Genomic DNA, 57,203 nt, shown 5'->3' on the forward strand with positions numbered 1-57,203 from the left:
CATCATCGACGTCCGACCGGACGCCTTCGACGTCCAGTTGATGTACTACCCGCAGGCCGTGACGCTGGAGATGGGCGGAACGCTCAGCGTGCCGGGCAGCCATCTGCGGCGGATCAACGAATCGGACACCGGCCGCTACCAGAACCTGCGCGGTCAGGACCGGTTGGTCTGCCCGGCCGGCACGGTGGTGCTTCTGCACCACGGAATCTGGCACGGGGGCCGGCGCAACGACAGCGACATCCTCCGCTACATGTTCAAGATCCGCTTCAATCCCAGGGTGCGTCAACGACGTCTGTGGGACACCTCGGATCTCCAGGACCCGCAGGTGACCGCGGAGCTGGACGTGATGTTCCCGTGGTACGAGGGAGCGACCGGCCGGCTGGAGCGGTACAACCGCATCCTGCTGTGGCGGGAGCTGACCGGCGACGACGGCTTCGACCTCGACCACTGGGTGACCAGGGTCTCCAACCGCCCGAAGGAGACCGTGGCATGACGACCGAAGCGATCCCACCCGCGCCGGCGGACGCCGGAGACGGCACCGCCGCCCCGGTGCTGCGGCAGCAGGTGCTCGTGCTGTACCTGGCGAGCTCGGCGCTTGACTCCCATGTCGTCGGCTGGTCGCGCTACGACGGCACCGGCCGCACCTCGCCCACCACGGGTGACGGCGACGAGCCGCCGTACGAGTCGGGGGTGGCCGCGTTGCAGGACGGTTGGCGGCTGTTCCAGGCCGCCCAACTGATCCCGCCGTATCCGGGTCACGAATACGACGTCTCCTTCCTCAAGCACGAATTCTTCTTCGAACGGGTCGTCGACGTACGGGCGCAGACCGGGCCCTGACGCCGAATCGCTCGCGCTCATTGACAGGTCATGGAGCTGAATGGGACCGTCGAAGCGCTTCGACGAACGGTCACCGCAACCAGCTCGCCCGAGGGGTTTCCACGTGAGTTCCGTGCCCGTGCACGCGTCCGCTTCCGAGCCGCCCGATTTCCGCAATCCTGCGCTGCCACTGCAGAAGCGCGTCGACGACCTGCTCTCACGGCTCACGCCCGAAGAGCGGATCGCGATGCTGCACCAGTACGTGCCGGCCGTCCCACGGCTCGGCCTCGCTGCCTTCCGCACGGGCAGCGAGGCCCTGCACGGCGTCTCCTGGCTGGGGTTGGCGACGGTCTTCCCGCAGGCCGTCGGCCTCGGCGCCACCTGGGACGAGGACCTGGTGCGCAGGGTCGCCGAGGCCGTCTCCGTCGAGCTGCGGGCCTTCCACCACCACCGCCGGCCCGCCACCGGCGGCGGCCTTCACAGCCTGCAGGCCTGGGCGCCCGTCCTGAACCTGCTGCGCGACCCGCGCTGGGGGCGTAACGAGGAGGGCTACTCCGAGGACCCGGTGCACACCGCCCGGCTCGGCGAGGCATACTGCCGCGGCCTGGCCGGCGACCATCCGACCTACCTGCGGACGGCTCCCGTCCTCAAGCACTTCCTCGCCTACAACAACGAGGACGACCGCTGCACCACCTCCTCCGGACTGCGCCCGCGCGTCCTCCACGAGTACGACCTGGCCGCCTTCCGGCCCGTCGTCGCCTCCGGCGCCGCGACCGGAGCCATGGCCGCGTACAACCTGGTCAACGGCCGCCCCTGCCACATCAGCCCGCTGATCGAGACCGAGCTGCGCCGCTGGGCGCGGCCCACCGGACACGAGCTGTTCGTGGTGAGCGACGCCGACGCCCCCTCCAACCTGGTCGACCCGGAGCACTACTTCGACGACCACGCCGAGTCCCACGCCGCCGCCCTCAAAGCCGGCATCGACAGCTTCACCGACCACGACCAGGACAGCGCCACGCCGGTCGGCCGACTGCGCGAGGCGCTGGAGCGCGGCCTGATGGAACAGGCCGACGTGGACCGCGCGGTGCGTCGCCAGCTCGAACTCCGCTTCCGCCTCGCCGAGTTCGACCCGGACCTCGACCCGTACGCCGGGATCGCCCCGGAGGTGATCGACTGCCCCGAGCACCGCGCCCTGGCGCGGCACGCCGCGACGGAGTCCGTCGTCCTGCTGAAGAACGAGGGCCTGCTGCCGCTGGACCCGGCCCGCACGTCACGGATCGCCGTCATCGGCCCACTCGCCGACACGCTGTGCGAGGACTGGTACAGCGGCACCATGCCCTACCAGGCGACCGTCGCCGACGGCCTCGCCGCCGCACTCGGCGCCCACGGCGGCGAGGTGGTCCGGGTGGAGGGCGCCGACCGTATCGCGCTGCGCTCCCGCACCACCGGCGACCTCCTCGGCAAGACCGCCTTCGACGTGACCGACTGGGGCCGCGGCACACTGACCCTCCGCGCCGCCGGCACCGGCCACTACCTGAGCCTCAAGGACGACGCCACCGTGGCGGCCGACCAGAAGACGCTCAAGAACTGGTTCGTCAAGGAGACCTTCCGGCTCGAACCGGCCGGGGAGGACACGGTGCTGCTGCGCTCCGTGCTCACCGGCCGCTACGCCGCCGTGGATCCCACCGACGACCGCGTCACCGTGACCGCCGAAGCCCCGGACTCCGCCGAACGCTGGGAGAGAGAGCCGCTGCGCGACGGCGCGGCCGAGGCCCGGGCTGCCGCCGAGGCGGCCGACGCGGCGGTCGTCGTCCTCGGCAACCACCCCGTGATCAACGGCCGTGAGACCGAGGACCGCGCGGACATCGAGCTGCCCGCGGGGCAGGAGGAGCTGCTCCGCGCGGTCGCGGCCGTGCGCCCGGAAACGGTGCTCGTGGTGATGAGCAGTTACCCGTACGCCGTCGACTGGGCCGACGAGCACCTGCCCGCCGTGGTGTGGACCTCCCACGGCGGACAGGAGACGGGCCACGGGCTGGCCGCCGTGCTGCTGGGCGAGGCCGAGCCCGCCGGACGCCTGCCGCAGACCTGGTACCGGGGCGACGACCCGCTGCCGGCCCCGCTCGACTACGACATCATCAAGGCCGGCTGGACCTACCAGTACCACCGGCCGACGCCTCTCTACCCCTTCGGCCACGGCCTGTCGTACACCGACTTCTCCTACCGCGACCTGCGGTTGTCGCGGTCCTCGACCGGCCAGGGCGGCGCGGTCGACCTCACGGTGACCCTGGTCAACAGCGGCGCCCGGGCCGGCAGCGAGGTGGTGCAGCTCTACGTGCGGGCGCTCCACGCCCGTCACGAGGTGCCCAGGCTCCGCCTGGCCGACTTCCGCAAGGTGCGCCTGGAACCGGGGGAGAGCACCGAGGTGACGTTCCGACTGCCGGCCGAACGGCTCGCCCACTGGGATGTCGCCACCTCCGCCTTCACCGTCGATCCCGGCGACTACGAGATCGTCGTCGCCCGCTCCGCCGACCACCTGGTCCTCACCGCACCGCTGACGGTGACCGGGCCGGCCCCGGCGCCCAGGGTCGTCGTGGAGCGGCGCACCCTGGCGGTCGACTTCGACGACTACGCGGACGTCACCCTCGTCGACGCCACTCGGACCGACGGTGACGCGCTCACGCCCACCGACCCCGCTCGGCCCGGGACACTTCTCTTCCGCGACGTCGACCTCTCCGGGGCCGTACGGATCGAGGCCGAGACCGCCCGCGAGGACGCCGGACCCGGTGAGGCGCGGCTGGTCGTCCGGGCGGGCGACCAGGTGCTGGCCGAGCTCGACGTTCCCCGCACCGGGGACCGCTACGCATGGCAGACCGTCGCAGGCGAACTGGCCACCCCGCCCGAGGGCGTCCACGACCTGCGCCTGACCCTGCACGGCGACTTCCGCCTCTCCGCCTTCCGCTTCGGCAGCTCTGGCGGAGCCGACTGACCGCTTGCGCGCGCCCCGTGAGCCGGGCGGCCCGTCCGACGGGGGGAGGACGGGCCGCCCTCCCACGCCCCGTCGTGCCCGGGACCCGCGCGGCACCTGGTTCCGACGCCACTCGAACCCCTGCCACCTCGTCCACACTCCGACCGGAGGAATCCCCATGCCGCTCACCGACCTCGGGACTGATGACCTCGTCGGCTACCGGCCGCAGCTGACCGCTCCGAGCGACTTCGACGCGTTCTGGCACCGCACCCTCGCCGAGGCCCGGTCCTACGACGGGACGGTCAAGGCCGAACGGGTCACTTCCGCGCACCTGCTGCACACCGTCGAAGTCGACGACGTGCGCTTCCCCGGCTGGAACGGCGACCCCGTGGCCGCCTGGCTCCTGCGCCCGCGCGGCGCGGAGGGACCGCTGCCGGTCGTCGTCACGTACATCGGCTACAGCGGCGGCCGTGGCCTGCCCACCGACCACCTGTTCTGGTCGGCGGCCGGCTACGCCCAGCTCGTCGTCGACAGCCGGGGCCAGGGCCACGACACCCCGGACCGGACGACGGGCGACGGCACACAGTGGGCCGGGGGGTTCATGACCCGGGGCATCGACTCCCCCGAGAACTACTACTACCGGCGGCTGATCACCGACTGCGTACGTGCCGTGGACGCCGTCGCCGAGCTGCCCGGCCTCGACCCGCGCAGGATCGTGGTGTCCGGAGGCAGCCAGGGCGGCGGCCTGACCCTCGCCGTCGCCGCACTCGCCGCAGACCGCGTGGCGGCGGCACTGCCGGACGTCCCCTTCCTGTGCCACTTCCGCCGCGCCGTGCAGATCACCGGGGAGGGCCCGTACCCGGAGATCGCCGAGTACCTGCGCTGGCACAGCCGCGACCGCGTGGAACGGACCCTCGCCACCCTCGACTACTTCGACGGCGTCCACTTCGCCCGACGGGCCACCGCACCGGTGCTGTTCAGCGTCGCCCTGATGGACCCGATCTGCCCACCCTCCACGGTCTACGCCGCCTACAACCACTACCGGGGCGAGGACCGCACCATGACCGTCTGGCCCTTCGGTGACCACGGCGGCGGCTACGGCTCCAACCCGCCGGTCCAGCTCTCCTGGCTGCACGAGCGTGGTCTCGCACCGGAACTCTGACCGTCGCGCGATCCGGCCCGGCCTCTTCCTTCCACGACATCCCGTTCAGCACGCACGGCTCCTGGTTCGGCATCTCTCCCGTGCTTGCGGAGAAGCCCTCGGAGACGTTCGACGCCGTCGTGGCGGCCGCGAAGCAGGCTTTCGCCACGCTCGTCGACGCGGTGGCCCCCCGCGCACCGAGACGGCCGCCGACGGCCACCTCCTCCAGGCCCGGGACCGATCGGGCCCGGTTCCTGTCCTCCGTCCACCCCAGGAGCCGCGGAATGAAGCCGCTGACCACACCTTCAGGACCTGCGACCCAGGCCGCGGACACCACCATCACCGTCGACTTCTCCGCTACCAGGGGCGCCCCCACGTACCGCGCCTCGGGCACCCTCTACGGGATGGCCGAGCGCGGGTCGCTGCCCCCGGAGTGCTTCTACAGGGACATCAAGTGGAGGTTCATGCGGGCCGGCGGTGCCCAGCTGGACAGCCCGGGCGGCTGGGTCGCCGGCGCGTACGACCGCCGGTGGAACTCCACCCTCGCCCAGTACAAGAGCACCAAGGCGCTGGGCGGCACCTTCGTCATCCTGCCGCACGACCTGTGGGGCGCCGACGGGACCACCTCGCCCACCTTCCCCGGCGACAACGGTGACTGGTCCCGCTTCGACGCCTTCTACGACCGGCTGCTCGCCGACGCGAAGGCGGTCGGCATGACCGACATCCAGTGGGACATCTGGAACGAGCCCGACTACTCCTCCTTCTGGGACCGGCCGCAGGACCAGTACCTGGAGATGTGGAAGCGGGCCCACCAGCGGATCCGGGCCGCCTTCCCGGGCGCCGTCATCGTCGGTGCCAGCACTGCCGGCAGGCCCTCCGCGGACGGGGGCGGCCCCTGGTGGAACACGTACCTCGACTACGTGAAGGCCAACGACGTCGAACCCGACACATACAGCTGGCACGACCTGCCGGGCGACCCGGTCGCCGACGCCGACGCCGTCCACTCCAAGCTGGCGGCACGGTCGATGACCACGAGCCGTCCGTTCCAGGTGAACGAGTACGCGGCCGACACCGAGCAGAACCCTGGCCGCGGCGGCTGGTACATCTCCCGTCTGGAACGCGCCGGGGCGGACGGCATGCGCGCCAACTGGGCCTGGGGTGCCGACCTGCACGACTTCGCGGCGACCCTGCTCACCAGGACCGGCGGTCAGTATCTGCCGCTGGGTGAGTGGTTCCTGTACCGGTATTACGGCTCGCAGACCGGCACCATCGTGAACCTCACGCCCGGCACGAACACCGACGGGGTGGCGACGAAGGACAATTCCGCGCGCAACGCCAAGATCCTGCTGGGCAGCAACGGCAACACCGGCAACGTCACCGTCGACCTCGAACGCCTCGACACCACGTCGGTGGCGAAGAACGGCCGGGTGCGCGCGATCGTCCAGCGCATACCGAACAACGACGGCGGCGCGGTGACGGGTCCGGTGACGGTCTCCGACCGGACGCTGACCGTCAGCGGCAACTCGGCTTCGGTGATCGTCCCGTGGGCGGACGGCGCGGACGGCTACACCGTCACCCTGCTGCCCCCGTCGAACACCACCGCCTCCACGGTCGCGGTGGCACAGCACAGCGGTCAGTGCCTGGCCGACACCAACCTCGGCACCGACGACGCCACGCAGGGCGCGAAGATCCATGAGTGGACCTGCGCCCCGCGAACGACCTGACCTGGAAGAAGAACCAGACCTGGAGCCTCGAGGGCCTGGCCTGACCTGCGGGATCCGGGCCGGCTGCCGGGTGGGACCGCCGTGCTGGACGGCAAGCGGGCGCTCCGAAGGGTGGGGCCTTCCTCCACGACCCGGGGATGCCGGCCGCGGTGGTCGCCCCGTTCGCCGGGCACAAGGTCGCCGGACTGTCGCGCGCGCGTTCGAGCGCGTGGGCGCCGAGAAGGCGTTGGTAAGCGAGAGGCGCCTGACGGGCGAAAGCCCAGGTCAGGCGCCTCTTTTCGTGCCTCTAGAAGAAACCGAGCTTCTTCGGCGAGTAGGACACCAGCAGGTTCTTCGTCTGCTGGTAGTGCTCCAGCATCACCTTGTGCGTCTCCCGGCCGGCCCCCGACTGCTTGTAGCCCCCGAACGCCGCGTGGGCGGAGTTCGATCAAATTCCGTATACACGGAAGGTGGCTGACCAGGGTGATGACGGACCGGGAGTGGCTTAATCATTGGTTGCAACGGGCTCCGGCCCTCTCCGGGGCGACTCTGGAGCGGGTATTGGAGCACCTGGCCGAAGAGAATGACGAGTAGGTCTGCCGCCACCACGGGCGATTGGACTCAGGCCATGGTGCCCACCAACTCCTTGACCAACTCCAGGCTGGTTTCCGGGTGGAGAAAGCCGAACCGGGCGACGGTCTCGCCCTCCCAGCCGGTCGGTGCGACGAAAGCGGTCTGGCCGGCGAGGAGGCGGGCGGACCATTCCGCGTAGTCCTCGGAGGTCCAGCCGATCCGGCGGAACAGCACGGCGGAGAGCTCCGGGTCGCGGATGAGTTCGAGGTACGGGGTGTTGCGGATGAGAGTGGCGGTGTCGCGGGCCAAGGTGAGGGCCTTCTCTACGGCCTCGCTGTAGGCGCGGGTGCCGTGGACGGCGAGGGAGAACCACAGGGGGAGGCCGCGGGCGCGGCGGCTCAGGTGGTGGGCGTAGTCGCTCGGGTTCCACTGGGTGTCGTCGTCCGTGTGAAGGGCGTCGAGGTAGGAGGCGTCCTGGGTGTGGGCCGCCCTGGCCTGACGCGGGTCGCGATAGAGGAGGGCGGCGCAGTCGAAGGGGGCGAACAGCCACTTGTGGGGGTCGATGACGAGGGAGTCAGCGTGCTCGATGCCCCGGTAGCGGTCCCGGACGCTCGGGGCGAGGAGGCCGGCGCCCCCGTATGCGCCGTCCACGTGGAACCAGAGGTCGAAGTCACGGGCCACGGAGGCGATTCCCGCGAGGTCGTCGATGATTCCGGCGTTGGTCGTGCCGGCGGTGGCCGCCACTCCGATGACGTCGGACGGGTCCGGGGCGGTGAGGAGCGCGGCGCGCAGCGCGGGACCGGTCAGGCGGTGGTCCACGGTCGGCACGGTGAAGGGCTCGACGCCGATGATGCGCAGGGCGTTGCCGATGGACGAGTGGGCCTGGTCGGACACGGCGAACCGGACGCGGTCGTACGGGCCGAGGCCCCGGCGGCGCCGGGCCGTGTCGCGTGCGGTGACCAGGGCGGAGAGGTTTCCGGCGGAGCCGCCGGAGACGAAGCATCCGCCGGCTTCGGCCGGCATCCCGGCGAGGTCCGCGAGCAGGCGCAGGACCTGGTTCTCGGCGGCGATGGGGCCGGAGGCGAGGAGCCATGAGACGCCCTGGATCGACGAGCACGAGACGAGCGTGTCGAAGAGGATGGCGGCGTGCGTGGGGGCGGCGGGAACGAACGACAGGAAGCGGGGGCTGTCGACCGCGATCACGGTGGGCGCGAGCTGCTCGGTCCACAGCCGCAGGATTTCCGCCGGATCGTTGCCCTCGGGGCCGATCAGCCCGGCCAGGACCCTGTCGAGCTTGTCTCCCTCGCCCGGGTGGTTGAGTGCGGGTCGGTTCAGGAGTCGGTCGCGCAGGGAGGCGACGACGAGGTCGGTGAGGGCGGGGTCGTACGTGTGCATGGTGGACCTTTGTGTTGACGATCAGCGAGCCCGGCCGGGCAGGGGCGGGGCCGGAGGCCAGTCAAATCGGCGCCCGGGTGCGAGGGTTCGGCCTCCGTCACAGCTCTGGGGTGGTCGCTTCGTCCGCTCGGCCGAATCCGATGCCCGGCGCGGGGGCGTTCCGGCGCCCCGTACCAATCCCGGCCGGAGCTTTTGGCGTCGGCGACGACATCCCGCCGTTCCGATCGGATGACGATCGCGTCGAGACCCCGCGCAGCACGGCGGGAAGAACGGAAAGGCTGCCCCGCATGCGTCACGTCACCCGCCCGACCCTCGGCATCCTCGGCGGGATGGGCCCCCTCGCCACGGCCGACTTCTACCGGCGGCTCGTCGAGCGCACCCCGGCGGGATCCGACCAGGCGCATCTGCCCGTCCTCATGTGGGCGGACCCGGCCGTGCCGGACCGGACGGCGGCACTGCTCGGCGAAGGGCCTTCGCCCGTTCCCGCCCTCGTCGAGGGCGCCCGCTGGCTCCAGCGCGCGGGTGTCAGCTGCATCGCCGTGCCATGCAACACCGCGCACGCCTACGTCGAGCAGCTGTCCAGGGCCACCGGCGTCGAGGTCCTCGACATGATCAGGGCCGCCCTTGAGGCAGCGGCCCGCCGCACGCCTGGGCTTGAGCGCGTGGGCATCCTGGCGACCCGGGGGACGCGCCTGACCGGACTGTACGAGCGGGCCGGCGCCCGGCTCGGGCTCGACGTGGTCCAGGTGCCGGACGTCGTCCAGGAGGAGTACGTGGACACGGCGATCCGCGCGGTCAAGGGCGGCGCCGATCCCGCCGGGCCCGGGCGCTGGATCACCACCGCGACCGAGAGCCTCAAGGAGCGGGGCGCGCAGGCGGTCGTCGCCGCCTGTACCGAGATACCGCTGATCAGCTCGGCGGCATCCCGTGTGCTGCCGCTGGTCGACTCGACCGATGCCCTCGCCGAAGTCGCCGTCGCACGCCTCTGGCGACCCACGAGCGCAGTTCGTATCGGCGAACGAACCGGCTGACGTATCCTCGTCCGCACACACCACATCGCAGGGCTGCGCGAGTCCTAACCTGCGGAGATGATCAGGCACATGTCGACGCACCCCGCCCGAGGCCTCAGCCGGGTGCTCGAGGACTTCGGCCACACGCTCCTGGACCTGCTGTACGGCGACCCTGACGCGGCCGGCGAGATCGGCGGCGTCGGCATCCACGATCCGTACGACGAACAGCACTACCCGGAGCGCGCCATCGTGCTCGGCGTCGGTGTCCACGGAGCGGAGGAGACCGCACGGCTGCTGCGGTATCTCGCCGCCCTCGGAGCCACCGCCCTTGTCGTCCGCGGCCCCGTCGCCGACGCCGACGAGCTGGAGCCGGTCGTCGACGAGACCGGCGTCGCCTTGCTCGCCCTGACCCGCGGAGCCTCCTGGGCCCAGCTCGCGGCCATGCTGCGCACCCTGCTCGCCGAAGGCGACGTGGGCAATGCGGGGGCGGGCGAGGAGCAGACCCTGGGCGGGGTGCCGTCCGGAGACCTCTTCGCCCTCGCCAACGCCATCGCCACCCTCCTCGACGCCCCCGTCACCATCGAGGACCGGCGCTCCCGCATCCTCGCCTTCTCCGGACGCCAGGACGAGGCGGACGCCCCCCGGGTGGAGAGCATCCTCGCCCGCCAGGTGCCCGAGCGCTATCTGCGCCACCACGAGGAGCACGGCGTCTTCAAGGAGCTGTACCGCAGCGAGGGCCTGGTGCGCGTGCCCGCGCCGACCCTCGGCGACGAGGTGGCACTGCCCCGGGTCGCCGTCGCCGTGCGCGCCGGCGACGAGTTCCTCGGGTCCGTATGGGCCGCGCTGCGCAAGCCCCTCACCCCGGAGCGCGAGAAGGCTTTCCTGGAGGCGGCGAAGCTCGTCGCCCTTCACATGCTCCGCTTCCGGGCCGGTACGGACGCCGAGAACCGGCTGCGGGCTGACCTCGTCACGACCGCCCTGGAAGGCGGGGCGGGCGCGGTCGAAGCGCTCGGCCGGCTCGGCCTCGTCGACGAACCCACCCTGGTCCTGGCCATGGGGCTCGCGCCCGAGCGGGGCGAGGACCACGCCCACGTCACGGCCGAGCGCCAGCGCCTGGCCGCCGCCCTGGCCGTGCACCTCACCGCCGTACAGCCGCGTTCCGCCGTGGCACTGCTCGGCGACGTGGCGTACGCGCTCTTCCCCGTCCCCGGCGACAGCGCCCATGCCCGGGATCGCGCCCTGCAGGTGGCGGCGAACTTCCTCCAGCGCACCGGCGACCGCACTGGCGCCGTCATCGGAATCGGCTCGGTCGCCGAGGAACCCGCGGCGCTCCCTCGGTCCCGGGCCAACGCCGACCGGGCTCTGCGTGTGCTGTTCACCGGCCGGACCGGCAGGCGCGTGGCCTCGATCGCCGACGTGTATGTGGACGCACTGCTGCTGGAGTTGCGGGACCTGGCCGTCGCCAACCGCGACGAGCTGTCCGGCCCCCTCGCCCGCCTCGTCGCGTACGACGCCAAGCACAACGCCCACCTGGTGGAGACGCTACGGGCCTGGCTGGACGCCTTCGGCGACGTGATCACCGCCTCGGCGAGCGTGTTCGTCCACCCCAACACCTTCCGCTACCGGATCCGCCGGGTGGCCGAGGTCGGGGAGATCGACCTCCAGGACCCGTCGGCCAGGTTCGCCGCGATGCTGCAGCTGCGCCTGCTGGGACCGGGGCAGACGCAGAACGGCGGCGGGACCGGGACCGAAGGCCCGGGCCTCGCCGCCAGGCTCGACTGAGCGCCGGCTCGGTCAGAGCCGCACGCCCGGCGGGAGCGTCAGGTCCGCGTGGGTGTCGTGGAAGGCGTCCGCGTCCTGGATGGTGCGCACCCAGTCGTAGAACAGCTCCTTCGTGGACAGCGTCTCGATGCCCCGGCCGGCCAGGCGCCGAAGGCCCCGCTCGTGGGCCTGACCGGGGGAGTAGGCGGCGTCGTCCACGACCGCCACGCGCTTGCCGGCGTGGTGCAGCTGGATCGCCGAGTGGGCGACGCAGATGTCCGTCTCGATGCCGACCAGGATCATCGTCGTGCGTCCGGTGGCCTCGATCGCGGCGGCGATGTCGGGGTTGTCCCACACCGCGAAGGCGTTCTTCGGCAGGGTGACCGCCTTGGCCGGCAGCACCTCGCGGATCTCCGGCACGGTGTGACCGCTGGCCGCCGGGTCCTCCTCGGTCACCACGACGGGGATCTCCAGGCGGTCCGCCACGGCGGTGATCCAGGCGATGCGCCGCACCATGTCGTGGAACCGCTGCCGGTCCACGTCGAGCCGGTGGGGCGGGTAGAAATCGGTCTGCACATCGATGATCACCAGGGCGCAGTCGTCGCGGTCGATCAGCGGCATCGTCGTCTCGTCTCCTCGTACGTCGGGTGGACGCCACCCTAGGAACGCCGCCCGCCCCCGGAGTCGTCCGGCGGACCAAGCTCCGACCTGCACGTTCGTATCCCCGTACGAACCATGCCGGTGCCTTCGTACGTACGCTTTCGGCCAAGCTCACCGAGCCGCAACCAGACACATCGAACCACCCGGAGGGCGAGCGTGAAGGCCGACATCGAGCACTGGACGAGCCGCCTCGCGGCGCTCGCCGCCGACTCCGACGTGCCTGGGGCGAGCCTGGCGTTCTGGTACGGCGGCGAGCTGTACGAGTGGGCCACCGGCGTCCTCAACACCGCGACCGGGGCGCCGGTGCGCGCCGACTCGCTGTTCCAGATCGGTTCGGTCACCAAGGTGTGGACCGCGACCCAGCTGATGCTCCTCGCCGAACAGGGCCGTGTCACGCTGGACACCCCCGTCGCGGAGATCCTGCCGGAGTTCCGGGTGGGCGACCCGCGCGCCACCGAGGCGATCACCCTGCGCCACCTGCTCACCCACACCTCGGGCATCGACGGCGACCTGTTCCTGGACACCGGGCGCGGCGACGACTGCCTGCGCCGGTACGTCGAGGCGTGTGCCGACCTGGAGCAGACCTTTCCCGTCGGGGACTCCCACTCGTATTGCAACTCCGGCTTCGTCATCGCGGGCCGTGTCGTCGAGCAGCTCACCGGAAAGGTGTGGGACCAGGCCCTGCGCGAGCAGATCTGCGAGCCCCTCGGCCTCACGCACACCTGGACACTTCCGGAGGACGTCCTGCGCTTCGGCGCGGCCGTCGGCCACGACGAGCACGGCGCCGTGGTGCCGCAGTGGGGACTGCCCCGGTCCGTAGGTCCCGCGGGACTGATCTGCGCGCGGGCCGCCGACGTGGTCGCTTTCGGCCGCGCCCACCTCGCCTCCGGAACGCTCCTCGCCGACCCCGGCGCCCTGCGGCAGGCTCAGGTCGACCTGCCCAATCCGTACGGCGGCGGGCGGCAGTGGGGCATCGGCTGGAGCCTGGACGAGTGGGACGGCCACGAGGTCGTCTCCCACACCGGCGACACCATCGGCCAGCACGCCGCGCTCTGGGGACTACCCGAGCTGGGGACGGTCGTCGCCGCGCTGGTCAACGGCGGCCGGAGCGTCGAGTTCCAGCACCGTCTCGTCACCGAGCTTCTCGGGGACCTGCACGCGATCGACGTCCCCGCCCCCATCGGGCCCCCCGAGCCGCCCGTCCACGTCGACGTCGAACCCTTCACCGGTGTGTACGAGCGGGCCGGCAGCAGGATCCACGTGACCGCGCACGAGGGCGGGCTGCGCCTGCGGACCGAACCCACGGGCATCCTCGTCGGCCTCGCCCGGTCCCGCACGCTCGACCTCGTCGCCGTCGACGCGACCACGTTCGTCGGCCGCGACGAAGGCGACTCGATCTGGGACGCGGTGGTGTTCGAGCGGCGCCCCGACGGCACCTCGTACCTCCACTACAGCGGCCGCGCCACCCCCAAGACCAGCTGATCTCCGCAGGATTGGATCGCCATGGCACCACCTTCCACCGCAGATGCGGCGACCTCAGCCCTTTGGGCCATCTTCGACGAGGCCGGAGTCGAGGGCTTCGTACACGCCCGCGACGTCGACGACGCCGACGGAGACCGCGAGGTCGCCTTCCGCGCCGACGCCCCCGTCATCGTCGCCTCCGTCCGCAAGATCGCCGTCGCCCTCGCCTACGCCCGCCAGGCGGCGGCCGGAGTCCTCGACCGGGCCGCTCGCCACACCATCACCGCCGCCAACCGCGAGGGCGGCGGCATCGGCACCGACAGCTGCCGGCACGACGTCACCATGAGCACCCGCGACCTCGCCTTCTTCATGCTCTCCATGAGCGACAACGCGGCCACCGACAAGCTCATGGAGATCCTCGGCACGGACCGGGTACGCGCCGTCGCCGCCGAACTCGGCTGCCCGCGCCTGCCCGTCGGGCGCTACCGCGAGCTGTGGGACCCCGTCTGGGAGGAGCTCGGCCTCGACCCGGACGGCGACATCGACGCCCAGCTCGACCAGGTGAGCGAGGACCGGATCAGGGGCCTCGCCATGCTCGACCCCGCCCGTTCCGCGTCCAGTACCCCACGGGAGATCACGTCCATGCTGACGGCGATCTGGCGCGACCGGGCCGGACCCGCCGAAGCGTGCGCCGAGGTACGGGAGCTCATGAGCCATCAGCTGTCCGTGCACCGCCTCGCCGCGGGCTTCGACGGCGACGTCCGCGTCGCGGCCAAGAACGGCTCCCTCTGGGGCGTACTCAACGAGGCCGCCGTCGTCGAGTACCCGGACGGCGGCCGGTACGCCGTCGCCGTCTTCCTGCGCACCCCCGCCCTAGGCGGTCGCAACCCTGCCGCCGACGCCGCGATCGGCCGTGCTGCACGGATCGCCGTCGACCACCTGCGCCGCCCGTCGGCCGAGACCACCCGCCAGGAGACAGCATGACCACAGCCGCCGCGCAGTCGGCCGGGGCTGATCAGACCCGCACCGCTCTCTCGTACGTCTTCGCGCAGGCGCGGGCCGAAGGCTTCGTCCACGTCCGCGACCTCGACACGGGAGCGGAGTTCGGCCACGGCGCCGACAGCCAGGTCGTGCTCGCCTCCGTCTTCAAGATCCCCATCGCCCTGGAGTACGCCCGGCAGGCGGCGGCCGGGGAACTCGACCCGTCCCGGCGCCACACCGTCACCTCCGCCTACCGCGCGGGCGGCAGCGGCACCGACGGCTGCGCCCACGACGTCGAGATGAGCGCCCGCGACCTCGCCTTCATGATGATGACGATCAGCGACAACGCCGCCACCGACCTGCTCCTGGACATCGTCGGACCCGACCGCGTCCGCGCGACCCTGGACGACCTGGGCTTCCCCCAGTTCGGTTTCTCGTCCTCCGCCGCCCTGGACGACGACATCCGCCGGGAACTCGGGCTCGATCCCGACCGCTCCCTCGACGACCAGCTCGCCGGCATCCCCGACGAACGACTCCTCGCCCTCCGCGCCTGCGCCCCCGGCACCAGCCCGTCGAGCACTCCCCGCGAGGTGACCGCGCTGCTCGCCGCGATCTGGCGCGACGAGGCCGGGCCGGCGAGCGCCTGCGCCGAGGTCCGGGACATCATGGGCCAGCAGGTCTGGCAGCACCGCCTCGTCTCCGGCTTCCCCGAACCGGGCGTGCGGCTCGCCGGGAAGACGGGCACCGACTTCGCCGTACGCAACGAGGCCGGCGTGATCGAGTACCCGGACGGCAAGCGGTACGCCGTGGGCGTCTTCCTGCGGACGTCGACCGCGGCCACGCGGCAACCCCTCGCCGACCGTGCGATCGGCCGCGCCGCTCGGGCCGCCGTCGACCACCTCCGCGCCGGAACCTGAACGCCCCCGCTCGTGCACGCCGCCCCTCCGTACGGACACGCCACGCCCCGGACCGCATCGCCCGCGGTCCGGGGCCGACGCGTCTCCGAGACCGTCGCCCGGCTTGGGATTCCCCACCCAACGAGGCCCGCGGCTTTCGTCGCCCCGACTGAATCATTTCCGGCCACGAGCCGCGACTGTGGGGCAACTCTCCCGCTCCAAGGAGTCCCCCTATGAAGCCCCCGATGAATAGAGCCAAGGCGATCTCCGCCTGTCTCGCGGTGTCACTGCTGGCGGCCGGCTGCGGCAGCGTCGCGCAGGCCGGATCGTCCGGCGGTGACGCCTTCAGCTACGCGATCAAGAGCGACCCGGGACTGCTCGACCCCGCCCAGGTCCAGAACACGACCACGTACACCGCGCTGTCGCTGGCCTACGACACCCTGGTGCACGCCGGGCCCGACGGCCGGATCGTCTCCGGACTCGCCGAGAAGTGGGACGTCAGGCCCGCCTCCGTCACCTTCACCCTGCGCCGCGGCGTCACCTGCGCCGACGGAAGCCCGGTGACCGCGAGCACCGTCGCCGCCAACGTCGCCCACATCACCGACCCCGCCACCAAGTCGCCCGCGTACGGCGTCGTGGTCCCCGAAGGACTCACCGCGAAGGCGGACGACACCGCCCGCACCGTGACCCTGTCGACGCCCGAACCCTTCGCCTTCATCCTGCAGAGCACCCGCTACCTCTTCATCGTCTGCGGGGCGGGCCTGAAGGACCGCGCCCTGCTGGCGAGCGGCACCTCCGGATCGGGCCCCTTCCAGCTCACCTCCGCCGAGCCGAACCAGAGCTACACCTTCGCCAAGCGCGACAGCTACGCCTGGGGACCGGACGGGGCGACCACCGCCGACCCCGCCATGCCCGGCTCGGTCGTGCTCAAGGTCGTCGGCAGCGAGTCGACGACCGCCAACCTGCTGCAGTCCCACGAACTGAACGGCGCGCAGCTCGCCGGCCCCGACCGCGCCCGCGTCACCAACATCCCCGGCGTGACGACCACCGTCCAGGCCAACGGCACCCAGGAGTTCTTCTTCCACCAGGGCCCCGGCCACCCCGGCAGCGACCCTGCCGTCCGCAAGGCCCTGCTCCAGGCCGTCGACATGGACTCCCTCGGGGCGATCGCCACCGGCGGCACCGGCCGCACCCCCACCGGCCTGGTCATGGACCCCAAGCCCTGCCCCGGCGATACCGTCACCGGCCACCTGCCCGTCTACGACCCGGTCGAGGCCAAGTCGGCGCTGTACGCCGCCGACTGGCGCCGCGGCTCCGACGGCATCTGGGCGAAGGAAGGAAAGCGGCTCACGATCCGCATGATCTACGGCACGTCGTCAGGCGAGACGATGGCCGCCGCGGCCGAGTACCTGGCCGAGCAATGGAAGAAGATCGGCGTCGATGTCCGACTGCGGGCCGTGTCCGACGCCGCCTACGGCGAGATCGAAGCGGTCAGCCAGGACTGGGACGTGGACTGGGCTCCCCTCGGCGTCACCCTGCCCACCCAGCTGCTCGGCACCCTGTCCGGCCCCTTCACCCCCGACGGCGGCAACTTCGCGCACCTCACCAACACGGAGTACGAGAAGCTCACCGCCCAGGCGAGCAAGCAGCCCGGCACCGCCGGCTGCGACCTGTGGGACCGGTCGGAGCACGCCCTGTTCGAGAGCGGCGACATCGTCCCCGTCGTCGACAAGACCGTCACCATCGCCGCCCACAACGCCACCTTCCGCATCACGTCGGGCCTCTTCGACGCGACGTCGATCCGTATGACGGGAGGACGGAAGTGACCACCACGACCGATGCCCTCACCCCGCACGAGACGGCCCCGGCTGCCCCACCACGCCGCCGCGTCCGACGCCTCACCCCGCTCTTCCTCGCGCGACAGCTGCTGCGCCTGGCCGGTTCCCTCGCCGTGCTCGTCGTCGCGTCGTTCGCGATGATCCACCTGATCCCCGGCGATCCGCTGCGCCAGATGCTCGGCCCCACCGCGCCGAAGGAACTGGTCGAGCAGCGCAGGAGCGAGCTCGGCCTCGACCAGCCGCTGCCGAGTCAGTTCACGCACTACGTCAAGCAGTTGTTCTCCGGAGATCTCGGCACCTCGTTCTTCTCCTCCCAGCCGGTGACCGACCTCATCGGCCAGGGCCTGCCCAACACCCTGGCCCTCGCGGTCCTCGCCACCCTCGTCGCCCTCGCCGTGGCCGTACCGCTCGGCCTGTGGGCCGCCGTCCGCACCCACAACGGACGCCGGCGAGGCACGGAGACCGCCTTCACCACGCTCACCGGTGCCGCCGTCGCCATCCCCGAGTACCTCTACGGTCTGGCGCTGCTGCTCGTCCTCGCCCTGGGCCTCGGCCTGCTCCCGCCCGCCGGTCTGACCGGGCCCGCCTCCTTCGTGCTGCCTGTCACGGCCCTCGCCATCGCACCGGCGGCGATGATCGCCCGTCTGGCACGGGTGGAGACCCTGCGCGAACTGGACACCGACTACATGCGTCTGGCCCACGCCAAGCGCCTCCCCGCGTGGCGGCTTTACGCGGTGCACCTGCTGCCGAACACGCTCACCGCGACCCTGACCATGGGCGGCCTGCTGCTCAGCGGACTGATCACCGGCAGCGTCCTGGTGGAGAACGTCTTCGCCTGGCCCGGTCTCGGCCTGCGCACCGTCGAGGCCATCACGCAGAAGGACTACCCCGTGGCACAGGCCATGATCCTCGTCTACGGCGCGCTCGTCCTCGTCGTCAACTTCCTCGTCGACCTCCTGCTCGGGGTACTCGACCCCAAGTCGACGCTGTCCACCCCGTCCGCCTCCACCCGCAGGGAGGGCTGATGCGCCGCCTGCTGAGAAACCCCGTCGGACTGCTGGGCGCCGTACTCGTCGCCCTCATGGTCCTCCTCGCCGTCGTCGGACCGTTGATCTGGCAGGACGCCGCCGACCAGATCAACCCCAAGGAAATCAGCCAGGGAGCCTCGTCCGCGCACCTGCTCGGCACCGACGCCCTCGGCCGGGACCTGCTGGCCCGGACCCTCGTCGCCACCCGGCTGACCCTCGGCCTTGCCTTCCTCGCCACCCTGATCGGCACCGCCTCCGGCATCCTGCTCGGCGCCCTGCCCCAGGTGCTGCCGCGACCGGCCGGCCGCGCGGTCGTGGCCATGGTCGACCTGCTGGTGGCCTTCCCCACCCTGCTGCTCGCCATGTTCACCGCCGTCGTCGCCGGGCTCGGCGCGCAAGGCGCTGTCCTCGGCATCGGCGTGGCCCTCGCACCCACCTTCGCCCGGCTCACCCACACCATGACGGCGACAGTCGCCGGGTCGGACTACATCGCGGCCGCCCGCATGCTGCGCGTGCCCCGCCGCCGCATCCTCACCCGGCACATCCTCCCCAACATCGCCGAACCGCTCATCCTCAACACCGCCCAGGCCATGGGCGGCGCCCTCCTCGGCCTGTCCGCGATGTCCTTCCTCGGCATGGGCGTCCAGGCACCCTCGTACGACTGGGGGCGGCTGCTCAACGAAGCCTTCGGGCACGTCTACGTCACCCCGTCCGTGGTCGTCGCGCCCGCGCTGGCCGTCACCCTCGCCGGTCTCGGCTTCATGCTGCTCGGCGACACCTTCGCCAAGGCCGCCGCCCACACGAGCGAACCCGTCGGCAAGCCCGTCGCCCCCGTGGTGACCCCCGCCCGGGACGAGCCCGTACCGGACGCCGTCCTGGAGGTGCGGGACCTCACCGTCGCCTTCCCCGGCGACATCACCCCCGTACGCCAGGTGTCGCTGACCGTCCGCGAGGGCGAGATCGTCGGCCTGGTGGGCGAATCGGGCAGCGGCAAGAGCATGACCGCCGCCGCCATCGGGCAGATCGTGCCCTACCCCGGACTCGCCGGCAGCGCCCGCACGCGACTGGACGGGGTGGACCTGGACGGCCTCACGGACGCGGAGCGCCGCAAGCTGCTCGGCTCGTCCCTGGCGATGGTCTTCCAGGACCCCACCTCCTCGCTCAACCCGGCCCTCCGGGTCGGCGGCCAGCTCGCCGAAGTGGCCACCCTGCACGACGGCGCCACGCGCACCGAGGCACGGACCCGCGCCGTCGAACGCCTCGGCACGGTCCGCATCAAGCAGCCGGCCGAGGTCGCCCGGCAGTACCCGCACGAGCTGTCCGGCGGCATGCGCCAGCGCGCCGTCATCGCGATGGGCCTCATGGGCACGCCCCGCCTGATCATCGCGGACGAGCCCACCACCGCGCTCGACGTCACCGTCCAGCGCGAGGTGCTGCGGGTGCTGCGCGAGGTGGTCGACGAGACGCGCGCCGGCGCCCTGTTCATCTCCCACGACATCGCCGTCGTCAGCGAACTGTGCGACCGGATCGCCGTCATGTACGCGGGCCGCATCGTCGAGGAACTCCCCGCCGACGGCCTCCACTACGCCCGGCACCCCTACACCCGCGCGCTGGTCGGCTCGCTGCCGGACATGGACACCGACCGGTCGGGTCCCCTCAGCACCATCCCCGGCCGCCAGCCCGCGCCCGGCGACGTCGGCGACGGCTGCGCCTTCGCCGACCGGTGCGCCTTCGTCACCGCACGCTGCGCGATCCGGCCCAAGCTGCTCGCCCGTACGGAAGACCACTCCGTGGCCTGCTGGGAGGTCCAGTGAACATCGACCGACTCACCGTCCGATACGGCTCCTTCACCGCGGTCGATGGCGTCAGCCTGCAGGTCCCCGAGGGCTCCGTGACCGGTCTTGTCGGAGAGTCCGGCTCCGGGAAGTCCACCCTCGCCCGCGCCGTGGCCGGCCTGACCCCGTACCGGGGCAAGGTCACCGGAATAGCGCCCGGCCGAGTCCAGATGGTCTTCCAGGACCCGTACTCCTCGCTGAACCCGCGCATGAGCATCGGCGACGCCATCGCCGAAGGCACCCGCGTCCCGCGCGCCCAGCGCCCGGCGGAGGTCGGGCGGCTCCTCGAACTGGTCTCCCTGCCGGCCACGTACGCGGGCAAGTACCCCCGCGAGCTCTCCGGCGGCCAGCGCCAGCGCGTCGCCATCGCCCGCGCCCTCGCGGCACAGCCCGAGCTGCTCATCGCCGACGAGATCACCTCCGCCCTCGACGTCTCCGTCCAAGGAGCCGTCCTCAACCTGCTGCGCGAACTGCGCGGCGAACTCGGCCTCACCATGCTCTTCATCTCGCACAACCTCGCCGTCGTGCGGTACGTCTGCGATGCCGTCGCCGTCATGCACCATGGCCGGCTCGTGGAGTCAGGCCCTGTCGAAGAGGTGATCGGGGCGCCTCGGCACGAGTACACCCGCACCCTGCTCGACGCGGTCCCGCGCCTCGCCCGCGCCTGAGCCACTCGCTCCTCCTCCTGTCCGGCGGCCCACACCCCTGCAAGGGCCGCCGGACGTCTCCTCGTCGCCGAAAGGACCGTCGTGTCCCACGACCTCCACCACCGTGCCGTCGTCGCCGACGCGCACAACGACCTCCTCATGGCCGTCGCAGCCCGCCCCCCGAAGCGCTGGGGTGCCTTCTTCCGTGAACGATGGCTGCCCCAGCTGCGCGAGGGCGGCATCGACATCCAGGTCCTGCCGGTCTTCATCGACGACCAGTACCGCCCCGAGGGCGCGCTCCGGCAGACCCTCCGCATGCTCGGGTGCGCCCACGTCCTCGCCGAGGCCAACGCCGACCAGGTCGCCCTGTGCCTGAACGGCGACGACATCGACGCCGCCCTCGCCGAGGGCAGGATCGCCCTCGTCCTCGCCCTGGAGAGCGCGCCCGGCATCGACGCCTCCGTGGAGCTCTTCCCCACCCTCTTCCGGCTCGGCGTGCGGATCGCCTCGATCGCCCACTGGGGGCGCACCCCGCTCGCCGACGGCAGCCGTGAGGACGCCACCGGCAGCCGGCTCACGGTGCCCGGCGTCGAGGCGCTGCGGGAGATGGAGCGCATTGGGATGCTCTTCGACGTCTCCCACCTGGGAGCGAGCGGCGTCGCCCACGTCCTGGAGCTCGCCACCCGGCCCCTGATCGCCACCCATTCCTGCGCCCGCGCCCTGCGCGACCACCACCGCAACCTCACCGACGAACAGATCCGCGGCGTGGCAGCCACGGGCGGCGTGGTGTGCGTGAACTTCGTACCGGACTTCCTCACCGACGACCAGGCGAAGGTGAGCACCGACCGGATCGTCGACCACATCGAGCACATCGTCTCCGTCGCGGGGATCGACCACGTCGGCCTCGGCTCGGACTTCGTACGCGAGGTCATACACGACGTCACCCCGCCCTGCTGCGAAAACCTCGACGACGAGGACCCGATGTTCGACTTCCCCGGCCTCGAAGGCCCTGCCGGAATGCCCCTGGTGACCGAGGCACTCGTCCGCCGAGGACTGCCGGAAACGGACATCCTGAAGATCCTCGGCGGGAACATGCGGCAGCTCATGACCAAGCACATGGGCTGAAGGCCAGTGCTGCAGCGGTGCCCGGCGGGTCGTACGACCCCCCGGGGCCCGGCCGGTGCCCCCGGCCGGGGTGGCCGCGTCGAATAGGGGGGGCCCGTTTTGACCCCGCCCCCAACCCGGGCCGTGTCCGGCCTGCCTAGCGTGGCGGTCATCCCAACCTGGAGGAACCACCGTGCCGGTTGACCAAGACCCCTACCCCCTGCGAGCGGACCACGCGTCCGCCCCCGCGCCCGAGCTCGACGCCATGCTCGCCGACCTCGAAGAACTCGTCACCTGCGAGTCGTACTCCGCCGACCACGCCGCTGTGGCCCGCAGCGCGCGGGTGGTCGCCGAGCAGGGCGCCCGGCTGCTCGGCGCCCGCCCGGAGACGCTTGTGATCGACGGCGTCACGCACGTCCAGTGGACCTTCGGAACCCCGCGCGTCCTGCTCCTGGGCCACCACGACACCGTCTGGCCGATCGGCTCCCTCAAGACCCACCCCTGGTCGGTGGAGCAGGGCATCGCCCGCGGTCCCGGCGTCTTCGACATGAAGGCCGGCCTGGTCCAGATGTTCCACGCGCTGGCCGCCCTGCCCTCCCTCGACGGGGTGTGCGTCCTGGTCACGGGCGACGAGGAGGTCGGCTCGGACACCTCCCGCCCGCTCATCGAGGACCTGGCACGTCAGTGCACGGCCACCTTCGTCCTGGAGCCCTCCGCACCCGGAGGCGCACTCAAGACCGGCCGCAAAGGCGTCTCCCTCTACGACATCACGGTCCACGGCCGCGCCGCCCACTCCGGGCTCGAACCCGAGAAGGGCATCAACGCGGCGACCGAACTCGCCCACCAGATCCTCGCCCTGAGCCGGATCGCCGACACGGTGACCGCCGAGACCGGTCCGGGGACGACGGTCACCCCCACGCTGGCCTCGGCGGGCACCGCGAACAACACCGTTCCCGCCCGCGCCGACCTCAGCGTGGACGTGCGCGTCCCCAGCGCCGCAGCCCAGCACGCTGTCGACCAACTGATCAGGACCCTGCGACCCGAAAACCCCGGCGCGCGCCTGAACATCACCGGCGGCCCCAACCGCCCGCCTCTGGACCCCGACTCCTCGCGCGGACTCTTCGCCATGGCCGGCGACATCGCCACGCGACTCGGCCTGGGCCCCCTGCGGCAGGCGGCCGTTGGCGGCGCTTCCGACGGCAACTACACCGCCGGAGTCGGCTGCCCCACCCTCGATGGCCTCGGCGCCGTCGGCGACGGCGCCCACGCCGACCACGAACACGTCGTCACCGCCACCATGCCGGCCCGCGCCCGGCTCCTGGCCCACCTCGTCGGAGCGATGCAGTGACCGCACTCGACGTCCGGGAACTCCACACCATGGAGGACCTCGACACCGTCAGCCGCCTCTACGCCGGCATATGGGGCACGGCCGCCGACAGCCCGCCCGTCACCGCCGAGGTGATGCGAGCCCTGTCCCACGCGGGCAACTACGTGGCCGGTGCCTACGAGCAGGGCCGCCTGGTCGGCGCCTCCGTCGGCTTCTACGGCGACCCCGTCGGCACCACCCTGCACTCCCACATCACGGGCGCCTCCCAGGGCCGCGGCATCGGCCTCGCCCTCAAACTGCACCAGCGCCAATGGGCCCTCGCCCGCGGCCTCAAGCGCATCACCTGGACCTACGACCCGCTGATCCGCCGCAACGCCTACTTCAACCTCGTCAAGCTCGGCGCCCGCCCCAATGAGTACCTGACGTCCTTCTACGGCGCCATGGACGACGCCATCAACGGCGGCGACGAGTCCGACCGCGTCCTGACCGCCTGGGACCTGACCGCGCCCGCAGGGCCGTACACCTTCGACCTGCCCGCCGATGTCGCCCATGGCGTCCGCAACGACGACGGCCGCCCCGTGATCGGCCCGACCGACGCCGACACCGTCCTCATCGACCTTCCCGACGACATCGAGTCCCTGCGCCGCACCGACCCGGGCGCCGCCCGCGACTGGCGGCTGGCCGTACGGCACACCCTCGGCGGCCTGTTCGCCGAGGGAGCGCGCGTCGCCGGCTTCCACGACCGACGCAGCTACGTCATCCACCGCACCACGCCCTGACCAACGCACCAGGAGCCACCCGCACATGAAGACCACGATCTCCGGCGTCGAACTGCGCCGCATCGCGATGCCGCTCGTCGCCCCCTTCCGTACCTCCTTCGGCATCGAGACCAGCCGCGACGTCCTCCTCGTCCGCGTCGTCACCTCCGACGGAATCGAAGGCTGGGCGGAGTGCGCGGCCATGTCCGAACCCCGCTACTGCGCCGAGTACGTCGACGGGGCACAGGACGTCCTGCGGCGCTTCCTCGTCCCGGCCCTGCCGAAGGAGGGCGTGGACGCGGCGACCGTCGGCCGCGCACTGGAACCCTTCACCGGCCACCACATGGCCAAGTCGGTCCTGGAGACAGCAGTCCTCGACGCCCAACTCCAGCTGTCGGGAGAGTCCTTCGGCTCCTACCTGGGCGCGGCCCGCGACCGAGTCCCCTGCGGCGTCTCCGTCGGCATCATGAACTCGATACCCGAGCTCTTGGACGCGGTGGACGGATACGTGGCTGAGGGCTACGTCCGGATCAAGCTGAAGATCGAGCCCGGCTGGGACGTCGAACCGGTCCGCGCCGTCCGCGAGCGCTTCGGCGACGACCTCCTCCTCCAGGTCGACGCCAACGCCGCGTACACCCTGGTCGACGCCCAACAGCTCGCGAAGCTGGACGATTTCGGCCTCCTGCTCATCGAACAGCCCCTCGCCAACGACGACATGGTCCAGCACGCGCAGCTCGCGAAGCTGTTGCGCACCCCGATCTGCCTGGACGAGTCCATCGAGTCCGCCGCCGACGCCGCCGCGGCCATTTCGCTGGGTGCCTGCTCGATCATCAACATCAAGCCGGCCCGCGTCGGCGGCTACCTCGAAGCCCGCCGCATCCACGACATCGCCCGCGCCCACGGCGTCCCGGTCTGGTGCGGCGGGATGCTGGAGACCGGCATCGGCCGCGCCGCCAACGTCGCTCTGGCGGCCCTCCCCGGCTTCGCCCTCCCTGGCGACACCTCGGGCTCGCACCGCTACTTCGCCACGGACATCACGAAGCCGTTCGTCCTGTCCGACGGCCACCTCGACGTCCCGACGGGCCCGGGCCTCGGCATCGAGCCGCTCCCTGACGTCCTCAAGGAGGTCACCACCTCCACCGAGTGGATCGAGCTCTAATCCTTCACAGAGAACGGCCGATCCTCTCGAAGGCTCCCTGGACGCAACACGCCCCGGGAGCCTTTGCCGTTTCCTCGTCGACGGAGACGGAACAACCCTGCTGGATTCTGCTCCCAGCACGAACGAAAGAGCCTGCCGCTCCGGCACATTGGAACCACCGCACCGCGTGTCGCCGGGAGCCCTTACACCCGCGAGCATCCACGGCGCCGCGCAGCCCGCCCGCCTTGTCGACTTGGCTGAACCGCAGTTCCCGACGGCGGGCGGGACCCACGACCCCTCTACCAGGGTCTCCGGCCGTAGAGGAACGGACGGCGTCTCCTCCTGCGCGCTCCCCGCGGACTGCTCTTCGACCTGAGTCGGCCCCTTCATCGATCCGCGCTCCGCCTAGAGGGCAGGGGCCGAGTGGGTGGTCATCCTGCGCCTGCCGTTTCAGCGTCACCCTGGGTACCGCCGCCGAGATCTCGGCCACCCAGGCTGCGCCTCCTGGCAGGCCACGGCGAAGACGCTCAGAAGAATCCGAGCTTCTTCGGCGAGTAGCTGACCAGCAGGTTCTTGGTCTGCTGGTAGTGGTCCAGCATCATCTTGTGGGTCTCCCGACCGATGCCCGACTGCTTATAGCCTCCGAAAGCACTATGCGCCGGGTAGGCGTGGTAGCAGTTGGTCCAGACGCGGCCCGCCTGGATGGCGCGGCCCGCGCGGTAGGCCGTGGTGGCGTCGCGGGTCCAGACGCCGGCGCCGAGGCCGTAGAGGGTGTCGTTGGCGGTGCGGACGGCGTCGTCGAAGTCGGTGAAGGACGTGACGGCGACCACGGGGCCGAAGATCTCCTCCTGGAAGATCCGCATGCGGTTGTCGCCCTCGAAGATGGTGGGCTGCACGTAGTAGCCGCCCGCCAGTTCGCCGCCGTGCTCCACGCGCTGGCCGCCCGTCAGGATCTTGGCGCCTTCCTGCTGCCCGATCTCCAGATAGGAGAGGATCTTGTCGAGCTGGTCGGCGGAGGCCTGGGCGCCGATCATGGTGGCCGTGTCCAGGGGGTGGCCGGGGACGATGGCCTCCGTGCGGGCGATCGCCGCCTGGAGGAAGTCGTGGTAGTGACCACGCTGGACCAGGGCACGGGAGGGGCAGGTGCAGACCTCGCCCTGGTTCAGGGCGAACATGGTGAAGCCTTCCAGGGCCTTGTCGAGGAAGTCGTCGTCCGCCGCCGACACGTCGTCGAAGAAGATGTTCGGCGATTTGCCGCCCAGTTCGAGCGTGACGGGCTTCAGGTTCTCCGCCGCGTAGCCCATGATCAGCCGGCCCGTCGTCGTCTCGCCCGTGAACGCGATCTTCGCGACCCGCGGCGAGGAGGCGAGCGGCTTGCCGGCCTCCTCGCCGAAGCCGTTGACGATGTTGACCACGCCGGGCGGCAGCAGGTCGGCCACCAGACTCATCCAGAAGTGGACGGAGACCGGGGTCTGTTCGGCCGGCTTCAGGACGACCGCGTTGCCCGCGGCCAGCGCCGGCGCCAGCTTCCACACCGCCATCAGGATCGGGAAGTTCCACGGGATGATCTGCGCCACCACGCCCAGCGGCTCGTGGAAGTGGTACGCGACGGTGTCCTCGTCCAGCTGGCTCAGCGCCCCCTCCTGGGCGCGCAGCGCGCCCGCGAAGTAGCGGAAGTGGTCGACGGCGAGCGGGATGTCGGCGGCCAGCGTCTCGCGCACCGGCTTGCCGTTCTCCCAGCTCTCCGCGACCGCCAGCGCCTCCAGCGAGTCCTCCATCCGGTCCGCGATCCGCAGCAGGACCTGAGCGCGCTCGGCCGGCGACGTGCGGCCCCAGGCCGGGGCCGCCGCGTGCGCGGCGTCGAGCGCCCGCTCCACGTCCTCGGCGGTGCCACGCGCCACCTCCGTGAACGGACGGCCGTCGACCGGGCTCGGGTTCTCGAAGTACCGCCCGCGCGCCGGGGCGACGTACTCACCCCCGATCCAGTGGTCGTAGCGGTTCGCGTACGACATGAGCGAACCCTCGGTGCCGGGTGCGGCGTAACGGGGCATGGGCAGGGCCTCCCTCGGACCGCGCCGGCCGTCCCTGGCCGGCGTTCACCGCCGATGGTGCGCGACCGAACGTTGCAACACCGTTGCACCCGCGGACAGTTCGGCGTCCAGCGCGGCCAGCCGGGCCCGTACGGCAGGTGCCTCCGCGGCCGGCACGGCCGAGGCGAGCGCCCGCCACACCGTCAGGTCGTCCTCGCCCCAGGTGCTGTACGCCCAGTCGGCCAGCAGTCCCGGATCGCCCCGGTCCACCAGCGCCGCCCGCAGCCGCCCCGCGAGCCGCTCCCGCAGCCGTACGACACCGGGCGCCCCCGAACCGGGCAACAGCGGCCCCGCGTAGTCGGCGAGTGCCGTCGCGACCGCACCGGAGGAGAGCCGCCGGTCCACCGTCGAGAAGTCCGCGTCCACCGCCTCCGCCAGCCGGTACGGACGGGACGCCAGCAGCTCGGGGCCGAGCAGCCCGCGCAGCCGCGAAAGCTCCGCCCGCAGCGTGACCGGAGTGACCGACTCGTCCTCGTACAGCAGCGTCAGCAACTCGTCGCCACCCACACCCTCCGGCCGCTGCGCGAGGATCACCAGGATCTCGCTGTGCCGCCGGCTCAACCGCAGCCGTCGCCCGGCCACGTGCAGCAACGCCTCGTCCCGGCCCAGGGCCGTCAGCCGCGACCTGCCGGGCGCCGCGACGGGGGACAGCAGCGCGAGCTGCGACTCGGCGGCCCGCGCCACCGCCTGCACGAACGCCAGACTGTGCGGATGCGCGAGCCCGTCCCCACCCGTGACGTCGACCGCCCCGAGCAGCCGACCGGTGTGCGGGTCGTGCACGGGCGCCGCGGCACACGTCCACCGCTGCACCGGTCGCCGGAAGTGCTCGGCGGCGCAGACCTGCACCGGCCGGTCGACGGCGATCGCGGTGCCCGGCGCGTTCGTCCCCGCCGCCGTCTCCGACCAGCGGGCACCGGCCACGAAGTTCATCGCGCGGGCCTTCCGCAGCGTTCCCGGATGGCCCTCCACCCACAGCATCCGCCCGGCGGCGTCGCACACCGCGAGCAGATGCTCGCCGTCCCGCGCGTACGCCCCCATCAGCTCCCGGATCATCGGCATCGCCACGGCGAGCGGATGCGCCTCGCGGTGCCCCGCGAGCTCCTCCTCGTCCAGCTCCACCGGAGCCGCGCCGTCCGGGCTCACGCGCGCCCGCGCCGAACGCCGCCAGGACTCGGCGACGAGCGGCCGGACGGGCGGGGACACCGCGGGAGGCGCCTGACGGCCGAACCCGGAGCGGCCGGACCGGCCCGAGTCGCTGGGGCGCCCGGAGCCGCCGGGTCGCCCGGAGCCGCCGGGCCGGCCGGAGTCCTCGGGCTGGCCGGAGTCCTCGGACCGGCCGGAGTCCTCGGACCGGTCCGAGCCGCCGGGCCGCCGCCCGGCCTCCGAGGCTGCCGCCGTCGCTGCCTCGGTGAACTCCTCGTGCGCGCGGCGCACGGCGTCCGCTGTCGCGGCTGTCGCATGTGTCGCAGCGGTCTCCGCCGTCCCCGCCCACGCGTTGCTCACTCGGCCTCCTCGGCGAGGTCGCCCGCCTCGCCCGCCTCGTCCACCACGCTCGTCCACCACCTTGTCCACGCCTCGTCCGCCTTCGCGTACGTCGCCGTGGGCGGTGCGTGAACGCCGTCCTGCACGTCATCGTGATGCGCGCACGCCCCGCCGACAAGCGCCCGGACGGGCACGCATATGCGCCCTGACCGGTTACGCGCCCCTCGACTTACCCGCCCGCGCCCGTCACGTAGAGTGGGGCCCGGGCCGTGACTGGCGCTAGAGGTGGATCACCACCGGGGAGCGGCCCGGCGGACGCGCACACCCCGCGCGACCGTGCCGCTGCCGTGCGCCTGGGCGATCAACCGGTCATCGACGACGCTCAGGAGTGGCCCATGTCCACCAGCACCGCACGCCTCATGGACGGCACCGCGCTCGCTCGCCGCACGGTCGAGGAGACCGCCGCGCGCGCCGCCGAGATCACCCGCCGCACCGGCACCACGCCCTGCCTCGCGACCGTCCTCGTCGGCGCGGACCCCGCCTCCGTGACGTACGTGAAGATGAAGCAGAACCGCTGCGCGAAGGCCGGAATCCGCTCCAAGCACGTCGAACTGCCCGCCGAGACGACGACCGAGGAGCTGGTCGCGGCGATCACCGCGCTCTCCGAGGACCCCGAGGTGCACGGCATCCTGCTCCAGCACCCGGTCGGTCCGCACATCGACGAGCGCGCCGCCTTCGAGGCCATCGCCCCGGAGAAGGACGTCGACGGCGTCACGATGGCCTCCTTCGCCGCCATGGGCTTCGGTCTGCCCGGCTTCGTCTCCTGCACCCCCGGCGGCATCATGCGGCTGCTCGACGCGTACGACGTCGACCTCAGCGGCAAGCGCGCCGTGGTCGTCGGCCGTAGCGCCATCCTCGGCAAGCCGGCCGGTCTGCTGCTCCTCGGCCGCGACGCGACCGTCACCTACTGCCACTCCCGCACCACCGACCTCTCCGCCGCCGTCCGCGAGGCCGACGTCCTGGTCGCCGCCGTCGGCAAGCCGAACTTCATCAAGGGCGAGGACATCAAGCCCGGCGCCGTCGTGATCGACGCCGGCTACAACCCGGGCAACGTCGGCGACGTCGACTTCGACAGCGCCGTCGAGCGTGCCTCCCTCATCACGCCCGTCCCCGGCGGCGTCGGCCCCATGACCATCGCCGTCCTCCTCTCCCAGACCGTCGAGGCCGCCGAGCGCCAGCTCGGCCTGTAGGCACGAGCGGGACCGCGGGCGTCAGGGCAGGAAGGCCGCCGGCCGCGGCTCCCGCACGGCAGGAGGTCGCAGGGATTCCGTACGCGAGCATCTCGTACCGGCTCCCACAGGGCGTCTCGTACGAGCCGCGGGATTGTCACGGTTCTGTACGAGCAAGGCCCAACTCGCCGATATCGCTCGCCACATGACCGACGACGGGTGACCCTGGTTCCCATGCTCCACCCGCCGACGGAATCCCCGTCCCGCGACGCCCGGCCACCGAGACGGCCGGGCGTCGTCGTCCTGCCGGTCGCCGCGCTCGCCGCGATCCTCGCCCTCTCCCTCGCCGTCACGGCACGCGGCGGCTCGGGCGACGGCGACCCGAGCGCCGGGCCCTCCGCCCCGGCCGAGCCGGGGGCGGGCACCTCCGCGGGCGCCACCTCCGGCCGGTCGGCCGGAGCACCCGCCCACACGGCGTCCGGGACGTCCGGACAGCGGCCCGCCCCCCAGGGCGAGAGCCCGTCACCGCTGCCCACGCAGTCGAAGCGACCCGCCACGAAGCACCCGGCGGACCGCGACCGGCGCGTACCGACCGCCTCGCACCCGCCGACCGCCGCCCCGACCGCCTCCGGGACCACGAGCCCCCGGCCGCGCAGCGGCGAGACCCGTCGTACACCGCCGGCTCCCGCCCCCAGCCCGTACGACGGACTGCGTGTCGGCGACTGCTTCGACATCGAGCGCGACGCGCCCGGAACCGTCGTCCGCCGGGCCTGCGACACGCCGCACGACGCCGAACTCGTCGCCCGGCTCCGCCTCACCGGCACGTACGGCGACGACGGCGCGGTACGGGACGCGGCGGCCGCCTTGTGCCGGGAGCCGCTGCGGACCAAGGCCGCGGACCAGCCGCTCGGCACCCGCTGGTCGACCTTCGTCCAGTACCCGTACCGCACGAGCTACCTGCTCGGCCAGACCACCGTCGCCTGCAGCCTGGCCGCCCCGACGGGGACGGCCAGGCTCACCGCGCCGCTGCGGTGACCAGTCGCGTGCGACCAGCCGTGTGACCCGCCGTCAGAGCCCGGTGCGCGCCAGCCAGTGGTGGAGAAGGGAGCGGTCGCCCGTCACTGTCAGCCGGTCGTCCTCCGGCGCGACACGCCCGGACACCACCAGCATCAGATCCGCCACCGCTCCCGACACCACGACGTCGAAGCCGGCGTCGGCGTCGGTGTCGTGGCCGATGACGGTGTCGGTGTCGCGGGTGATGTCGTGGTCGGCGTCGGCGTCCATGTAGCCGATGGAGTCCGTGGAGTCCACGGGCCCGCGGGCCCACCGGGGCCCCTCAGGCGTACGGGTGACCACCCAGCCCTCGCCTCCCGCGCCGGGGCCCGGCCGGAACCCGATCCGTTCGCCCCGGCCACGCAGCTCGGCGAGCGCCGGCCTGACCGCCTGGAAGGCCGGTTCGGCCAGCAGGGCGAGGTGCTCGCCGATCACATCGGCCGCCATATCGTCGGCGATCCCGAACGCGCTGTCCGTCGCGTACGCCGCGTCGTAGTGGTGGACTGCCGTGTCGCCCAGCATCCTGCGCAGCCAGAAGCCCGCCGGCCGAGGCCCGAAGAACGTCTCGATCACGGTCTCGGCGCCGGTCTCCCCGATCGCGCCGATCAGTTCCTCCGCGCCCTCGCGCAGCCACCCGGCCCACTCGTCCGGCGCGCCGGGACGAGCCTCGCGCGGGTCGGGTACGGCCAGTTGGCGCCGCTCGCGCACGAGCCGCGCCGTCCAGCGGTGCTCCTGGCCGACATGGCCCACCAGGGTGCCCAGCGACCACTCCGGGCAGGTCGGCACCGGGGTTTCCGGATCCCGGCCGGCGACGGCGCGGGCGAAGCCGGCGGTCTGCTCCCGCAGCCCCTCCACGAGCCGCACGGCGTCAAGGGCGTTCCGGCCGTTATGGCTCCTCCGGCTGTCCTGGCCGTTCCGGGCATCCCGTGCCTCCCGAGTGTCGTGGGCGTCTCGGATGTCCCTTTTCGATGTCTTCACGGCGTCTCCTCTCGTGGTCACGCCGGTACCGTAGGAGCTCCAGTCCGGTGGAGGTTCAAGTGCCCTGGCTCGACGAGACGTTCGGGATCGGTGAGCTGTCGCGGCTGACCGGCGTTCCGGTGCGGACCATTCGCTTCTACGGCGACGAGGGCATCGTCGACTCGGTGCGCAGCTCCGGGGGACACCGGCGGTTCGACCAGGCGGCCGTCGAACGGCTCCGTCTCGTCAGACGACTGCGCGCGCTCGGACTCGGGCTCACAGCCGTCAGGCAGGTCGTCGCCGGGGAACGCTCCGTCGCCGAGGCCGTGGCGGCCGAGCGCGCCGCGCTCGACGCGCGGCTCGCGGAGCTGGCGTGGCGGCGGTCGGCCCTGCGCGCCGTCGAGGAGGCGGCCCCGGCCGACCGGGCCGGGAGACTCGGACTGCTGGCGGCCGTCGAGAACGGCGCCGCCGCGCGCGACGCGCTGATCGCGTTCTGGCGGCGCACGATCGTCGCCCCGGTGTCGGTGGAAATGTTCGACGCGTTCGTGGCCATGGCCGTACCCGAACCGCCCGACGATCCGAGCACCTCGCAGGTGGTCGCCTTCGCCGAACTGTTCGCCCTGGCCGGAGACCGGGACCTCGGCCGCCTTCTGCTGGCCATGGCGCGGGCCAACGCGGAGCAGATCGCCGACGAGGACGACTTCCTCACCGGTCTCGGCGAGGCGTGCGCGAAGGCCTGGCCGCTGGTACGAGCGGGCGAGCCGCCCCGGCCGGGCCCCGAACTCGACCTCTTCGTCGCCGTACACGCCTCGGCCCGCCGCGACCGCGACACACCGGCCTTCCGCGCCCGCCTGCTGTCCTGGGTGGCCGCCGACCGCGACCCGCGCATGCGCCGCTACTGGCACCTCGTGGCCGAGGCGGGCAGCGACCCGTTCACCCTGGGAGCCCCTCACATGTGGCTGACGGACGCGCTCCAGGCTTCCCTGCGGCGAGGGTGAGGCGGCCACCAGGAGCTTGCGCGGCGGATCAGACGGGGCCAGGCTCCAGCCCCGCCAGCGCCGCCGCCGGGTCCTGGTCCGCCGGGCCCGCCGGGGTCCAGGTGTCCTGTTCCTTGCGGTAGGGCCACCAGCGGCCGTCAGGCCCGAGGCGGAGCTGGGTGTCCGTGCCGACGACGGTCCAGCGGGCCGGGCCCGACGGATGCAGGGCGGGGCGTTCGGTCTCGTCCCAGGCCTCGGCCAGTTGGGCCTCGGCGCGGCGCAGGGCCTCCGGGGTCGGGTCCCACTCCTCCTCCAGGACCGCGAGGGCGGCACGACCGCCCAGGCGCCAGGCCCGTACCGCGAGGTCGAGCGCCGTGCGGTCGCGGCCTGAGCCCTTGGCGAGTCGCGCCGCGATCCACGGCGCGGGGGCGCCCGCGGCGAGCCGTACCGCGTCCTGAGCGGCCGTCAACGGAGGCTCGCCGAACGGGCTCGAGCCGGACATCAGCAGTCGGGCGCGGGCGGCCGCGTCCGCCGCCAGGAACTCCAGGGCCGTCGGATCCACCCCCGGCTCCGGGTCGGTCTCCGTTTCCAGCGACGGCGGCTCACCCGGCGCGGCGGGCGGTACCGGCGGGGCGGGCAGCGGCGGCAGGATGTCCCGCGCCGCGAAGGCCTCCTCCGCCGAGACGCCCGACGGCCGTCGTACGGCGACCGCCCCGGAGCCTGCCGACGGCTCCGCCACGCGGGCGGCGCTCCGCTCCTGCAGCGCCTCGATCACGGCCCGTTCCCCACGCCCGCGCATCAGCAGCAGCACGAACGGATCCTCGTCGAGGAGCCGCGCGACCTGGTAGCACAGGGCCGCGGTGTGCGGACAGTGGTCCCAGGCCTCGCAGCCGCACTCCGGCTCCAGGTCGCCGATGCCCGGCAGCAGTTCGAGGCCGGCCGCCGCCGCGTCCTCGACGAGGTGCGGTGGCATCTCGCGGTCGAGCAGGGCCGCGATGTGCCCCGCGCTGTCGGCGGCCAGACCGATCAGCCGGTCCCATTCCTCCTCGGACAGCTCCTGCAGCAGCACGTCACTGCGGTACGCCGTGCCGTCCCCGTCCTTCACCACCGCCGTGATCCGGCCCGGCCGCACCGACACCGCGCCGACCGCACCGGACCGGGCGTGTTGCCGTCCTCGCTTCAGCTGCCGGCCGTCGAGCGCCGTGTCCTCCAGCGCCTTCAGCCACGCCTGACCCCACCAGGTACGGGCGAAAGCCCCGCCCCGTACGGGCGGCAGTGCCGTGAAGGTCCGTTCCTCGCTGATCGTGTCTTCCTTTCGCCTGCGGGCGGAACCGCGGTTGTCGTGACCGGTCTCGTGACCGCTCTGATGACCGCTCTGATGACCGGTCTGGTGACCGGTCTCGTGTCGGCTCTTGTGAGCGTTCCTGTTCCCGTGCGCGGTCATCGTGTCTCGTCCTCCCCACGCAGCCGCACAAGTTCCGCCAGCTCGGCGTCGGTCAGCTCCGTCAGGGCGGCCTCGCCGGAACCGAGCACCGAGTCGGCGAGCGCGCGCTTGCGCTCCAGCATGTCCGCGATCCGGTCCTCGATCGTGCCCTCGGCGATCAGCCGGTGGACCTGGACCGGCTGTGTCTGCCCGATCCGGTACGCACGGTCCGTCGCCTGCGCCTCCACCGCCGGGTTCCACCAGCGGTCGTAGTGCACGACGTGACCGGCCCTCGTCAGGTTGAGGCCCGTACCGGCCGCCTTCAGGGAGAGGAGGAAGACGGGCACCTCACCGGCCTGGAAGCGGGCGACCATCGCCTCCCGCTCGGCGACCGGCGTGCCGCCGTGCAGGAACTGGGTCGGCACACCGCGCGCCGCCAGATGCCGTTCCAGCAGCCGGGCCATGCCCACGTACTGCGTGAAGACGAGCACGCTCGCCTCCTCCGCCAGGATCGTGTCCAGGAGTTCGTCGAGCAGCTCCAGCTTGCCCGAGCGCCCTTCGATGCGCGGCTGGTCCTCCTTCAGGTACTGCGCCGGGTGGTTGCAGATCTGCTTGAGTCCGGTGAGCAGCTTGACGACCAGGCCGCGCCGCTCCATTCCGTCCGCCTCGGCGATCGCGGTCAGGGTCTCGCGTACCACCGCCTCGTAAAGCCCCGCCTGCTCCTTGGTGAGGGAGACCGCGTGGTCGGTCTCCGTCTTCGGCGGCAGCTCGGGCGCGATGCCAGGGTCGGACTTGCGCCGCCGCAGCAGGAACGGCCGGATCAGCGCGGAGAGTCGGGCCGCCGCGGCCGGATCGCCGCCGCCCTCGACGGCGGAGGCGTAGCGCGCGCGGAACGCGCCGAGCCCGCCGAGCAGCCCCGGAGTGGTCCAGTCCAGGATCGCCCACAGCTCAGAGAGGTTGTTCTCCACGGGCGTGCCGGAGAGCGCCACCCGCGCCTTGCCGCCGATCGTGCGCAGCGCGCGGGCGGTCGCCGAGTACGGGTTCTTGACGTGCTGCGCCTCGTCCGCGACGACCAGTCCCCAGGACTGCGCCGCTAGCCGCGCAGCGTCCAGCCGCATGGTGCCGTAGGTGGTGAGGACGAAGCCGTCGGCGGCGATTCCCTTGTCGGCGGGTCCGTCGCCGGGGAGCCCCTCTCCGGTGAGTCCCTCTCCGGTGAGGGGCTCCCCGGTGAGCCCCTCCAGCGTGCGCGCCGGGCCGTGGAAGCGCCGTACGGGCGTGCCGGGCGCGAACTTCTCGATCTCACGTTGCCAGTTGCCCATCAGCGAGGTGGGGCAGACCACCAACGTCGGGCCCGCCGTGTCCGGGTCGGACTGCCGGTGCAGATGAAGCGCGATGAGGGTGATCGTCTTGCCGAGGCCCATGTCGTCGGCGAGACAGCCCCCGAGCCCGAGCGAGGTCATCCGGTGCAGCCAGCCGAGGCCGCGCAACTGGTAGTCGCGCAACGTCGCCGCCAGGGCGGCGGGCTGACCGATTTCCGGCTCGCCGCCCTCCGGACCGGCGCCCTCCGGATCGGCGAGCCGGGCGCGCAGCCGTTCCATCCAGCCGGTCGCCCGGACCTCGACCCGGCGGCCGTCGATCTCGGCGGTGCCGGTCAGTACGGCGCCGAGCGCGTCGACCGGGCTCAGCTTGCGGTTCTGGCGCGACCGGGCGCCGCGTACCTCCTCGGGATCGACCAGCACCCACTGGTCCCGCAGACGCACCAGCGGCCGGCCGGCTTCGGCGAGCAGGTCGAGTTCCGCGCGGGTGAGTTCCTGGTCGCCGATCGCGTAACGCCAGTTGAAGGCGAGCAGGCTCTCGGCGGAGAGGAACGACGGCAGAGCGTCGTTCCGGCCGTCCGGGACCGCCGCCCCGCTGTCTTGGACTTCCCGGCCGTCGTGGAGTTTCCGGCCGTCTCGGCCGTCCTCCCCTTCGTCGCGGACCGCCCCGGGCCCGTCGGGCGGGCCGATCACGGCGGTGGCGGTGAGCCGGTGCGCGAGTTCGCGCGGCCAGTGGACACGGACGCCGGTGGCCGCGAGGGCGCGGGCGGCGGGGCCGAGGAGCTCGACGATCTCCTCGTCGGCCAGGTCCACGGCGTCCGGCACGGCCGCGGTGAGCAGCGGCGAGAGCGCGGGCCAGGCGCGCGCCGCCCGGCGCAGCGCGAGCAGCGCGTCCATCCGGGCCCGCGCCCCGAAGGCGCTGTCGCCCGCGCTGCCCGCCGGTGCCGTACCGGCCCAGACGTCCGCCGCGTCCGCGACGAGTGCGGGGTCGGCGACCGCATGCAGCTGCGGCACGGCACGGAAGGACGGTGCCGGCGAATCCGCGGTGAACCCGGTTTTCCCGGCCGACGCGGGCTCCTCGCCGAGGACGACGCCCACGGCTGCCCCGTCTGCCCCGGTCGGCTCGGCTTCGCCGCCCGGCCCAGTGTTCTGGGCTGCTCCGGTGTTCCCTTCCCCTTCTCCCTTTGCCTGTCGCGCCGTCACCAGCTCGATGCGCAGCGACAGGCGGACTCCCGCGTCGTGCCCGGCGGCCACGTCCGCAGCCCAGGCCCGGTGCTCCGGCAGCGCACGGGGTGTCTGGTGCTCGTCGGCGGCGAAGGCCGGGCCGTCGGCCGCGAGCGGCGCGGCCGGGGTCCGGGGGAGGACGTCGGCGACCGCGTCGGCGAACGCCCGTAGCAGTTCCTCCGGTTCGGGCAACAGCAGGCCCTCGTCGGCAAGCGGCAGGCCCTCGTCGTACTCGGCAGGTGGCAGCGGTACGGCGTGGGCCGAGGGCGGCATGGAGGCCGCGAGGTCGCGCAGCGCCGCCACCTCTTCCGCGCCGAGCGGCCCGACCCGCCAGGCGTCAACATCGCCTGCGGTGAGGCCCGGAAGGAGCAGGCCCCGGGCGACCAGGTCAAGCGAGAACAGGGCAGCCGCGCCCCAGAAGGCCGCAGACGGCGAGGCGTCCGGGGCAAACCGTGCCCGCGCGAGGACCGGAAGCGCCTCTCGTACGGACAACTGCAGCGCCGACACGGTCCGCGGCCGGACGTCGTCGTCGACGACCGTCAGTTCGGCGAGGGCGCCGGCCTCGACAGGGGGCGTCTCGGCGGACCAGAAGGCGATCCGTCCTGCGCGCGGAGGGTCGGCGGGCAGGAACAGGGCGGCGCAGCGGGCGAGTTCATCGGCCAACGCCGTGGACGTGACAGCGCCGGCGGCCGTCAGCGAAGACGAAGAGGGCGAGGCGGACGAAGACAGGGACGAGGGTGAAGAGGAGGACAAAGGCAGGGACGAGGGTGAAGAGGAGGACAAAGGCAGGGACGAGGGTGAAGAGGAGGACGGGAGCGACTGCGACGGAGACGGCGACAACACATTCCTCAAATTTGACTACTGGGCCGAGCGGCCGAGGGTACCCCATGCGACCGCCCTCCCGTGAGCCCCGGCATCGTGATCCCCGTCACGTCCGAGAGAGGCAGGTGGGGAAGACCCCACCCCCGGCCCCCGGCCGGCCCCCGAGCGGGTCCGGGTGGTGACGCCATGGTCCCGGACGATCACCGATCCCTAGGTTTTTCCTAGCCGGCGCGGGCCTCGCGACGGCCTTCCCCAGGCCCCTTCCACGGCCCTGCCACGGATCCCGGAGACCGCCATGCCTCAGGCCACCGCGACGATCGACGCACCCGCATCGCCGCCCGCCGCGCCCGAACCGAGTTCCGCCCGCCGCCGTCAGGCCACCCCGGGCGGAAGCGAGTTCGCGCCGCTCCTGCGCACCGTCAAGGAACAGGGCCTGCTCGAACGACGCGTCGGCTGGTACGCCCGCGACATCGCCGCCAACCTCCTCGGCGTCCTCGCCGTGATCACCGGCCTGGTGCTGATCGGCCCCTCCTGGTGGGCCCTGCCGCTCGCGCTGCCCCTCGCCCTCTTCTCCGCCCGCATCGCCTTCGTCGGTCACGACGCCGGCCACTCCCAGATCACCGACCGGCGCAAGCTCGGCCGTGCCGTCCAGCTCGTCCACGCCAACCTGCTCCTCGGCATGAGCCGTGAATGGTGGAACGACAAGCACAACCGTCACCACGCCAACCCGAACCACCTCGACAAGGACCCGGACGTCGCCGCCGACGTCCTCGTCTTCGCCGCCCACCAGACCGCCGACCGCACCGGACTGCGCCGCTGGCTCACCCGCCACCAGGCCTGGCTCTTCTTCCCTTTGACCACCCTTGAGGGAATCGCCCTCAAGGTGTACGGCATCCAGGCCCTGCTCTCCCGGACCGGCCCCTACCGCACCCGGCGCGAGCGCCTCGTCGAGGGCGCCCTGCTCCTGGCCCATGTCGCCGGATACGCGGCCCTTCTGCTCACCCTGCTGACGCCGGTCCAGGCCCTCGTCTTCGCGCTGCTCCACCAGATGCTGCTCGGCGTGCACCTCGGCATGGCCTTCGCGCCCAACCACAAGGGCATGGAGATGCCCGACGCCCACCCGGACGGCGACTCCTGGGGCCATCTGCGCCGTCAGGTGCTGACCTCCCGCAACATCCGGGGCGGCGTCCTCACCGACTGGTTCCTCGGCGGTCTCAACTACCAGATCGAGCACCACCTCTTCCCCAGCATGCCGCGCCCGCACCTGCGGCTCGCCCAGCCGGCGGTCCGGGCTCACTGCCGCGCGCTCGGCATCCCGTACACCGAGACCGGCTTCGTCGACTCCTACCGCCAGGCGCTCGGCCACCTGCATGAGGTGGGCGCACCGCTGCGCAGCGAGCTGACCGCGTAGAGCCCGGACCCGGAAGGCCCCGGGCCGGCCCGGATTCGTCCCGATGGGAAGGCCTGGGCCGGGTCCCGACCCCGAGCGGGCCTGGGCCGACCCCGAGCGGGCCCGGGCCGCCCCGGACGGGCCCGCAGTGAGCCGTCAGCTCGGTCGGACGGCCATCGCGTCCAGCGATTCGAGCAGCGCGGGCAGCTTCGGACCGCGGGTCACGGGAAGGACCTCGTGCGGTTCGTCGTCGAGGAGCACGAAGGCCATGTCGTCGGTCCGCGCCACCAGCGACCAGCCGGGACCGTCGGCCCGCAGCATCCGAGCCTCGCCGCCGGCGAAGCTGGACCGCACGCGACCGACGGGCGGCGCCTCGGCGACGTACTCACCGAGCTCCTTCAGAGCGCGGCGGACACCCTCGTACGGGTCGGAGCCGGTCACCTCGGACGCGCCTCCGCCTTCGTTCCCGCCTTCGTTCCCGCCCTCGCCCTCGCCCACGCCGCCGCCGACCTCCGCCCCGGTCTCGGTCGTCGTTCCGCCGCCGTCACCGGCCTCCGTACCGGCTGTGCTCCCGGCCCCTTCGTCGCCCATCCGGGCGCGCCACTCGTTCCACTGCAGCGCCACCATGTCGGCGCCCAGGCGCCGCTGCGCCGGTCCCCACGCGTTGCCGTCCGGCGGTGCGAGCGGTGCCGGGGAGCCCTCTTCGGGCGCGGGGTCGTGGGGCGCCGGGATTCCGGGCGCGGCGGTGGCGACGGCGAGCGGCCAGCCCGGCAGCGCGGACACCACGGACCGCTCGTCGGGGGAGAGGTCGTACTCCATGCCGCAGTCCCACGAGGCGATGGCGACGGCGACGAGCGACACGTCGTCGACGACCACGGTCCACCGGGCTCCCGTGCCGTCCTGCCCGAGCACCAGGCCGTAGCCCTCCGCATAAGGCTCGAGGCGCAGTGCCGCGCAGGCCGCCGGGTAGTCGTCGCCGAGGACGCTGGGGAACTGCGCGGGTGTGAGCAGCGCCGCCGTCAGCACGTACAGCGCGTCGTCGTCGCTGGCTGCGACGGCGCCCTCCGCCGCGGACATGACGGCGTCGTCCGCGCCGGTCGCGGTGGGTTCCGTTTCGCCCACGTCTGCCTCCCCATCTGGTCGTCGGCGCACCCTAACCAGTGAGTAACCCGCGCGTCGAGAGCTGGAGCCGTCCCGACGGGCGGGCCGAGCGGCGCGTGGGCGTCGTGCGCGGCCATGCCTCCCGGAGGTCCCTGCCCCGGAGGTCCCTGCCCCGGACGTCCTTGCCCCGGAGGCTCTTGCCCCGGAGGCGCATGCCCCCGGACGCCCGGGCCCCGTGCGCCGGCGGCCGCACCGCCTGCGATCGCCGGGGCCGGACGCCTGAGGCTCGGAGCACCGGCGGCCGCACCGCCTGCGATCGCCGGACCGCCGGGGCCGTCACCCCGTACGGCGCACGGCAAGTGCCAGGTAGCGGTCGTCCTCGTCGGTGTACGCGACCAGGTCCCACCCCGCACGGGCGAGCACGGGGCGGAGGTTGGGCTCGGCGCGCAGGTCGTCGTCGGTGATCCGGCGACCGTGCCGGGCAGCGAGGGCGGCGCGGCCGATCGGGTGGAAGAGCGCCAGCCGGCCGCCCGGCCGTACCACCCGGGCCAGCTCGCGCAGGTCCCGCTCCGGGTCGGCCAGGTGCGAGACGAGTCCCGCACCGAAGACGGCGTCGAGCGCGCCGTCGCGCAGCGGCAGCCCGGCGACGTCGGCGAGGATCAGGGCGCCGTCCTTGTCGCGGCCCACCTTCGTCGCCTCGGCCAGCATCTCGGGTGTGAGGTCGATCCCGACGACGGTGCCAGCGGGGCCGACGGCGTCGCGCAGCGGCGGCAGGGCACGGCCGGTGCCGCAGCCCGCGTCGAGCACCGCGTCTCCCGGGCGCAGACCGATGTCGGCGACGGCGGCGGCGTAGGCGGGTCCGTCGTCGGGAAACCTGGAGTCCCAGTCGGCGGCGCGAGCGCCGAAGAACTCCCGTACGTGCGTGGGGTCATCGCTCATGTGCCCCATGATCCCTCACCGTCAGGTCACCCACAGGCGTGAGATTTTCGCCCGGGGCGCCCCGAATCTCCCCTGTGTGAGTGAACGATCTGTGCGCATGTTCGAGACTGTCGCGATCGTTCGGGTACATCTCTCTGTCATATTCCATCAGCTTTCGAAATGCGCCCCCAGTGCGCCCCCAGGGGCGCACTAGCGTCCCTGGGTCATGGGACACCTGGACCACGCCACCTATGGCTGGCTGACACCTGTGCTGTCGTACGCGATGGCCTGCATCGGCGCCGCCCTCGGACTGCGCTGCACCGTACGCGCCCTCGACGCGACCGGCCGCCCGCGCCGCAACTGGCTGCTCACCGCCGCCTCCGCGATCGGCACGGGCATCTGGACGATGCACTTCGTCGCGATGCTGGGCTTCGGCGTCACCGGCACGGACATCCGCTACGACGTACCCCTCACCCTCCTCAGCCTGGTCGTCGCCATGGCCGTCGTGGGCGTCGGCGTCTTCGCCGTCGGATACGGACGCGACCGGATCCGATCGCTCCTGATCGGCGGTCTGACGACCGGCGTCGGAGTGGCGAGCATGCACTACATGGGCATGGCGGCACTGCGACTGCACGGGCACGTGCGTTACGACCCGCTGCTCGTCGTCCTCTCCGTCGTCATCGCGGTCGTGGCCGCCACCGCCGCCCTCTGGGCGGCCCTCAACATCCACGCCCCGGCAGCGGTGGCGCTCGCCTCCCTCGTGATGGGCGCGGCGGTCAGCAGCATGCACTACACCGGGATGTTCGCCGTACGGGTCGAAGTCTCCCCGTCCTCGGCCACCCTCCCGGGCGCGACGGTCATGCAGTTCATCTTCCCGCTCGCCGTCGGTCTCGGGTCCTATCTCTTCATCACCTCCGCCTTCGTCGCCCTGTCACCGACCGCGCGCGAGCGCGCCGCCTACGCCTCCGCCGAGCGCCTGACCGAGCCCGACGAACGCGCCGTGGACGTCGCGCCTCCCGGCTTCCGCCCGGAGGCGGAGCCCCGGCACCGGGAACGCACCTCACCCGCCTACGCCCACCCCTCGGGCCCGGTCCACGGCCCGGGCGACCACGACCACCGCCACCACGACGCCCGAATCTGAACCCTCACCGGGCCCAGAGGGCCAGATGCCGTCGAGCCGTTGAGATCGAGCCATTGGCCATTGGGTCAGCGGGCCTTGAGCCGTTGAGCCATCGGCCCATCGGCCCATCGGCCCATCGGCCCATCGGCCCATCGGCCCATCGGGCCATCGGGCCTTGAGTCACCTGTCCTCGAGCCATCGGGGCACCGGGCCGCCCCGTCCCCAGCGGCCCGGCCCCGCCGGCCGAGCGCGAGCTCCACCGACCGCCGAACAGCCGCCGCGTGACCAGCCAGCCGGAAGCCACAGCACCAGCGGACCCCGCCGCTCCCACCGGGTCCGTGAACGAAGGAACGAGGAGGCCATGCGAACTCCCCGCAGGACCCCGGACACCGGGGCCTCCGCCCAGCCGCCGACGGCGGCCCGCGGGCGCCGCGCGCACGCCGGGCCGCCCGCCGACGAGACGGCGGCGCGCGAGCGCACGGCCGGGGCCGGGGCGGCCGGCCCGTCCTCGGCGACGTCCGACCGAACGGAACCTGACCGACCCCGACGCGGCCGATTCGGTCGATCCCGCGGATCCGGTCAGCCAGGCGGATCCGGTGGATCCGGTCGATCCGGTCGACCGGGCCGAGACGAGCGCGGCCGAACCGAGCCCGGTTCCTCACCGGAACCGGCACACGCACCCGTACAAGCAGCGCCGGCGCCGCCGCGTACCGAGACGGCGGCGACGGCCGCGGCACCACAGGCAGGGGCCACAGTCCCCGCCCCTCTCGCCGCCCCCGCCCCGTCCTCCGCCTCTGACCCCGCCCCCGCCGGCGTCTCGGTACGCGGTGGCGGTGGTGGTGGCGGTGGCGGTGGAGACGGCCGAGGCCGCGGGCTCCGGCCCCGTACCGTCCGAGCGAAGATCGTGTCGCTCCTCATGGTCCCGGTGGTCTCGCTCCTCGCCCTGTGGGGTTTCGCCACCGTCACCACCGCTCAGGACATCGCCCGGCTCCGCCACCTCCAGGCCGTGGACGCCGACGTCCGGCAGCCGGTCGCCCTCGCCGTCACCGCCCTCCAGGACGAACGCCGAGCCGCCGTACGGCAGGCGGCCGCTCCCGGCTCCGCGCGCGCCGCCGAGCTCAAGGACCGGGTCCGGGTCACCGACGCCGCCGTCCGGAGGCTCCGCCTCGACGACCGGCACACGGTCGGCGACAACGGCAGCCTGCCCGAGGACGTCTCCGCCCGGGTCGCCGACTTCGTCGCGCAGGCCGAGGGACTGAGCAGGCTGCGCACCGCGGCAGCCGAGGGGCGCGCCGACGTCGACCAGCTCCATTCCGTGTACACCTCCGCCGTCTCGGCGGGCTTCGCGGTCGGCGGCGCCCTGGCCGGGATCGACGGCACCGAGGCGGGCGCCGAGACTCGCGTACTGCTCGAACTGGCCCGCGCGGGCGAGCTGCTCGCCCGCGAGGACGTGCTGCTCGGAGCCGCCCACCTCACCGGCTCGCTCGACGCCGACCGGCTCCGAGCCTTCGGCGGTACCGTCGAGGCCCGCCGCACCCTCGTCGAGTCCGCCACCGCCGACCTGCCGGCGCCCCAGCGCGGCGCGTGGCTGAACCTCACCGCACAGCCCGCGTACCGACAGCTCCTCGCGGCCGAGGACCGGGTACGCGTCGCCGCCCCGGGCCGCCGTGCCGCCCAGGCCGTCACCTCCGGGGAATGGGACCCGGTACACGCCTTCGTACGCGACGGGATCACCGGCATCGAGAAGGCCGCCCACGCGGCGGCGACGGAACGCCACGACCCGTTCGGCGGAGGCGCGTTCAGCGCGGGCGGTGCCGCCGTCCTGCTCGGCCTCGCCGCCGTCGGAGCCTCCCTCGTCATCTCCGTGCGCATCGGCCGCGGCCTCGTCGTCGAGCTCGTCAGTCTCCGCAACACCGCCCTGGAGATCGCCCGTCGCAAGCTCCCCGCCGCCATGCGCCGGCTGCGCGCGGGCGAGGAGATCGACGTCCACGCCGAGGCCCCGTCCGGCCCCGCGCCGCAGGACGAGATCGGCCAGGTCGGCGAGTCGCTCACCACCGTCCACCGCGCGGCGCTCTCCGCCGCAGTCGAACGCGCCGAGCTCGCGAGCGGCATCTCCGGTGTCTTCGTCAACCTCGCTCGTCGCAGCCAGGTCCTGGTGCACCGTCAGCTCAACCTGCTCGACAGCATGGAGCGGCGCGCCGACGACCCGAACGAGCTCGGTGACCTGTTCCGGCTCGACCACCTCACCACCCGCATGCGCCGCCACGCGGAGAGCCTCATCATCCTCTCCGGCGCCGCGCCCGGCCGCGCCTGGCGCATGCCCGTCCTCCTCACCGACGTCGTCCGCGCCGCGGTCTCCGAGATCGAGGACTACGCGCGCGTGGAGGTGCGTCAGCTGCCCGAGACGTCGGTCGTCGGCGGCGCGGTCGCCGACCTCACCCACCTCCTGGCCGAACTCATCGAGAACGCGGCCCAGTTCTCCCCGCCGCACACCAAGGTGCGCGTCAGCGGGGAGCCGGTCGGCAACGGCTACGCACTGGAGATCGAGGACCGCGGGCTGGGGATGGGCAAGGACAGCCTCGCCGAGGCGAACGCCCGCATCGCCCAGTCCGAGGCCCTGGACCTCTTCGACAGCGACCGGCTCGGACTGTTCGTCGTCAGCCGCCTCTCCGCGCGACACGACATCAAGGTGCACCTGCGGACCTCGCCGTACGGGGGCACGACGGCCGTCGTCCTGCTCCCGACCGACCTGCTGCAGAACTCTCCGGCGTTCGGCCGCGCCGCCGGAGCGGCGGAGACCTCCGGCGCGCGGGGACGGGCCGGTGTGGCGCCGCCGCCGACGTCGCCCTCCGCGGCGCCGTCCGCGTCGATGGGCGCGGTGTCCGGGGTCGGGACCGGGGCTGCCGCCGACCGCGGTTCTGATCGTGGCCACAGCCATGGTCGTGGTCCTGGTCCTGGTTCTGGTCCCGGTCCTGGACTTGGCCCTGGCCCTGGCCCTGGCCGCGGGTCGGGTCCAGGTGCGGGACAGGGAGCCGGGCAGCGCGCGGTGCCCGGGCCCCGTTCGGTGCCGGGCTCGCCGGCCGCGCCCGCCCCGGCCCTCGAACATCCCGGAGACGACCGCGACCCGGGCGGACCGCGCCGGCCGAGGCCCCCTGCCGTCGCCGTGCCCGAGGAACCGAGCAGGCCACCGGCCGCCGTCACCGCCCTGCGCCAGCGCGGCCGTACGACCCCGACCCGTACGAATCCACGGCCCTCCTCGCCCGTAACTCCCGGCCCTTCCGTACCGCCTGGCCCTTCCGGCCCTTCCGGCCCTTCCGGCCCTTCCGGCACGGCCGGGACAGTCGGAACGGCCGGGGGGAGCGAGGAGCCGGGCACCGATCTGCCGAGGCGGATACGGCAGGCGAGTCTCGTGCCGCAGCTCCGTGAGGCACGCTCCGGCTCGGAGGCAGGTGCCGCCGCGGGTTCCGCGGCCGCAGGAGGCAGCGGGGACGGTTCGAGCGAGCGGACCCCGGAGCAGGTCCGGGACCGCATGGCCGCCTACCGCGACGGCTGGCAGCGTGGCGGCGGCCCCGCTCCCGGTTCCCCGGTTCCGGCTCCTGGCAGCCAGACGGGCATCAGACGGCCCCTCGGCACCGGCTACGGGCCCGACTCCGTACGCGGCCCCGGCACCGAACCCGTACGGGGTCCCGGGCCCGACTCCGTACGCGGCCCCGGCGCCGAACCCGTACGGGGTCCCGGACCCGAACCCGTACACGGCCTAGGAGCTGACGACGCCCCTGGTCCTCACCACGCTCCTGGCCCTGACCACGTCCTCGGTCCTGACCACGTCCCGGGGTCCGACCTCGGCTTCCGCCGCCCCCGCCACGCATCCAGCGACCATGCCCCCGAAGGAGACGACGAATGATCGACCACGAGAGGATCTCCCACCACCGCTCCGGCGAACTCGACTGGCTCCTCGACGACCTCGTCACCCGCGTCCGCGAAGTCCGTCACACGGTCGTGCTCTCCAACGACGGCCTCGCCGTCGGCGCCTCGAGCGGACTCAGTCGTGAGGACGCCGAGCACCTGGCCGCCATAGCCTCCGGCTTCAACAGCCTTGCCAAGGGCGCCGGCCGGCAGTTCCACACCGGAGGCGTGCGCCAGACGATGGTCGAGATGGACGACGGCTTCCTCTTCGTGGCCGCGGCCGGGGACGGCTCCTGTCTGGCCGTCCTCAGCGGCGTACACGCCGACATCGGCCTCATCGCCTACGAGATGGCCCGCCTGGTGAAGCGCGTCGGCGAACACCTGCACACCCCGCCGCGGCTCACGGTCACCCCGCCGGCCGCGGGCTGACCGGAGACCCCGGAGAGCCCGGAGATTCCGGAGAACACCATGGACAACGACAGCACCGGCGGCACCGGCGACGCCAGCAGCGGCGTCGACGGTACCTGCGACGACCGCACCGGGGATGACAGCACCGGCGACGACGGCACCGGTCGGGACGGCGTCGACAGCAGCCGGTGGTACGACGCCGACGCCGGGCCGCTCGTCCGGCCGTACGCCATGACCGGCGGACGGACCAAACCCGGACCCAGCAACGTACGGTTCGACCTCATCGCACTCGTGGTCGTCGACGACGACCCGCCGGGCCCGGCCGAGGAATGCTTCCTCGGTCCCGAACACCGCGCCCTGCTCGCGCAGTGCCGCGCCGAGACCCAGTCGGTGGCCGAACTCGCAGCCGACGCCGACCTGCCGGTCGGAGTGGTGCGCGTCCTCCTCGGCGACCTCCTCGAAGCGGGCTTCGTGAAGGTCAGCAGACCCGTCCCGCCCGCACAGCTCCCTGACGAACGGATCCTGAGGGAAGTAATCGATGGCCTACGAGCGCTCTGAGAGCACCCCGGCGGGCGACCTGGACAGCACGGCCCTCGCCCTGAAGATCCTGGTCGCCGGCGGCTTCGGGGTCGGCAAGACCACCCTGGTCGGCGCGGTCAGCGAGATCCGGCCGCTGCGCACCGAGGAACAGCTCAGCCGCGCCGGCGAGTCCGTGGACGACACCGGGGGAGTCGACCAGAAGACCACCACGACGGTGGCCATGGACTTCGGACGCATCACCATCCGCGCCGGGCTCTCCCTCTACCTGTTCGGAACTCCGGGGCAGGACCGCTTCTGGTTCCTCTGGGACGACCTCTCCCAGGGTGCGCTCGGCGCCGTCGTCCTCGCCGACACCCGTCGCCTCGAGGACTGTTTCCCCGCCGTGGACTACTTCGAGCACCGCAAGATCCCGTTCGTCGTGGCCGTCAACTGCTTCGCCGGCGCCCGCGCCTACGGTGCGCACGACGTGTCGCGCGCGCTCGACCTGGACCGCGGCACGCCGGTCGTCCTGTGCGACGCGCGCGACCGCGACTCCGGGAAGGAAGTGCTGATCCGGCTCGTCGAGTACGCGGGACGCATGCACACGGCACGGCTCCTGGACACGGTGGGCTGAGCCGGCACCTGAGCGGACGGCCGCGGTCGGTCGGCTGACGGAACGTTCGATCGCCACGCGGATGGTGACGGGTGCTTGCCCTGCTCACGACAGTGCGTAAGGCTGACCGGAAGACGGTCGACCGGTAGAGCACGTGCGGCCGGCCGGAAGCACGCGCCCCCCGGACCGCGGGGACCACGGGGCGACGGGGACGCACCACACAGGGGGAGGATCACGCATGGCGCTGGACAAGGAACTCGACTGGCTCCTGGACGACCTGACGCGACGGGTCGACTCGATACAGCACGCCCTCGTGCTGTCGAACGACGGCCTGGTGACGGGCGCGAGCAGCGGTCTGGAGCGTGAGGACGCCGAGCATCTGGCCGCGGTCTCCTCGGGTCTCCACAGCCTGGCGCGCGGCTCGGGCCGGCATTTCAAGGCGGGCCGCGCGCGGCAGACGATGGTGGAGTTCGACGAGGCGCTGCTGTTCGTGACGGCGGCGGGTGAGGGCAGCTGCCTGTGCGTGCTGAGCGCGGCGGAGGCGGATGTCGGTCAGGTCGCCTACGAGATGACGCTGCTGGTGAACAGGGTGGGCGAGCACCTGGGCGTGGCGGCGAGGCAGCCCGGTGCCGCGGGCGGTCTGGGTGGCGCGGGCGAGTTCTGACGGTCGTCTGGGAAGTTATCCACAGGGCGAGCACGATGTCGTCACTGTGCGTTACGGTCATCACTGAAAGTGTTCGAGTCGGGCGGCAGGCGTCCGACGACACGCGGGGGAGGACCGACCCATGACCACGGAAGAGACGACACGAGCGGCGGCGACGACGTTGCCGGGGCGTGCGACGGAGACGGTACGGATGCGGAAGGCCGTACGGATGACGCCGACGCCGCCGTGGCCACCGATGCCGCCGGCGCCACCGATGCCGTCGATGTTGCCGTCGGACCTGGCGGAGCCGCCTGAGGGGCCGCCTGACGGGGCGCCTGATGCACCGCAGTGGGCGGAGCTGCCGGATGTGCCGGAGCTGCCGGTGCCGCAGGCACGGGCCGCGCGGGAACTGGAGCTGCGGCGGGACGAGTTGCGGCTCGCGGTCGACCTGGGAATCGTCCGTACGGTGCCGGGGGTGCCGCCCGGCACCGCGGACGTCCACGGGGACCCGGCCCGGCGTCGCGTGCCCCGGGGGGAGATCGAGCGGCTCAAGGCCGCCCCGGACTTTCCCGAAGGACTGCGCGAGCGGGTGAGGGCGGTCGGTACGGCGGAGGGCGCCGAGCTGCTCGCGGTCACCCGGGACCGGTTCGCGCGCCTCGCGAGGACGGGTCACTTCAGTCCGGTGCGCTTCTACATCAACCGCTACCGGGCAGTGGTCTGGCTCTACCCTGCCGCGGAGCTGGCGGAGTTCGCGCTGAACCATCCGCGACTCCTCACCGGACGGCTGCCGCTCGACGTCCGGACCAGGGCCGATGAAGAGCGCCAGGACTGGCGGCCCAGGAACTGGCGGGCCCGGCGGCTCGGCGCACTGCTGAGAGCCAGCAGCGACCCGTGGGACCGAACGGCAGCCATCGCCTCGCTCCTCGACCCGGCCCATGTGGCCGAGGTCGTCGACGATCCTTACGAACGGGTCTACCTGCACCGCCTCAGGCCGGCGCCGCCGATGTGGCGGCCGAACGCCCCCGCGGCCCGGGAGATCGCCGACCGGCTGATGCTCGCCGACGATCCCGACGAGATCCTCTGGCATCGGATGAGCCTCGGCCTCGCCCTGGACGAGGCCCGCGCGGAGCGCGAGGCGCCACGACCGGGCATGCCGTCGGACGCCGGGTCACGGATGGGCTCCCGTTCCATGGCGAGTGCGCCGTCACCAGGTGACTTCGGCCCGATGGACGTTCGTGCCGGCCGTTGGACTCCGCGCCCAGTGGTGTCGACACCGGCTACGCCGACTCCATCAGCTCCTGCAGGTTCTTCAGGCTCTTCAGCTCCTCCAGGCTCTTCAGCTCCTCAAGGTCCTTCAGCTCCTGCAACTGCTCCAGGTCCTTCGGGTCCTTCGGGTCCTTCAGGTCCTCCTGCACCTGTGCTGTTCGCGGCTGCTCCGCCGTTCCCGGCCGGCCGTCCGGCGGGAGTCACGCGTCCGCCCGGCAGGCGGGTCCGGCGGAGCCTGCTCGACCGGCTGCGCCGGCGGAAGGAGGTCACGCCGCGGTCCGGTGGGTGACGGTCCGGCCGGGGTGCGGGGCGGCGTGCGCGCGGGCACGATGGGCCCATGCTCCTTGCCCGAGTCGCGGAGGTGTCGGGGCAGGTCGCCGCCACGTCGGCGCGGTCGCGGAAGATCGGACTGCTCGCCGAACTGTTCGCGGAGGCCGAGCCCGAGGAGAGTCCGCTCGTCATCGCCTATCTGTCCGGGAGTCTTCCACAGGGACGGATCGGCGTCGGCTGGAGCGTGCTGAAGAACGTCCTGCCGCCGGCCGTTCCGCCGGCGCGGCAGCCGGTGCTCACCTTGTCCGGTACGGACGCGGCGATGACCGAGCTGGCAGCCGTCGCGGGAAGCGGGGCGCAGGCCCGCCGGCTCGGCCTGGTGCGGGATCTGATGGCGGCGGCGACGCTGCCGGAACAGGAGTTCCTGCTGCGGCTGCTGTCCGGCGAGGTGCGGCAGGGCGCGCTCGATGCCGTCGCCCTCGAAGGCGTGGCACGGGCGGCCGGGGTGGCGGCCGAGGACCTGCGGAGGGCCGTCATGCTCGAAGGGTCGCTGCCGCGGGTGGCGCGGGCGGTGCTCGCCGAGGGTGCCGGCGCGCTGGAAACCTTCACCCTGAGGGTCGGCAGTCCCGTGCAGCCGATGCTCGCCCACACCGCGGGCAGTGTGAGTGAGGCGGTGGCCGCGCTCGGGCCGTGCGCGGTGGAGGAGAAGCTCGACGGCATCCGCGTCCAGGTGCACCGCCGCGGCGCTCAGGTCCGGGTCTACACCCGGTCCCTCGACGACATCACCGACCGGCTGCCCGAGGTGGTCGCCACCGCCCTGGAGGCGGCGGGCGACGGACTGGTCCTGGACGGCGAGGTCATCGCGCTCGATCCCGCGACGGGCCGGCCGCTGGCCTTCCAGGACATCGCCTCCCGTGTGGGCTCCCGGGTCGACGTGTCCACGGCGCAGGCCGCGCTGCCCGTGTCGCCCGTCTTCTTCGACGTGCTCGCGGCGGACGGCGAGGTCCTGGTCGACCGCCCGGGCCGTGAGCGGAATGCCGTCCTGGCCCGGCTGCTGCCCGATCCGCTGCGGGTGCGCCGGACGGTGGTCGAGGACCCGGAGGACCCGGTGGCGGTCGACGCGGCCGAGCGCTTCTTCCGCGACACCCTCGCCCGCGGCCACGAGGGCGTCCTCGTGAAGGCCGTCGACGCGCCGTACGTCGCGGGCCGCAGGGGCCGCACCTGGCTGAAGGTGAAACCCGTCCACACCCTCGACCTCGTCATCCTCGCCGCCGAGCGCGGGCACGGCCGCCGCACGGGCTTCCTCTCCAACCTCCACCTGGGCGCCCGTGCGGCCGACGGCACCTTCGTGATGCTGGGCAAGACCTTCAAGGGGCTCACCGACGAGATGCTGCGCTGGCAGACGGAGCGCCTCACCGAGCTCGCCGTCTCGGACGACGGCTACACCGTCCGCGTCCGCCCGGAACTCGTCGTCGAGATCGCCTTCGACGGCCTCCAGCGCTCCACGCGTTACCCGGCCGGGGTCACTCTCCGCTTCGCCCGGGTGATCCGCCACCGCCCGGACAAGCCCGCCTCGGAGGCGGACACGGTGGAAGCGGTGCTGGCGACCGCGTGACGCGGCCTTCGTCAGCTGTCGGACGGGTCGGTCGTCAGTGCGGCGGGCCGGAGGTGTGGCGGCTGCGGACCCAGAGCGGGAGGGCGAACCAGCACAGCAGGTACCAGGCGACGAGTCCGGTGACCAGCCAGGGCACGAACGTCGCCCCGGTGGCCACGCGCAGGACGAGCAGCAGCGCACAGGCCAGGGTGGCGAGGAGCAGCACGAGGCCGAGGAAGGTGAGGCGGGAGGCCCAGGTCACGGCGCGGGGCTTGATCCGGCGGCCGGCGACCAGCCGGTGGAACGAGACCGGGCCGATGAGGGCGCCGGTCGCGGCGGAGCCCAGGCAGATCGTGATGATGTAGATCGTCCGGTCGGTGTCCGGCAGCTCCGGATAACGCTGGGTGAAGACGACGGTGAGGAGGAAACCGAAGAGGATCTGTACGCCCGTCTGGGCAACCCTGATCTCCTGCATCAGCTCGTTCCAGCGCCGGTCCGCCCGCTCCTCCGGCGTCTCGTGACGGCCCTTGATCATGCCGTCGGCACCCGGTTCCTCGGAGCCCTTTCCTTCGTGTCCCGCCTTCGCCACGTCGCCTCCCGGGTCGCGCTCTCACCTTCCACCGTGCTGCCCGCTCCGCGGATCCGCCACCCTGCGGCCGGGACCGGGCGCGCCGTGGCGGGATCTCGCGCACCGCCGCGCCGCGAGGGATGCTGGAAGCGGTCTAACGAGGAGATGAGCGCCGTGTACGACTTGCACATCGACACCGACGTGACCGTGCAGCTGAGCGAGTGCTGCCGGGAGGACGCACAGGCCGTCTTCGAAGTCCTCGACCGCGCCTACCAGCTCGAGGACATCACGACGCCGGGTCCGCAGGCGGCGACCGCACCCGCCGCCACCGTCTGGATGGCCACCTTCGACACGGCCGGCGGCCGGCACGAGGAATCCCCGCCCGTTCCGCTCACCGGCATGGTCGGCGCGCTGCTCACCGGCGGTTACCACGCCGTCGACAAGGTGGAGAAGGTGCTGGCCCGTTCCTTCGACATCCAGTCCCTGCAGTCCGTCTCCGGTGACCAGGAGACCGAGGCGCGCCTCCTCCTCGCCTCCCGCTGACGGGCGGGACCTGCCGGGCCCCCGACACCCGGGCGGAGCGGACGGGCGCCGCCCGGGGCCGCCATGCCCGCCGCACAGGCCGGCTGCGGCACCGGACCTCTGTAGGCGCGTTGCGTCGAGCAGTGCTCCGTATGCCGCTCTCGCTTGCCCCGACCTCTGCCCCGACCCCTGCGCCTCCCCGGCTATACACCGTGTGTAGAGTTCTCGGCGAGCCGCAGGGCCCCGCCATGACCAGGCGTGGGCCCTTGGCGTCGCATGAGTCATTCGCACCACACTTCCGGGGAAAGCGGGTCGTACATGTTCCGAACCAAGCCGGGCCGGCGCAGGGCGCCGGCCCTCGCCCTGCTCGCCGCCGCGTCGCTGGTCGTCGCCCTCACCGGCTGCTCCGCCGACACCGTCACCCCGGAGGAAGCGCGCGGCAAGGCGGGCACGGACGGCAAGGCCGGGACGACGGCCGGCGCGGTGGACTGCGCCAAGGTCAAGTGCATCGCCCTCACCTTCGACGCGGGACCGGGCAAGGACACTCCCCGTCTGCTCGACATACTCAAGGAGAAGCAGGTTCCGGCGACCTTCTTCCTGCTCGGCAAGAAGCACGTCGACCGCTACCCCGAGGTCGTCAGGCGCATCGCGGACGAGGGCCACGAGGTCGCCAACCACACCTGGACCCACCGCATCCTCACGGATCTCGACGCCGCCGAGGTCCGGGACGAGCTCTCGCGCACCCAGGACGCCATCGCCCGGATCACCGGCCGCAAGCCCACCCTCATGCGCCCGCCGCAGGGTCGCACCGACGACACCGTCTCCGACGTGAGCCGGGAACTCGGCCTGGCCCAGGTCCTGTGGAGCATCACCGCCAAGGACTACTCCACCGACGACACCGCCCTCATACGCCAGCGGGTGCTCGACCAGGCCCACGGCGACGGCATCATCCTGCTCCACGACATCTACGACGGAACGGTCCCGGCCGTGCCGGGGATCATCGACGAGCTCAAGCGCCGCGGCTACACCTTCGTCACGGTGCCGCAGCTGCTCGCGCCGGGCAAGGCGGAGCCCGGGTCCGTCTACCGCCCGGAGAAGGACGACTGAACGGACCAATCGGGGTGAGGTGACTCACATACGGCACCTGGCGCAAGGCGGAACAATGGGTGAAGGTTTACCGTTCATCCTTATGTGACGCCGAAGGGGCCCGGTCCCCAGGTCCCCCCAGAGGTGACCGCCCTTCATCCGTCACGGCAGTCGGCCCCGGTTGGAACCCCCCGTCCAACCGGGGCTTTGTCGTAGCCGCTGCCCGCCGGCTCCGGACGGTGTCCGCGGCCGCGAACCGAGAGCTCTCCGAACACCCTGTTGGCGGCGCGCACTCCGGCGCGTTCGACCCCTTCGAGTGAGTCGCCGCGGCCCTTCGCATGGCCGGTCCGGCACCGGGCATTGATCGCCACGAAACGGCGGTGATCACACCGTCGGCCATCGCCGCCCAGGCCCGCCACCAGGGGGAACCATGCGCCACGCGACCCGCCGAGCGATCGTCACGGCCTCTGCCGCCCTCGTCCTCGCCGGCTGCGCCACCGTGCAGCCCGGCTCCGCCGACCCGGCCGCGCCCTCCGGATCGGCCGCGGCGCCCGTCACCCCCGCCACCCGGCAGGAACAGGACCGGATCCTGAAGGCCGCCGAACAACGGCTCGTCGCCGAGTGCCTCGACGCCCAGGGCCTTGCCCTGCCCCCGGCCTCCCAGGCGCGCGCCCCCGCCCCCGGACCCGGGCCCGGCGCCGACAGCCGCCTGCGGACCGCACTCTTCGGCAGCGACCCCCGCGAGCTCTCCCTCACCCTCGCCACCGGTCTCACCGTCACCGCCAACAGCGACGGCTGCGTGGCCTCGGCCCGCACCGAGCTGTACGGCGACCAGACCCGCTGGTTCCGCGCCCAGGTCACCGTCGACAACCTGCGCGCCATGGCCCAGGCCCGGATGAAGGACGATCCCGCGCACCGGGCCGCCCTCGACCGCTGGACCCGCTGCGCCGCACCCTCCGGCGGGCCCCGCACCGGCCGCCCCGACCCGGCCGTCGCCGAACGCTGCACCCGCGAGAGCGGACTCGCCGACGTACGGGCCCGGCTCGAACCCGCCGAACTGGCCACCGTGCGCACCCTCCACCGCGACCAGGTCGCCACCTACGAGCAGCTGCGCGCCCGCGCACTGCGGCGGGCAGCCGAGCTGTCCGCGAACCCCACCCAGAAGAAAGGCACCGACGCTTCATGAAGCGACTCCTCGGCCCGACCACCGCGGCCCTCCTCGCCCTCGCCGGCGGCCTCGCCCTGACCACACCTGCCACCGCCGCGGACTGCCCCTCCGGCAACTTCTGCGCCTGGGAGCACTCCAACTTCGGTGGTCAGCGAGCCAACTGGAGCGGCGACGACGGCTGGTGGGAGAGCTGGATCGCCGACAACGACTCCTCCTGGGCCAACCACGGAATCTCCGGCCCGGGCATCAAGGACTACGTCCGGGTCTACGAGTCGGCCTGGCAGGGCGGCTCCATGACGATCTGTCTCGCCCCCGGCCAGGAGGTCGGCTACAACGGCGCCGCCAACGACCGAGGCGACTCCCACATCTGGTCCACCGGCTGCTGAACCCCGCCACCCCGAGCCGCCTCACTGCACAGTGAGGCGGCTCACGCCGATGCGACTCGGTGCAGGTGAGCGATCTGGCGCAGCCGTAGTCCGACCGGATCAGGCCGTCGTGCCCAGCCACAGGTCGGGGCCGAAGACCTCGTAGTGGACGTCCGCCGCCGCGACGCCCCGGGCGAGCAGGTCGCCGCGCACCGCGCGCATGAAGGGGAGCGGGCCGCAGAGGTAGGCGGTCAGGCCTTCCGGCAGGTCGAGCGTGGTGATGTCCGCCCGGCCGCTGTGGGCGTCCGTCGCGCCCGGCTCCTCGTACCAGAGGTGCAGGGAGCCCTGCGGCAGCGCGTCGACCAGGCGGCGCAGCTCCTCGCGGTGGGCGTGGCCGGCCGGGGAGCGGTCGGCGTGGACGACGGTCACCGGCCGGGTCGAACCGGTCGCGACGAGGTGGTCCAGCATCGCCAGCATGGGCGTGGAGCCGATGCCCGCGGAGGCGAGCAGCAGCGGTCCGTCGCCCTCGGGGAGCACCAGGTCGCCGAACGGCGCCGACACGGTGACGAGGTCACCCACCCGTCCGTGGGCGTGCAGCCATGAGGAGACCTCGCCGGCCGGGTCGCCGTCGACGCGCTTGACGGTGATGCGCCACTCGGGGCGGCCCGGCGCGGCGGAGAGGCTGTACTGGCGGATCTGCCGGGCGCCGTCGGGCAGGGTGACCTGGACGCTGACGTACTGGCCCGGCCGGAAGGGCGCGGCCGGACGCCCGTCCGGGTGGCGGAGCGTGAAGGAGACGGTGTCGGCGGTCTCCTCGTGCCGCCCGGCGATCTCCATCGACTCCCAGACCTGACCCTCGGTGACGCCCCGCTCCTGGTACAGACGCGCCTCCAGGGCGATCAGCGCGTTGGCCATCAGCCAGTACACCTCGTCCCAGGCCTGCGCGACCTCGGGCGTCACTGCCTCGCCGAGGACATCGACGATCGCGGCGAAGAGGTGCTCGTGGACCACCTTGTACTGCTCCGACGTGACGCCGAGCGAGGCGTGCTTGTGGGCGATCCGCGACAGCATCACGTCGGGCCGGGTGTCGGGACTGTCCAGCAGTGCTCGGGCGAAGGCGGCTATGGAGCCGGCCAGTGCCCTGCGCTGGTCGCCGGTGGCCTGGTTGCCGCGGTTGAACAGGTCCCGCAGCAGCTCGGGACGGGCGGCGAACATTCCCGCGTAGAAACGCTCGGTGATCTCGTCGAGCGCGCCGCCGACGGCGGGAAGGGTGGCACGGATGACCGGCGTGGCCTGCTCGGACAGCATGACGCCTCCATAACTGGTAGATGATTTACGTATTTAACGGGGTGACGGGGCCGCCCGGGCAGGGCGGGAGTCGAGAAGGGGGTGAGGGGGATCAGTCGCCGGGGCGGCGCCCGGACAGGGTGACGAGCACCGGCCCCGTGGGAGACTCCACCAGATCGGCGACGGTCAGCGGGTCCAGCGTGCGGTAGAACGCCTCCTGCGCTTCGCGCAGCGCGCCGCGCAGCCGGCAGGCCGTCCGCAGCGGGCACGGCGGATCGCCCTCGCAGGCCACGACCTCGTCGTCGCCCTCCAGCGTCCGCGTCAGCCAGCCCACCGACGACCGGCGGCCGAGCTCCGTGAGGGCCAGGCCTCCGCCGCGCCCGCGGCGCGCCTCGACGACCCCGAGGTGCTGCAGCCTGGTGACCACCTTCGCCATATGGGCGTAGGGGACGACCATGGACTCCGCCACCTCGCGGGTGGTGGGGTAGGTGTGCTGCCCGGCGACCGCGAGGCGCATCACGGCCCGCAGTGCCAGGTCGGTGAATTTCGTCAACCGCACGCCCCGACCGTATCAAAGGCGTATTTCAGATTCGCATTAGGGGGAGGAGTGGAGGGGAGGGGTGGTGTGGCCTTGAGATGCCTCGCGGTCAGCGCCGCCCGCGTTTCCGCCGGCGCCAGACCCACCAGCCGCCGACCAGGACCGAGCTGCTGACCAGGACGATGCCCAGCACCGGCCACCGCCCGCCCGCGATGTGCAGGTCCGCGCCCACGACGACCGCCACCCCGATCAGGGACACGAGCAGCGAGAACACCGCCCGCGCCACAGCACCGATCACCGCCGGGTCGAAA

48 protein-coding genes, 3 pseudogenes and 1 riboswitch (2 of these 52 cut by a window edge) are annotated in these 57,203 nt (G+C 72.7%); of the genes and pseudogenes, 35 read left to right on the forward strand and 16 right to left on the reverse strand.

The window, feature by feature from the left end; all coding sequences use genetic code 11:
* The 5 genes from ACFVGS_RS19750 to ACFVGS_RS19770 form a co-directional block, all read left to right on the forward strand.
* A protein-coding gene (locus tag ACFVGS_RS19750; protein WP_385693187.1) for a phytanoyl-CoA dioxygenase family protein crosses the window boundary here: on the forward strand, positions 1-493 show its 3' portion. 323 nt of this gene lie to the left of the window's left edge; only the last 493 of its 816 coding nucleotides appear in the window; its start codon lies off the left edge, out of view; its stop codon occupies positions 491-493.
* Between the two features lie 59 nt (positions 494-552).
* Entirely contained in the window at positions 553-837 is a 285-nt protein-coding gene (locus ACFVGS_RS19755; RefSeq protein ID WP_384407276.1) for a hypothetical protein, read from the forward strand.
* Between the two features lie 112 nt (positions 838-949).
* Complete coding sequence (locus ACFVGS_RS19760) at positions 950-3,802, forward strand: glycoside hydrolase family 3 C-terminal domain-containing protein (RefSeq protein WP_385693228.1); 2,853 nt, start codon at positions 950-952, stop codon at positions 3,800-3,802.
* 157 nt (positions 3,803-3,959) lie between these two features.
* Positions 3,960-4,943, forward strand: coding sequence for an acetylxylan esterase (locus tag ACFVGS_RS19765; protein WP_385693188.1), 984 nt, complete (start codon positions 3,960-3,962; stop codon positions 4,941-4,943).
* A 263-nt stretch (positions 4,944-5,206) separates the two neighbouring features.
* Positions 5,207-6,646: a beta-xylosidase gene (locus tag ACFVGS_RS19770; RefSeq protein ID WP_385693189.1), complete on the forward strand. Its 1,440-nt coding sequence runs from the start codon at positions 5,207-5,209 to the stop codon at positions 6,644-6,646.
* A gap of 286 nt (positions 6,647-6,932) precedes the next feature.
* Here ACFVGS_RS19770 and ACFVGS_RS19775 read toward each other — a convergent pair.
* A pseudogene (locus tag ACFVGS_RS19775) lies at positions 6,933-7,064 on the reverse strand (hypothetical protein); the annotation flags it as partial.
* 182 nt (positions 7,065-7,246) lie between these two features.
* Positions 7,247-8,593: a pyridoxal phosphate-dependent decarboxylase family protein gene (locus ACFVGS_RS19780; protein WP_385693190.1), complete on the reverse strand. Its 1,347-nt coding sequence runs from the start codon at positions 8,591-8,593 to the stop codon at positions 7,247-7,249.
* Positions 8,594-8,880: 287 nt separating this feature from the next.
* Here ACFVGS_RS19780 and ACFVGS_RS19785 point away from each other — a divergent pair, with 287 nt between their 5' ends.
* Together ACFVGS_RS19785 and ACFVGS_RS19790 are read left to right on the forward strand one after the other, a co-directional pair.
* Entirely contained in the window at positions 8,881-9,624 is a 744-nt protein-coding gene (locus tag ACFVGS_RS19785; RefSeq protein ID WP_385693191.1) for an aspartate/glutamate racemase family protein, read from the forward strand.
* Positions 9,625-9,693: 69 nt separating this feature from the next.
* The gene (locus tag ACFVGS_RS19790) at positions 9,694-11,385 is read left to right on the forward strand and encodes a PucR family transcriptional regulator (protein ID WP_385693192.1); all 1,692 of its coding nucleotides are present in this window, start codon (positions 9,694-9,696) and stop codon (positions 11,383-11,385) included.
* A 12-nt stretch (positions 11,386-11,397) separates the two neighbouring features.
* On the opposite strand, the gene ACFVGS_RS19795 is transcribed toward ACFVGS_RS19790, so the two are convergent.
* Positions 11,398-11,985: an isochorismatase family protein gene (locus tag ACFVGS_RS19795; RefSeq protein ID WP_384406886.1), complete on the reverse strand. Its 588-nt coding sequence runs from the start codon at positions 11,983-11,985 to the stop codon at positions 11,398-11,400.
* A gap of 195 nt (positions 11,986-12,180) precedes the next feature.
* Here ACFVGS_RS19795 and ACFVGS_RS19800 point away from each other — a divergent pair, with 195 nt between their 5' ends.
* From ACFVGS_RS19800 to menC, 11 genes are all read left to right on the forward strand, one after another.
* A complete protein-coding gene (locus ACFVGS_RS19800) occupies positions 12,181-13,506 on the forward strand; it encodes a serine hydrolase domain-containing protein (RefSeq protein ID WP_385693193.1) in 1,326 nt (441 codons plus the stop codon).
* Between the two features lie 21 nt (positions 13,507-13,527).
* Positions 13,528-14,469, forward strand: coding sequence for a serine hydrolase (locus ACFVGS_RS19805; RefSeq protein WP_385693194.1), 942 nt, complete (start codon positions 13,528-13,530; stop codon positions 14,467-14,469).
* Positions 14,466-15,383 carry a serine hydrolase gene (locus tag ACFVGS_RS19810; RefSeq protein ID WP_384406880.1) on the forward strand — a complete coding sequence of 306 codons (918 nt, stop codon included), beginning with the start codon at positions 14,466-14,468 and terminating at the stop codon, positions 15,381-15,383. Before ACFVGS_RS19805 ends, ACFVGS_RS19810 begins: the two co-directional genes overlap by 4 nt.
* A 224-nt stretch (positions 15,384-15,607) precedes the next feature.
* Positions 15,608-17,188 (forward strand): ABC transporter substrate-binding protein, encoded by a 1,581-nt coding sequence (locus ACFVGS_RS19815; protein WP_384406878.1) that lies wholly within the window; start codon positions 15,608-15,610, stop codon positions 17,186-17,188.
* A complete protein-coding gene (locus ACFVGS_RS19820; protein WP_385693195.1) occupies positions 17,185-18,225 on the forward strand; it encodes an ABC transporter permease in 1,041 nt (346 codons plus the stop codon). The genes ACFVGS_RS19815 and ACFVGS_RS19820 overlap by 4 nt, the downstream gene beginning before the upstream one ends.
* Positions 18,225-20,042 carry a dipeptide/oligopeptide/nickel ABC transporter permease/ATP-binding protein gene (locus ACFVGS_RS19825; protein ID WP_384406874.1) on the forward strand — a complete coding sequence of 606 codons (1,818 nt, stop codon included), beginning with the start codon at positions 18,225-18,227 and terminating at the stop codon, positions 20,040-20,042. The genes ACFVGS_RS19820 and ACFVGS_RS19825 overlap by 1 nt, the downstream gene beginning before the upstream one ends.
* Entirely contained in the window at positions 20,039-20,731 is a 693-nt protein-coding gene (locus ACFVGS_RS19830) for an ABC transporter ATP-binding protein (protein ID WP_384406872.1), read from the forward strand. The genes ACFVGS_RS19825 and ACFVGS_RS19830 overlap by 4 nt, the downstream gene beginning before the upstream one ends.
* 81 nt (positions 20,732-20,812) lie before the next feature.
* Positions 20,813-21,835: a dipeptidase gene (locus ACFVGS_RS19835; RefSeq protein WP_384406870.1), complete on the forward strand. Its 1,023-nt coding sequence runs from the start codon at positions 20,813-20,815 to the stop codon at positions 21,833-21,835.
* Between the two features lie 244 nt (positions 21,836-22,079).
* Positions 22,080-23,162 (forward strand): M20 family metallopeptidase, encoded by a 1,083-nt coding sequence (locus ACFVGS_RS19840; RefSeq protein WP_384407272.1) that lies wholly within the window; start codon positions 22,080-22,082, stop codon positions 23,160-23,162.
* Complete coding sequence (locus ACFVGS_RS19845) at positions 23,159-23,920, forward strand: GNAT family N-acetyltransferase (RefSeq protein WP_384406868.1); 762 nt, start codon at positions 23,159-23,161, stop codon at positions 23,918-23,920. The genes ACFVGS_RS19840 and ACFVGS_RS19845 overlap by 4 nt, the downstream gene beginning before the upstream one ends.
* Positions 23,921-23,945: 25 nt before the next feature.
* Positions 23,946-25,058, forward strand: coding sequence for an o-succinylbenzoate synthase (gene menC / locus ACFVGS_RS19850; RefSeq protein WP_384406866.1), 1,113 nt, complete (start codon positions 23,946-23,948; stop codon positions 25,056-25,058).
* A gap of 506 nt (positions 25,059-25,564) precedes the next feature.
* Here menC and ACFVGS_RS19855 read toward each other — a convergent pair.
* The 3 genes from ACFVGS_RS19855 to ACFVGS_RS19865 are packed head-to-tail and all read right to left on the reverse strand — an operon-like array spanning position 25,565 to position 28,755.
* Entirely contained in the window at positions 25,565-27,088 is a 1,524-nt protein-coding gene (locus ACFVGS_RS19855) for an aldehyde dehydrogenase family protein (protein WP_385693196.1), read from the reverse strand.
* A 45-nt stretch (positions 27,089-27,133) separates the two neighbouring features.
* The gene (locus ACFVGS_RS19860) at positions 27,134-28,630 is read right to left on the reverse strand and encodes a GAF domain-containing protein (protein ID WP_384406862.1); all 1,497 of its coding nucleotides are present in this window, start codon (positions 28,628-28,630) and stop codon (positions 27,134-27,136) included.
* Positions 28,627-28,755 carry a hypothetical protein gene (locus ACFVGS_RS19865; RefSeq protein WP_384406859.1) on the reverse strand — a complete coding sequence of 43 codons (129 nt, stop codon included), beginning with the start codon at positions 28,753-28,755 and terminating at the stop codon, positions 28,627-28,629. The genes ACFVGS_RS19860 and ACFVGS_RS19865 overlap by 4 nt, the downstream gene beginning before the upstream one ends.
* 113 nt (positions 28,756-28,868) lie before the next feature.
* Positions 28,869-28,975, forward strand: a riboswitch (ZMP/ZTP riboswitch).
* A 29-nt stretch (positions 28,976-29,004) separates the two neighbouring features.
* Between ACFVGS_RS19865 and ACFVGS_RS19870 the strand changes: the two genes are divergently transcribed.
* Positions 29,005-29,859 carry a bifunctional 5,10-methylenetetrahydrofolate dehydrogenase/5,10-methenyltetrahydrofolate cyclohydrolase gene (locus ACFVGS_RS19870; RefSeq protein ID WP_384406857.1) on the forward strand — a complete coding sequence of 285 codons (855 nt, stop codon included), beginning with the start codon at positions 29,005-29,007 and terminating at the stop codon, positions 29,857-29,859.
* 213 nt (positions 29,860-30,072) lie between these two features.
* On the forward strand, positions 30,073-30,873 hold the full coding sequence (locus ACFVGS_RS19875) for a hypothetical protein (RefSeq protein WP_385693197.1): 801 nt from the start codon (positions 30,073-30,075) through the stop codon (positions 30,871-30,873).
* A 33-nt stretch (positions 30,874-30,906) separates the two neighbouring features.
* Here the strand turns inward: ACFVGS_RS19875 and ACFVGS_RS19880 are convergent, their stop codons facing one another.
* A complete protein-coding gene (locus ACFVGS_RS19880) occupies positions 30,907-31,755 on the reverse strand; it encodes a maleylpyruvate isomerase family mycothiol-dependent enzyme (RefSeq protein WP_385693198.1) in 849 nt (282 codons plus the stop codon).
* 161 nt (positions 31,756-31,916) lie between these two features.
* Between ACFVGS_RS19880 and ACFVGS_RS19885 the strand changes: the two genes are divergently transcribed.
* Positions 31,917-32,846, forward strand: coding sequence for a MerR family transcriptional regulator (locus ACFVGS_RS19885; RefSeq protein WP_385693199.1), 930 nt, complete (start codon positions 31,917-31,919; stop codon positions 32,844-32,846).
* Positions 32,847-32,874: 28 nt separating this feature from the next.
* On the opposite strand, the gene ACFVGS_RS19890 is transcribed toward ACFVGS_RS19885, so the two are convergent.
* The gene (locus tag ACFVGS_RS19890) at positions 32,875-34,269 is read right to left on the reverse strand and encodes an SWF or SNF family helicase (RefSeq protein WP_385693200.1); all 1,395 of its coding nucleotides are present in this window, start codon (positions 34,267-34,269) and stop codon (positions 32,875-32,877) included.
* The gene (locus ACFVGS_RS19895) at positions 34,266-37,451 is read right to left on the reverse strand and encodes an SNF2-related protein (RefSeq protein ID WP_385693201.1); all 3,186 of its coding nucleotides are present in this window, start codon (positions 37,449-37,451) and stop codon (positions 34,266-34,268) included. Before ACFVGS_RS19895 ends, ACFVGS_RS19890 begins: the two co-directional genes overlap by 4 nt.
* 4 nt (positions 37,452-37,455) lie before the next feature.
* On the opposite strand from ACFVGS_RS19895, the gene ACFVGS_RS19900 reads away from it, so the two are divergent.
* Together ACFVGS_RS19900 and ACFVGS_RS19905 are read left to right on the forward strand one after the other, a co-directional pair.
* Positions 37,456-37,695, forward strand: a complete 240-nt coding sequence (locus ACFVGS_RS19900) for a hypothetical protein (protein ID WP_385693202.1) — start codon at positions 37,456-37,458, stop codon at positions 37,693-37,695.
* A 210-nt stretch (positions 37,696-37,905) separates the two neighbouring features.
* Entirely contained in the window at positions 37,906-39,021 is a 1,116-nt protein-coding gene (locus ACFVGS_RS19905; protein ID WP_384406848.1) for a fatty acid desaturase family protein, read from the forward strand.
* Between the two features lie 135 nt (positions 39,022-39,156).
* Here ACFVGS_RS19905 and ACFVGS_RS19910 read toward each other — a convergent pair whose 3' ends face one another.
* Both ACFVGS_RS19910 and ACFVGS_RS19915 read right to left on the reverse strand, forming a co-directional pair.
* A complete protein-coding gene (locus ACFVGS_RS19910; protein WP_385693229.1) occupies positions 39,157-40,077 on the reverse strand; it encodes a hypothetical protein in 921 nt (306 codons plus the stop codon).
* A gap of 360 nt (positions 40,078-40,437) precedes the next feature.
* On the reverse strand, positions 40,438-41,040 hold the full coding sequence (locus ACFVGS_RS19915) for a class I SAM-dependent methyltransferase (RefSeq protein WP_385693203.1): 603 nt from the start codon (positions 41,038-41,040) through the stop codon (positions 40,438-40,440).
* 205 nt (positions 41,041-41,245) lie between these two features.
* Here ACFVGS_RS19915 and ACFVGS_RS19920 point away from each other — a divergent pair.
* The 7 genes and pseudogenes from ACFVGS_RS19920 to ACFVGS_RS19950 all read left to right on the forward strand — a co-directional run.
* Positions 41,246-42,010 (forward strand): annotated as a pseudogene (locus ACFVGS_RS19920) (MHYT domain-containing protein); the annotation flags it as partial.
* A 490-nt stretch (positions 42,011-42,500) separates the two neighbouring features.
* Entirely contained in the window at positions 42,501-46,043 is a 3,543-nt protein-coding gene (locus ACFVGS_RS19925; RefSeq protein ID WP_385693204.1) for a nitrate- and nitrite sensing domain-containing protein, read from the forward strand.
* Entirely contained in the window at positions 46,040-46,474 is a 435-nt protein-coding gene (locus ACFVGS_RS19930; protein WP_384406842.1) for a roadblock/LC7 domain-containing protein, read from the forward strand. Before ACFVGS_RS19925 ends, ACFVGS_RS19930 begins: the two co-directional genes overlap by 4 nt.
* A 39-nt stretch (positions 46,475-46,513) precedes the next feature.
* Positions 46,514-47,011 carry a DUF742 domain-containing protein gene (locus tag ACFVGS_RS19935; protein WP_384406840.1) on the forward strand — a complete coding sequence of 166 codons (498 nt, stop codon included), beginning with the start codon at positions 46,514-46,516 and terminating at the stop codon, positions 47,009-47,011.
* Positions 46,992-47,606, forward strand: a complete 615-nt coding sequence (locus ACFVGS_RS19940) for an ATP/GTP-binding protein (RefSeq protein WP_384406838.1) — start codon at positions 46,992-46,994, stop codon at positions 47,604-47,606. Before ACFVGS_RS19935 ends, ACFVGS_RS19940 begins: the two co-directional genes overlap by 20 nt.
* Before the next feature lie 217 nt (positions 47,607-47,823).
* Positions 47,824-48,249, forward strand: a complete 426-nt coding sequence (locus ACFVGS_RS19945) for a roadblock/LC7 domain-containing protein (protein ID WP_384406836.1) — start codon at positions 47,824-47,826, stop codon at positions 48,247-48,249.
* A 262-nt stretch (positions 48,250-48,511) separates the two neighbouring features.
* Positions 48,512-49,315, forward strand: a pseudogene (locus tag ACFVGS_RS19950) (DUF6397 family protein); the annotation flags it as partial.
* A 190-nt stretch (positions 49,316-49,505) separates the two neighbouring features.
* Here ACFVGS_RS19950 and ACFVGS_RS19955 read toward each other — a convergent pair.
* Positions 49,506-49,643, reverse strand: coding sequence for a hypothetical protein (locus tag ACFVGS_RS19955; RefSeq protein WP_385693231.1), 138 nt, complete (start codon positions 49,641-49,643; stop codon positions 49,506-49,508).
* 188 nt (positions 49,644-49,831) lie between these two features.
* Here ACFVGS_RS19955 and ACFVGS_RS19960 point away from each other — a divergent pair, with 188 nt between their 5' ends.
* Positions 49,832-51,379 carry an ATP-dependent DNA ligase gene (locus ACFVGS_RS19960; RefSeq protein ID WP_385693205.1) on the forward strand — a complete coding sequence of 516 codons (1,548 nt, stop codon included), beginning with the start codon at positions 49,832-49,834 and terminating at the stop codon, positions 51,377-51,379.
* A gap of 34 nt (positions 51,380-51,413) precedes the next feature.
* Here ACFVGS_RS19960 and ACFVGS_RS19965 read toward each other — a convergent pair whose 3' ends face one another.
* Positions 51,414-51,893, reverse strand: coding sequence for a DUF6328 family protein (locus ACFVGS_RS19965; RefSeq protein ID WP_384407266.1), 480 nt, complete (start codon positions 51,891-51,893; stop codon positions 51,414-51,416).
* 198 nt (positions 51,894-52,091) lie between these two features.
* Here ACFVGS_RS19965 and ACFVGS_RS19970 point away from each other — a divergent pair, with 198 nt between their 5' ends.
* The 4 genes from ACFVGS_RS19970 (at position 52,092) to ACFVGS_RS19985 (ending at position 55,088) form a co-directional block, all read left to right on the forward strand.
* Complete coding sequence (locus tag ACFVGS_RS19970; RefSeq protein WP_384406830.1) at positions 52,092-52,469, forward strand: hypothetical protein; 378 nt, start codon at positions 52,092-52,094, stop codon at positions 52,467-52,469.
* A 297-nt stretch (positions 52,470-52,766) separates the two neighbouring features.
* Complete coding sequence (locus ACFVGS_RS19975; protein WP_384406828.1) at positions 52,767-53,555, forward strand: polysaccharide deacetylase family protein; 789 nt, start codon at positions 52,767-52,769, stop codon at positions 53,553-53,555.
* 409 nt (positions 53,556-53,964) lie between these two features.
* On the forward strand, positions 53,965-54,720 hold the full coding sequence (locus tag ACFVGS_RS19980) for a hypothetical protein (RefSeq protein WP_385693206.1): 756 nt from the start codon (positions 53,965-53,967) through the stop codon (positions 54,718-54,720).
* On the forward strand, positions 54,717-55,088 hold the full coding sequence (locus ACFVGS_RS19985; protein ID WP_384406824.1) for a peptidase inhibitor family I36 protein: 372 nt from the start codon (positions 54,717-54,719) through the stop codon (positions 55,086-55,088). Before ACFVGS_RS19980 ends, ACFVGS_RS19985 begins: the two co-directional genes overlap by 4 nt.
* A gap of 99 nt (positions 55,089-55,187) precedes the next feature.
* Here the strand turns inward: ACFVGS_RS19985 and ACFVGS_RS19990 are convergent, their stop codons facing one another.
* The 3 genes from ACFVGS_RS19990 to ACFVGS_RS20000 form a co-directional block, all read right to left on the reverse strand.
* Positions 55,188-56,375, reverse strand: coding sequence for a globin domain-containing protein (locus ACFVGS_RS19990; protein ID WP_385693207.1), 1,188 nt, complete (start codon positions 56,373-56,375; stop codon positions 55,188-55,190).
* Positions 56,376-56,466: 91 nt separating this feature from the next.
* Positions 56,467-56,913 carry an RrF2 family transcriptional regulator gene (locus tag ACFVGS_RS19995; protein WP_385693208.1) on the reverse strand — a complete coding sequence of 149 codons (447 nt, stop codon included), beginning with the start codon at positions 56,911-56,913 and terminating at the stop codon, positions 56,467-56,469.
* 88 nt (positions 56,914-57,001) lie between these two features.
* Positions 57,002-57,203, reverse strand: the 3' portion of a protein-coding gene (locus tag ACFVGS_RS20000; protein WP_384406815.1) for a hypothetical protein. 677 nt of this gene lie beyond the right edge of the window; the window shows 202 of its 879 coding nt (coding positions 678-879); the start codon falls outside the window, past its right edge — the gene reads right to left on this strand; it ends in the stop codon at positions 57,002-57,004.

Source organism: Streptomyces sp. NPDC127114, assembly GCF_042677525.1.
Taxonomy (GTDB): domain Bacteria; phylum Actinomycetota; class Actinomycetes; order Streptomycetales; family Streptomycetaceae; genus Streptomyces.

Excerpts from the sequence above, each read along its gene's own strand:
- ACFVGS_RS19960 (WP_385693205.1), top strand. The coding sequence starts at position 49,832 with ATGCTCCTTGCCCGAGTCGCGGAGGTGTCGGGGCAGGTCGCCGCCACG.
- ACFVGS_RS19855 (WP_385693196.1), bottom strand. The coding sequence starts at position 27,088 with ATGCCCCGTTACGCCGCACCCGGCACCGAGGGTTCGCTCATGTCGTAC.
- ACFVGS_RS19790 (WP_385693192.1), top strand. The coding sequence starts at position 9,694 with ATGTCGACGCACCCCGCCCGAGGCCTCAGCCGGGTGCTCGAGGACTTC.
- ACFVGS_RS19765 (WP_385693188.1), top strand. The coding sequence starts at position 3,960 with ATGCCGCTCACCGACCTCGGGACTGATGACCTCGTCGGCTACCGGCCG.
- ACFVGS_RS19980 (WP_385693206.1), top strand. The coding sequence starts at position 53,965 with ATGCGCCACGCGACCCGCCGAGCGATCGTCACGGCCTCTGCCGCCCTC.
- ACFVGS_RS19840 (WP_384407272.1), top strand. The coding sequence starts at position 22,080 with ATGCTCGCCGACCTCGAAGAACTCGTCACCTGCGAGTCGTACTCCGCC.
- ACFVGS_RS19910 (WP_385693229.1), bottom strand. The coding sequence starts at position 40,077 with ATGTCCGCGGCGGAGGGCGCCGTCGCAGCCAGCGACGACGACGCGCTG.
- ACFVGS_RS19890 (WP_385693200.1), bottom strand. The coding sequence starts at position 34,269 with ATGACCGCGCACGGGAACAGGAACGCTCACAAGAGCCGACACGAGACC.
- ACFVGS_RS19940 (WP_384406838.1), top strand. The coding sequence starts at position 46,992 with ATGGCCTACGAGCGCTCTGAGAGCACCCCGGCGGGCGACCTGGACAGC.
- ACFVGS_RS19780 (WP_385693190.1), bottom strand. The coding sequence starts at position 8,593 with ATGCACACGTACGACCCCGCCCTCACCGACCTCGTCGTCGCCTCCCTG.
- ACFVGS_RS19795 (WP_384406886.1), bottom strand. The coding sequence starts at position 11,985 with ATGCCGCTGATCGACCGCGACGACTGCGCCCTGGTGATCATCGATGTG.
- ACFVGS_RS19915 (WP_385693203.1), bottom strand. The coding sequence starts at position 41,040 with ATGAGCGATGACCCCACGCACGTACGGGAGTTCTTCGGCGCTCGCGCC.
- ACFVGS_RS19785 (WP_385693191.1), top strand. The coding sequence starts at position 8,881 with ATGCGTCACGTCACCCGCCCGACCCTCGGCATCCTCGGCGGGATGGGC.
- ACFVGS_RS19805 (WP_385693194.1), top strand. The coding sequence starts at position 13,528 with ATGGCACCACCTTCCACCGCAGATGCGGCGACCTCAGCCCTTTGGGCC.
- ACFVGS_RS19945 (WP_384406836.1), top strand. The coding sequence starts at position 47,824 with ATGGCGCTGGACAAGGAACTCGACTGGCTCCTGGACGACCTGACGCGA.
- menC (WP_384406866.1), top strand. The coding sequence starts at position 23,946 with ATGAAGACCACGATCTCCGGCGTCGAACTGCGCCGCATCGCGATGCCG.
- ACFVGS_RS19925 (WP_385693204.1), top strand. The coding sequence starts at position 42,501 with ATGCGAACTCCCCGCAGGACCCCGGACACCGGGGCCTCCGCCCAGCCG.
- ACFVGS_RS19975 (WP_384406828.1), top strand. The coding sequence starts at position 52,767 with ATGTTCCGAACCAAGCCGGGCCGGCGCAGGGCGCCGGCCCTCGCCCTG.
- ACFVGS_RS19990 (WP_385693207.1), bottom strand. The coding sequence starts at position 56,375 with ATGCTGTCCGAGCAGGCCACGCCGGTCATCCGTGCCACCCTTCCCGCC.
- ACFVGS_RS19825 (WP_384406874.1), top strand. The coding sequence starts at position 18,225 with ATGCGCCGCCTGCTGAGAAACCCCGTCGGACTGCTGGGCGCCGTACTC.
- ACFVGS_RS19810 (WP_384406880.1), top strand. The coding sequence starts at position 14,466 with ATGACCACAGCCGCCGCGCAGTCGGCCGGGGCTGATCAGACCCGCACC.
- ACFVGS_RS19905 (WP_384406848.1), top strand. The coding sequence starts at position 37,906 with ATGCCTCAGGCCACCGCGACGATCGACGCACCCGCATCGCCGCCCGCC.
- ACFVGS_RS19970 (WP_384406830.1), top strand. The coding sequence starts at position 52,092 with ATGAGCGCCGTGTACGACTTGCACATCGACACCGACGTGACCGTGCAG.
- ACFVGS_RS19930 (WP_384406842.1), top strand. The coding sequence starts at position 46,040 with ATGATCGACCACGAGAGGATCTCCCACCACCGCTCCGGCGAACTCGAC.
- ACFVGS_RS19875 (WP_385693197.1), top strand. The coding sequence starts at position 30,073 with ATGCTCCACCCGCCGACGGAATCCCCGTCCCGCGACGCCCGGCCACCG.
- ACFVGS_RS19965 (WP_384407266.1), bottom strand. The coding sequence starts at position 51,893 with ATGATCAAGGGCCGTCACGAGACGCCGGAGGAGCGGGCGGACCGGCGC.
- ACFVGS_RS19770 (WP_385693189.1), top strand. The coding sequence starts at position 5,207 with ATGAAGCCGCTGACCACACCTTCAGGACCTGCGACCCAGGCCGCGGAC.
- ACFVGS_RS19815 (WP_384406878.1), top strand. The coding sequence starts at position 15,608 with ATGAATAGAGCCAAGGCGATCTCCGCCTGTCTCGCGGTGTCACTGCTG.
- ACFVGS_RS19870 (WP_384406857.1), top strand. The coding sequence starts at position 29,005 with ATGTCCACCAGCACCGCACGCCTCATGGACGGCACCGCGCTCGCTCGC.
- ACFVGS_RS19935 (WP_384406840.1), top strand. The coding sequence starts at position 46,514 with ATGGACAACGACAGCACCGGCGGCACCGGCGACGCCAGCAGCGGCGTC.
- ACFVGS_RS19985 (WP_384406824.1), top strand. The coding sequence starts at position 54,717 with ATGAAGCGACTCCTCGGCCCGACCACCGCGGCCCTCCTCGCCCTCGCC.